The sequence below is a fragment of the Pseudomonas lurida genome (assembly GCF_013522705.1).
GTDB classification, from domain to species: domain Bacteria; phylum Pseudomonadota; class Gammaproteobacteria; order Pseudomonadales; family Pseudomonadaceae; genus Aquipseudomonas; species Aquipseudomonas quebecensis.
The window spans coordinates 111,893-167,929 of sequence record NZ_JAAMRE010000007.1; the positions used below are offsets into that span (position 1 = coordinate 111,893).

54 protein-coding genes and 1 pseudogene (1 of these 55 running past the window's edge) are annotated in these 56,037 nt (G+C 59.2%); 36 read left to right on the forward strand and 19 right to left on the reverse strand.

All coding sequences use genetic code 11. The features are described from left to right. The 12 genes from G7025_RS08610 to G7025_RS08665 form a co-directional block, all read left to right on the forward strand. On the forward strand, nt 1–906 hold the 3' portion of the coding sequence (locus tag G7025_RS08610; RefSeq protein ID WP_181078145.1) for a phage tail protein. Its footprint begins 984 nt before the window's first position; only the last 906 of its 1,890 coding nucleotides appear in the window; the start codon falls outside the window, past its left edge; its stop codon occupies nt 904–906. A gap of 8 nt (nt 907–914) precedes the next feature. After that, nucleotides 915–1,292, forward strand: a complete 378-nt coding sequence (locus G7025_RS08615) for a phage tail assembly chaperone (protein WP_181078146.1) — start codon at nt 915–917, stop codon at nt 1,290–1,292. Between the two features lie 102 nt (nt 1,293–1,394). Further along, nucleotides 1,395–2,561, forward strand: a complete 1,167-nt coding sequence (locus tag G7025_RS08620; protein WP_181078148.1) for a phage tail sheath subtilisin-like domain-containing protein — start codon at nt 1,395–1,397, stop codon at nt 2,559–2,561. Between the two features lie 12 nt (nt 2,562–2,573). Further along, entirely contained in the window at nt 2,574–3,077 is a 504-nt protein-coding gene (locus G7025_RS08625; RefSeq protein ID WP_181078149.1) for a phage major tail tube protein, read from the forward strand. A gap of 14 nt (nt 3,078–3,091) precedes the next feature. Then, entirely contained in the window at nt 3,092–3,691 is a 600-nt protein-coding gene (locus G7025_RS27000; protein ID WP_181078151.1) for a phage tail assembly protein, read from the forward strand. A 150-nt stretch (nt 3,692–3,841) separates the two neighbouring features. After that, a complete protein-coding gene (locus tag G7025_RS08635; RefSeq protein WP_181078152.1) occupies nt 3,842–6,829 on the forward strand; it encodes a phage tail tape measure protein in 2,988 nt (995 codons plus the stop codon). Nucleotides 6,830–6,838: 9 nt separating this feature from the next. Beyond that, entirely contained in the window at nt 6,839–7,684 is an 846-nt protein-coding gene (locus G7025_RS08640) for a phage tail protein (RefSeq protein ID WP_181078154.1), read from the forward strand. Continuing rightward, nucleotides 7,659–7,865, forward strand: a complete 207-nt coding sequence (locus tag G7025_RS08645) for a tail protein X (protein ID WP_181078155.1) — start codon at nt 7,659–7,661, stop codon at nt 7,863–7,865. Before G7025_RS08640 ends, G7025_RS08645 begins: the two co-directional genes overlap by 26 nt. Before the next feature lie 81 nt (nt 7,866–7,946). Further along, complete coding sequence (locus G7025_RS08650) at nt 7,947–8,993, forward strand: phage late control D family protein (protein WP_181078157.1); 1,047 nt, start codon at nt 7,947–7,949, stop codon at nt 8,991–8,993. 48 nt (nt 8,994–9,041) lie between these two features. Further along, nucleotides 9,042–9,605, forward strand: a complete 564-nt coding sequence (locus G7025_RS08655) for a glycoside hydrolase family 19 protein (protein ID WP_181078159.1) — start codon at nt 9,042–9,044, stop codon at nt 9,603–9,605. After that, nucleotides 9,587–10,129: a lysis system i-spanin subunit Rz gene (locus G7025_RS08660; RefSeq protein WP_181078160.1), complete on the forward strand. Its 543-nt coding sequence runs from the start codon at nt 9,587–9,589 to the stop codon at nt 10,127–10,129. Before G7025_RS08655 ends, G7025_RS08660 begins: the two co-directional genes overlap by 19 nt. 148 nt (nt 10,130–10,277) lie before the next feature. Then, complete coding sequence (locus tag G7025_RS08665; protein WP_181078162.1) at nt 10,278–11,072, forward strand: DNA adenine methylase; 795 nt, start codon at nt 10,278–10,280, stop codon at nt 11,070–11,072. Nucleotides 11,073–11,077: 5 nt separating this feature from the next. Here G7025_RS08665 and G7025_RS08670 read toward each other — a convergent pair whose 3' ends face one another. Further along, entirely contained in the window at nt 11,078–11,779 is a 702-nt protein-coding gene (locus G7025_RS08670) for an SOS response-associated peptidase family protein (protein WP_181078164.1), read from the reverse strand. A gap of 100 nt (nt 11,780–11,879) precedes the next feature. Between G7025_RS08670 and G7025_RS08675 the strand changes: the two genes are divergently transcribed. Beyond that, entirely contained in the window at nt 11,880–12,305 is a 426-nt protein-coding gene (locus G7025_RS08675) for a LexA family protein (protein WP_181078165.1), read from the forward strand. Continuing rightward, the gene (gene umuC, locus G7025_RS08680) at nt 12,298–13,575 is read left to right on the forward strand and encodes a translesion error-prone DNA polymerase V subunit UmuC (protein WP_181078167.1); all 1,278 of its coding nucleotides are present in this window, start codon (nt 12,298–12,300) and stop codon (nt 13,573–13,575) included. Before G7025_RS08675 ends, umuC begins: the two co-directional genes overlap by 8 nt. Nucleotides 13,576–13,675: 100 nt before the next feature. On the opposite strand, the gene G7025_RS08685 is transcribed toward umuC, so the two are convergent. The 3 genes from G7025_RS08685 to G7025_RS26750 form a co-directional block, all read right to left on the reverse strand. Then, nucleotides 13,676–14,599, reverse strand: a complete 924-nt coding sequence (locus tag G7025_RS08685) for a hypothetical protein (RefSeq protein ID WP_181078169.1) — start codon at nt 14,597–14,599, stop codon at nt 13,676–13,678. 415 nt (nt 14,600–15,014) lie between these two features. Beyond that, nucleotides 15,015–15,227, reverse strand: a complete 213-nt coding sequence (locus G7025_RS08690; protein ID WP_181078171.1) for a hypothetical protein — start codon at nt 15,225–15,227, stop codon at nt 15,015–15,017. 231 nt (nt 15,228–15,458) lie between these two features. Continuing rightward, the gene (locus G7025_RS26750) at nt 15,459–15,662 is read right to left on the reverse strand and encodes a type II toxin-antitoxin system RelE/ParE family toxin (RefSeq protein WP_308811964.1); all 204 of its coding nucleotides are present in this window, start codon (nt 15,660–15,662) and stop codon (nt 15,459–15,461) included. A 472-nt stretch (nt 15,663–16,134) separates the two neighbouring features. On the opposite strand from G7025_RS26750, the gene G7025_RS08700 reads away from it, so the two are divergent. The 4 genes from G7025_RS08700 (at nt 16,135) to G7025_RS26755 (ending at nt 19,733) form a co-directional block, all read left to right on the forward strand. After that, a complete protein-coding gene (locus G7025_RS08700) occupies nt 16,135–17,943 on the forward strand; it encodes an S-type pyocin domain-containing protein (RefSeq protein ID WP_375139326.1) in 1,809 nt (602 codons plus the stop codon). Nucleotide 17,944: 1 nt separating this feature from the next. Further along, nucleotides 17,945–18,220 carry a hypothetical protein gene (locus tag G7025_RS08705; RefSeq protein WP_181078173.1) on the forward strand — a complete coding sequence of 92 codons (276 nt, stop codon included), beginning with the start codon at nt 17,945–17,947 and terminating at the stop codon, nt 18,218–18,220. A gap of 786 nt (nt 18,221–19,006) precedes the next feature. Beyond that, the gene (locus tag G7025_RS08710) at nt 19,007–19,372 is read left to right on the forward strand and encodes a DUF6124 family protein (RefSeq protein WP_181078175.1); all 366 of its coding nucleotides are present in this window, start codon (nt 19,007–19,009) and stop codon (nt 19,370–19,372) included. A 142-nt stretch (nt 19,373–19,514) separates the two neighbouring features. Then, complete coding sequence (locus tag G7025_RS26755; protein ID WP_253511354.1) at nt 19,515–19,733, forward strand: hypothetical protein; 219 nt, start codon at nt 19,515–19,517, stop codon at nt 19,731–19,733. Nucleotides 19,734–19,828: 95 nt separating this feature from the next. On the opposite strand, the gene G7025_RS08715 is transcribed toward G7025_RS26755, so the two are convergent. Continuing rightward, a complete protein-coding gene (locus G7025_RS08715; RefSeq protein WP_181078176.1) occupies nt 19,829–21,016 on the reverse strand; it encodes an MFS transporter in 1,188 nt (395 codons plus the stop codon). Between the two features lie 501 nt (nt 21,017–21,517). On the opposite strand from G7025_RS08715, the gene mqo reads away from it, so the two are divergent. Continuing rightward, nucleotides 21,518–23,164, forward strand: a complete 1,647-nt coding sequence (mqo, locus tag G7025_RS08720; RefSeq protein WP_181078178.1) for a malate dehydrogenase (quinone) — start codon at nt 21,518–21,520, stop codon at nt 23,162–23,164. A gap of 65 nt (nt 23,165–23,229) precedes the next feature. On the opposite strand, the gene G7025_RS08725 is transcribed toward mqo, so the two are convergent. Next, on the reverse strand, nt 23,230–24,078 hold the full coding sequence (locus G7025_RS08725) for a LysR family transcriptional regulator (protein WP_181078180.1): 849 nt from the start codon (nt 24,076–24,078) through the stop codon (nt 23,230–23,232). A gap of 153 nt (nt 24,079–24,231) precedes the next feature. On the opposite strand from G7025_RS08725, the gene G7025_RS08730 reads away from it, so the two are divergent. From G7025_RS08730 to G7025_RS08745, 4 genes are all read left to right on the forward strand, one after another. Further along, nucleotides 24,232–25,194: a hypothetical protein gene (locus G7025_RS08730; RefSeq protein WP_181078182.1), complete on the forward strand. Its 963-nt coding sequence runs from the start codon at nt 24,232–24,234 to the stop codon at nt 25,192–25,194. A 227-nt stretch (nt 25,195–25,421) separates the two neighbouring features. After that, complete coding sequence (locus G7025_RS08735) at nt 25,422–26,186, forward strand: 2OG-Fe(II) oxygenase family protein (RefSeq protein WP_258197653.1); 765 nt, start codon at nt 25,422–25,424, stop codon at nt 26,184–26,186. Nucleotides 26,187–26,197: 11 nt separating this feature from the next. Continuing rightward, nucleotides 26,198–27,091, forward strand: coding sequence for a DMT family transporter (locus tag G7025_RS08740; RefSeq protein ID WP_181078294.1), 894 nt, complete (start codon nt 26,198–26,200; stop codon nt 27,089–27,091). A 132-nt stretch (nt 27,092–27,223) separates the two neighbouring features. Further along, nucleotides 27,224–27,553: a YXWGXW repeat-containing protein gene (locus G7025_RS08745; RefSeq protein WP_034096507.1), complete on the forward strand. Its 330-nt coding sequence runs from the start codon at nt 27,224–27,226 to the stop codon at nt 27,551–27,553. A 7-nt stretch (nt 27,554–27,560) separates the two neighbouring features. Here the strand turns inward: G7025_RS08745 and G7025_RS08750 are convergent, their stop codons facing one another. From G7025_RS08750 to G7025_RS08765, 4 genes are all read right to left on the reverse strand, one after another. Then, on the reverse strand, nt 27,561–27,956 hold the full coding sequence (locus G7025_RS08750) for a PIN domain-containing protein (protein WP_181078185.1): 396 nt from the start codon (nt 27,954–27,956) through the stop codon (nt 27,561–27,563). Continuing rightward, on the reverse strand, nt 27,953–28,210 hold the full coding sequence (locus tag G7025_RS08755) for an AbrB/MazE/SpoVT family DNA-binding domain-containing protein (RefSeq protein WP_181078187.1): 258 nt from the start codon (nt 28,208–28,210) through the stop codon (nt 27,953–27,955). The genes G7025_RS08750 and G7025_RS08755 overlap by 4 nt, the downstream gene beginning before the upstream one ends. A 171-nt stretch (nt 28,211–28,381) precedes the next feature. Then, on the reverse strand, nt 28,382–29,755 hold the full coding sequence (gene ppnN / locus G7025_RS08760) for a nucleotide 5'-monophosphate nucleosidase PpnN (protein WP_181078189.1): 1,374 nt from the start codon (nt 29,753–29,755) through the stop codon (nt 28,382–28,384). A 148-nt stretch (nt 29,756–29,903) separates the two neighbouring features. Next, nucleotides 29,904–30,728, reverse strand: a complete 825-nt coding sequence (locus G7025_RS08765; RefSeq protein WP_181078191.1) for an aspartyl/asparaginyl beta-hydroxylase domain-containing protein — start codon at nt 30,726–30,728, stop codon at nt 29,904–29,906. Nucleotides 30,729–31,036: 308 nt separating this feature from the next. On the opposite strand from G7025_RS08765, the gene fabV reads away from it, so the two are divergent. Further along, on the forward strand, nt 31,037–32,233 hold the full coding sequence (gene fabV / locus G7025_RS08770; protein WP_181078192.1) for an enoyl-ACP reductase FabV: 1,197 nt from the start codon (nt 31,037–31,039) through the stop codon (nt 32,231–32,233). Between the two features lie 207 nt (nt 32,234–32,440). Next, a pseudogene (locus tag G7025_RS08775) lies at nt 32,441–32,787 on the forward strand (hypothetical protein). On the opposite strand, the gene G7025_RS08780 reads toward G7025_RS08775, so the two are convergent. After that, nucleotides 32,784–33,689 (reverse strand): LysR family transcriptional regulator, encoded by a 906-nt coding sequence (locus tag G7025_RS08780; protein ID WP_181078194.1) that lies wholly within the window; start codon nt 33,687–33,689, stop codon nt 32,784–32,786. The pseudogene G7025_RS08775 and the gene G7025_RS08780 sit on opposite strands and share 4 nt — an antisense overlap. Nucleotides 33,690–33,791: 102 nt before the next feature. Here G7025_RS08780 and G7025_RS08785 point away from each other — a divergent pair, with 102 nt between their 5' ends. Further along, entirely contained in the window at nt 33,792–34,970 is a 1,179-nt protein-coding gene (locus G7025_RS08785; protein ID WP_181078196.1) for an aspartate aminotransferase family protein, read from the forward strand. Here G7025_RS08785 and punR read toward each other — a convergent pair. Beyond that, complete coding sequence (punR, locus tag G7025_RS08790; protein WP_181078198.1) at nt 34,942–35,865, reverse strand: DNA-binding transcriptional activator PunR; 924 nt, start codon at nt 35,863–35,865, stop codon at nt 34,942–34,944. The two genes, G7025_RS08785 and punR, sit on opposite strands and share 29 nt — an antisense overlap. A gap of 122 nt (nt 35,866–35,987) precedes the next feature. Here punR and punC point away from each other — a divergent pair, with 122 nt between their 5' ends. Next, a complete protein-coding gene (gene punC, locus G7025_RS08795) occupies nt 35,988–37,172 on the forward strand; it encodes a purine nucleoside transporter PunC (RefSeq protein WP_181078200.1) in 1,185 nt (394 codons plus the stop codon). Between the two features lie 227 nt (nt 37,173–37,399). Here punC and G7025_RS08800 read toward each other — a convergent pair whose 3' ends face one another. Beyond that, on the reverse strand, nt 37,400–38,233 hold the full coding sequence (locus G7025_RS08800; RefSeq protein ID WP_181078202.1) for a nucleoside-binding protein: 834 nt from the start codon (nt 38,231–38,233) through the stop codon (nt 37,400–37,402). Nucleotides 38,234–38,391: 158 nt separating this feature from the next. Between G7025_RS08800 and G7025_RS08805 the strand changes: the two genes are divergently transcribed. Continuing rightward, entirely contained in the window at nt 38,392–39,894 is a 1,503-nt protein-coding gene (locus G7025_RS08805; RefSeq protein WP_181078203.1) for a nucleobase:cation symporter-2 family protein, read from the forward strand. A gap of 37 nt (nt 39,895–39,931) precedes the next feature. Here the strand turns inward: G7025_RS08805 and G7025_RS08810 are convergent, their stop codons facing one another. Together G7025_RS08810 and G7025_RS08815 are read right to left on the reverse strand one after the other, a co-directional pair. Continuing rightward, nucleotides 39,932–40,864: a proline iminopeptidase-family hydrolase gene (locus G7025_RS08810; RefSeq protein WP_181078205.1), complete on the reverse strand. Its 933-nt coding sequence runs from the start codon at nt 40,862–40,864 to the stop codon at nt 39,932–39,934. Between the two features lie 93 nt (nt 40,865–40,957). Continuing rightward, nucleotides 40,958–41,722 carry a LuxR family transcriptional regulator gene (locus G7025_RS08815; RefSeq protein WP_181078207.1) on the reverse strand — a complete coding sequence of 255 codons (765 nt, stop codon included), beginning with the start codon at nt 41,720–41,722 and terminating at the stop codon, nt 40,958–40,960. Between the two features lie 183 nt (nt 41,723–41,905). Between G7025_RS08815 and G7025_RS08820 the strand changes: the two genes are divergently transcribed. Genes G7025_RS08820 through G7025_RS08845 form a run of 6 tightly spaced genes read left to right on the forward strand, consistent with a single transcriptional unit; the run spans nt 41,906 to nt 48,066 of the window. Beyond that, complete coding sequence (locus G7025_RS08820; protein ID WP_181078209.1) at nt 41,906–42,793, forward strand: proline iminopeptidase-family hydrolase; 888 nt, start codon at nt 41,906–41,908, stop codon at nt 42,791–42,793. 3 nt (nt 42,794–42,796) lie between these two features. Further along, nucleotides 42,797–43,744, forward strand: coding sequence for an ABC transporter permease (locus tag G7025_RS08825; RefSeq protein ID WP_181078211.1), 948 nt, complete (start codon nt 42,797–42,799; stop codon nt 43,742–43,744). After that, a complete protein-coding gene (locus G7025_RS08830; RefSeq protein ID WP_181078213.1) occupies nt 43,741–44,598 on the forward strand; it encodes an ABC transporter permease in 858 nt (285 codons plus the stop codon). The genes G7025_RS08825 and G7025_RS08830 overlap by 4 nt, the downstream gene beginning before the upstream one ends. Then, nucleotides 44,595–45,551, forward strand: a complete 957-nt coding sequence (locus tag G7025_RS08835; RefSeq protein WP_181078215.1) for an ABC transporter ATP-binding protein — start codon at nt 44,595–44,597, stop codon at nt 45,549–45,551. The genes G7025_RS08830 and G7025_RS08835 overlap by 4 nt, the downstream gene beginning before the upstream one ends. Continuing rightward, nucleotides 45,548–46,519, forward strand: a complete 972-nt coding sequence (locus G7025_RS08840; protein ID WP_181078217.1) for an ABC transporter ATP-binding protein — start codon at nt 45,548–45,550, stop codon at nt 46,517–46,519. Before G7025_RS08835 ends, G7025_RS08840 begins: the two co-directional genes overlap by 4 nt. Nucleotides 46,520–46,551: 32 nt before the next feature. Next, nucleotides 46,552–48,066, forward strand: a complete 1,515-nt coding sequence (locus tag G7025_RS08845; protein ID WP_181078219.1) for an ABC transporter substrate-binding protein — start codon at nt 46,552–46,554, stop codon at nt 48,064–48,066. A 75-nt stretch (nt 48,067–48,141) separates the two neighbouring features. Here G7025_RS08845 and G7025_RS08850 read toward each other — a convergent pair whose 3' ends face one another. The 4 genes from G7025_RS08850 to G7025_RS08865 all read right to left on the reverse strand — a co-directional run bounded on the left by G7025_RS08850 (nt 48,142) and on the right by G7025_RS08865 (nt 51,757). Beyond that, entirely contained in the window at nt 48,142–48,882 is a 741-nt protein-coding gene (locus tag G7025_RS08850) for a YciK family oxidoreductase (RefSeq protein ID WP_181078221.1), read from the reverse strand. Nucleotides 48,883–48,986: 104 nt separating this feature from the next. Further along, entirely contained in the window at nt 48,987–49,658 is a 672-nt protein-coding gene (gene mupP / locus G7025_RS08855) for an N-acetylmuramic acid 6-phosphate phosphatase MupP (RefSeq protein WP_181078223.1), read from the reverse strand. 4 nt (nt 49,659–49,662) lie between these two features. Then, nucleotides 49,663–50,361 (reverse strand): bifunctional 2-polyprenyl-6-hydroxyphenol methylase/3-demethylubiquinol 3-O-methyltransferase UbiG, encoded by a 699-nt coding sequence (ubiG, locus tag G7025_RS08860; RefSeq protein ID WP_181078225.1) that lies wholly within the window; start codon nt 50,359–50,361, stop codon nt 49,663–49,665. Between the two features lie 64 nt (nt 50,362–50,425). After that, on the reverse strand, nt 50,426–51,757 hold the full coding sequence (locus G7025_RS08865; protein WP_181078227.1) for a TRZ/ATZ family hydrolase: 1,332 nt from the start codon (nt 51,755–51,757) through the stop codon (nt 50,426–50,428). A 109-nt stretch (nt 51,758–51,866) separates the two neighbouring features. Here G7025_RS08865 and mtnA point away from each other — a divergent pair, with 109 nt between their 5' ends. Then, nucleotides 51,867–52,937: an S-methyl-5-thioribose-1-phosphate isomerase gene (mtnA, locus tag G7025_RS08870; protein WP_181078229.1), complete on the forward strand. Its 1,071-nt coding sequence runs from the start codon at nt 51,867–51,869 to the stop codon at nt 52,935–52,937. 423 nt (nt 52,938–53,360) lie between these two features. Then, nucleotides 53,361–56,015: a DNA gyrase subunit A gene (gene gyrA, locus G7025_RS08875; RefSeq protein WP_181078231.1), complete on the forward strand. Its 2,655-nt coding sequence runs from the start codon at nt 53,361–53,363 to the stop codon at nt 56,013–56,015. Nucleotides 56,016–56,037: the final 22 nt, after the last annotated feature.

Sequence of the window (56,037 nt, forward strand, 5' to 3'; positions counted from 1 at the left end):
GGTCAAGTTGGTAACCTGGCAGGCCCCCCTCAGGCGTTTTATGGACCGGATCGATGGATTGTCTACTTACCCGCAAACTCAACCGCAACATGGAGCCGAATTGCTTTTGAACCAGGCGCCGGATTCAACGAAGGGACGTATGCGTTAAGAGTTGCCCGTTCAGGCGCCAACGATGGCGTGAATATCAGCCAACGCATTGAGGGTGTGGAGGTGTTAGCGGGCAAGAGTGCAACGATTTCTTTTTATATGCGCTCATCCATCAGCCATAAGTGCGGGGTAATTTTACGCCAGTCATTTGGCCCAGGAGGTTCTGACGCAGGCGCGGGAGTTGGCGCGGAAATTACGGTAACCACCGAATTCAAAAGGTACGTCGTTACGCTGGATGTGCCGTCGATTAAGGGCAAAAATCGCGCTGTAACCGGCGACTATCTCGAACTGGTATTCGGCAGTCTGGGTAAAGGAAATTACACTCTGGACCTGGCCTCGGTGCAGATCGAGGGTGGAACGATCGCAACTGAAATGGAACTTCGTACCTTTGCGCAGGAGCTGGCGTTATGCCAACGCTATTACGAGAAAACCTTCTCTCACGAGGTCGCACCTTCGGATTCATCCGGCGGTAGCGGAGCCCTGATGAGCGTGGTGTACATGAACCAAACCGGTGCTGCCAGCCAGCCCGTGGTCATGTGGAGCTACAAGGTTGAAAAGCGAATGATACCCAGCGTACGTCTTTACAGCCCTAACGCATCAGGAAGACCTGGCCAGTTCCGATCCGGGAGCGATGACTTTTCGACCAGCAATGCGCGCTCGTCCATCGTCGGTACCCGTGGCGTCGCCATTGATAACGGCGACGTAGGTGTGCCTGCCCAGTCCTATTACATCCATGCAACAGCTGACGCCGAACTGTAGGAGCGAACATGAACTATCAACTCACCACAGACCCCGACACGGTTATTCAGCTCTCAGACGGCGCAACAGTTCCTCGAGGCCATCGCTTCTGGGATGACTATGAACAATGGTTGAAAGACGGCGGTAAGCCGAAACCCGCCTTCACGCTCGATCTGGCTGTATCGGAACGGGCCTGGCGCGACGCCGAAATTGAAAGCGTTAAATGGCTCAGGGAGCGACACCGTGACGAGGTTGATTCAGACCGAACTACCACCCTGACCGTGCAGCAATCTGGTGAGCTGCTTGATTACGTCCAGGCCCTGCGCGACTGGCCCCAATCAACCAAGTTTCCAGTTCAAAAATACCGACCCAAAAAACCTGGCTGGATCGCCGAACACACCCAATAACGCCCCGCACTGTCGGGGCGTTTTGTATTCCGTTGTACGCAACACATAAACCCTCCCGGCCTCGCTTTTGCGGGGCTTTTTCGTTTCTGGAGCATTTGCTTTATGAGTTTCTTCCACGGCGTTACTACGACTGACATCAAGACGGGCGCGCGCACCATATCCTTGCCGTCGTCTTCCATTATCGGACTTTGCGACACCTTCACCCCTGGCGCCCTTGGCGGTGGCACTGCCAAGGCCGGCGAGCTCAAATTGATCACCTCCGAGCGCGAGGCTATTGCTGCCTTCGGCGCTGACTCAGCGATCACCAAGGCCTGCAAGGCGATTTATACCAAGGCCAAGGCGGTGATTGTCGCCATTGGCGTACCGAAGCTGGAAGACGGGGCACTGCAGACCTCGGCGATCATTGGTGGCGTGCTCGCCTCTGGTCAGCGTACCGGCTTACAAGCCTTGCTCGATGGGAAAAGCTTGTACAACGCGCAGCCCCGTCTGTTGATTGCACCCGGCCACACCGCCACTCAGGCAGTCGCCACCGCGCTCGACAGCCTGGCGCAAAAACTGCGGGCAATCGGCATTCTCGATGGCCCTGGGACCACGGATGAGGCGGCGATGCTCTATGCCGACAACTTCGGAAGTCGCAACCTGTTCATGGTGGATCCGGGTGTTCAGTACTGGGACACCGAGCTCAGCAAGACGGTCGATGCGCCGGGCTCCGCCTGGGCAGCGGGCTTGTTCGCCTGGACCGATGCCGAATATGGCTTCTGGGCATCGCCGTCTAACAAGGAATTCACCGGTATCACTGGCACGACCAGGGCTGTCGAGTATCTGGACGGTGACGAGACGTGTCGGGCCAACCTGCTGAACAACGCCAATATCGCAACGATCATCCGCGACGACGGCTATCGCCTGTGGGGTAACCGCACACTGTCGAGCGACCCGAAATGGGCATTCGTCACGCGTGTTCGCACGCTGTTCATCCTCATGGATGCGGTGCAGGCCGGCCACAAGTGGGCCGTGGACCGCTCGATCACCAAGACCTACGTCAAGGACGTGACGGATGGACTGGACGCGTTCATGCGTGACCTGAAAGCCCAGGGCGCGATTATCAATTTTGAGGTGTACCCGGACACCGAGCTGAACACGGCCAGCCAGATCTCCCAGGGCAAAGTTTACTGGCGCATTCGCTTCACCGATGTGCCACCGGCAGAAAACCCGAATTTCCTTTTCGAAGTCACCGATCAGTGGATGACCGAAGTTCTTGAAGCAGCCTAAGGGGCCCAGTCAATGATTCCTCAAACCTTGTTTAACACGAACCTGTTTGTCGACGGTGTGAACTTCGCCGGCGACGTGCCGAGTCTGACCTTGCCCAAGTTGACGGTAAAGACCGACGAGTACCGCGCTGGCGGGATGGCCGGTGCCATCGAGATGGCCCAGGGCTTGGAAAAAATGGAAGCCTCCTTTGTCACTAAGGGTGTGCGTCGAGAGTCGTTGAAGTACTTCGGCCTGGCAGATGGCACGGCCTTCAACGCGACGTTCCGAGGGGCTTTCAGGGGGCAAAAAGGGGCAGTGACGGCTGTGGTCGCCACTCTGCGTGGGTTGCTTAAAGAGGTCGACCTCGGGGACTGGAAAGCTGGTGACCCGGCGGAGATCAAACATGCCGTGGCGCCTTCCTACTACAAGCTCGAAATTGACGGCCGGGTCATCTACGAGATCGACATGGTCGCCGGTGTTCAGGTAATCGACGGTAAAGATCAACTCGCTGATGTTCGCGCGGCACTCGGCCTCTAAGGGAGTAGATCCAAATGAATAAAGCAACTTTTAAAGAAGTGCCGGCCTGGCTGTCGCTGACTGCGCTCGCTGCCGTCGTGACGCTCACGCGGCCGAGCAGTGCCAACGGCGTACAGGTCGAGACCTTGACCTTGCGTGCCCCGATGGTTCGTGAAGTGCGAGCTGCCGACCGCGCTTCTAATGGCGACGATGAACAGCGCGAGTTGGTGTTGTTCGCGGGATTGGCAGAGGTAGGCGTTAAGGATCTTGAAGGCCTCAAGCTGGCGGACTATCGCCGTGTTCAAGCCGCTTACTCGCACCTGGTCCCCGAAACCGACTATTCGGATTCGATGCCGCCGTGGCTGTCGGTTAACACAGATCGGGCCTTGGTCACCCTTTCCTGTCCGAGCGTCATCAACGGGGTGTCGGTTGATACGTTGTCTCTGCGCTCCCCGACTGTTGGCGATGTGCGCACGGCTAATCGTGACGCGGGCGGAAATGACGAACAGCGAGAGCTGATTTTGTTTGCCGCGCTTGCCGGGGCGCCTGTTGCTGATCTGGAGGGCCTGATGTTGGTGGATTTTAACCGCCTGCAGGCCGGCTATTTTCGAATGGACCAAGACGACGGGGTTTAACCCTCACGTCATAAAAATGGCCGCGAAACGTCTTGCGGCGGAAACGGGATTTTCCGCTGCTGAGATTCTGTCGATGCCGTTTGCGGAAATGGTTTGGTGGCTCACGGATTGAGCCGCCTTCGATAAGGCTATGCAAAAGAGGGCCGTGACATGGCGAACAAGATCGCCCTCGGGCTGGTGATCGGCGGCGCCGTCAGTTCGACTGTCGGTGCTGCGTTTAAAGATGTAACGGGGCGCATCAAGCGTCTTGAGGCGGAAGGCAATAAAGCGCGTGTTCTGCAGCGCACTATCGGCGACACCATTCGATTGCGTGATGAATGGAAGAAAGCCCATGACAGTGGCTCCGAGGGAGCATCCAAGCTGCTGGGGCGATTGAACTCCAATCTCGACAGTTTGAAAAAGCAGGGCATCGAGGTCGGCCGGCTGGAAAAGGCCTATCGTTCGATGGGACAGACCGCCAACAAAGCTGAGCTTAAGGCCCGCGGACATCAGCAACTGGATGCTGGTAAGAACGGCATGAAAAGCACTGTCGGCGCCGCTGTCGTCGGTGTTGGCATGCTAGCTGTTCCGACCAAGGTCAGCGCGGATTTTGGGGCCATTGTTCGTGACATCGCGATCAAGGCCGGTATTGCCAACAAACCGCAAGAACAGGAGATGTCGCGCAAGATCATCGATACCTCGCGCGACACCGGCATGGCGCGCAACGACGTGGCCGACGTGGTCAACCAGTTGGTCGGCGCGGGTATGGATTTGAGCAAGGCCCTGGAGTACGCGCCGGTCGCGGCCAAGTTTGTCGTAGGTCAAGGCTCGAACGGTGTCGATACCGCGAAGATGATCAACGCCCTGGGGCAGAACGCCAAGATTACCGATCCAAAGCAGATGCAGCAGGCTCTGGAAGCTATTGCCTTCCAAGGGCAGGCGGGGAGCTTTGAAGCGGCAGACATGGCCAAATGGTTCCCCGAACTGTTGGCGAATATGGGCAGCCTCGGCATCACCGGCATGGATGCGGTGACGCAGCTGGGGGCCATGCTGCAAGTGCAGATGAAGTCTGCAGGCGGCGCCGATGAGGCGGCGAACAACCTCAAGAACTGGATGAGCAAAATCGGTTCCGGCGACACCGTCAAGGCGTATGCAAAGGCCGGTATCGACTACAAGGGGTCAATGCAGACCGGTTTGCAAAACGGGATGTCCACGCTTGAGACCAGCATGTCGTTGGCACAGAAGTACATCCAGGCCACTGATCCGAAGCGCGCGGCGGCAATGGCCGAGGCGACGGCGAAGATCAGCAAGGAATCGGACCCGGAGAAAGCCAAGGCCATGATGGCCTCGCTTGAAGAGTCACTGCGCACCGGTGACCTGTTCGCTGATATGCAGGTAAAGGCTGCACTTGCTGCCTATATGCAGAACAAGGCGCTGTACAGCCAGCTCAAAAACGATTCGCGTGAAGCAACGGGCATCCTCGACAAAAACCTCAGCGAGCGACGGGAGGCGTCGTCGCAGAAGTGGGCCGAAATGGCTCAGTCGATGGATGACGCAATGCGCAGCGTTGGTGACGCCCTGCGTCCGGTTACGGACACCGTGGCTGAAGCGCTGAGCAAAGTTACGAAGGGTATCACCTCGTTGTCTGACAGCGCGCCCGGCGTTGTCACTGGCATCACGGCGGTCGGTGGCGGGCTTATCGCGCTCAAGGGCCTGCTCAGCTCGTTCAAAATCGCTAAAGGTCTACTCAACGTCGCGCGTGGCTCGTTGGGTGGTAAGTCCGGCGAAGTGCAAAAAGTCTTTGTGACCAACTCCAAGGATGGCGCTGGCGGCGTTGGAAAGGGCGGCGATCCCAAAGGCAAGGCCGGCAAAGCCCTGTCGTTAGTTGAGACTGGTCTCAAGGCTGTAGCTGCACTCAAGGGTGAGTCAGCTGATGGTGATGGAAAGGAAGAGAAGAAGTCCGGCAAGTTAGACATTGTCTCGACTGGCCTTAAAGTGGTTTCGCTCGCAAAAGAAGCTGTATCTAGCGATGACGGCGCGACGGATGACAATACGGCGGCGAGTGGCGACGGCGTTCAAAAGGTTTTTGTCGTTAATTTGGGTGCAATGGGAGGGCCCGCTGGAACGAGAGGCGAAACCCGCCGGCGTGGTCGGGGTTCAAGACGTGGTTCTTCGCGTCGTCGGCCGGTGCCGCTTCGGGCGGGTAGCTCGCTACGTGCCCGTGTGCCGGTCCCGCGTCCGCCAGTTCCACGGCCTGCAGTCCCGGTCCCGCGTCCGGCTGTGCCACGGCCTGAAATACCGGCCCCGCGTTCGCCAATGCCACGGCCTGCACTGCCGGTCCCGAGTCCGTCGTTGCCAAGGCTGCCGGTGCCGGTCCCAAGCCCGCCTATTCCACCAGTTCCGGTTCCCAGCGGAGCGATGGCGAAACTGGGCGGGGTTGTGCAAGCGGTCGGTAAGATCGGTAAAGCCGCCAAGGCAATACCTGGCGGCTCGCTCATCGAGGCCGGCGCCATGGCCTTTGACACCTATGAGAATGCTAAGACCAAGGACGAAAAGGCCCAGGGTTATGGCGCTGCCGCCGGCAATCTCGCTGGCACCATGGCCGGTGCTGCTGCAGGGGCAGCTATTGGCTCGGTGGTGCCTATCATCGGCACCGCTATCGGTGGGCTGGTAGGCGCTTACTTAGGCAGCATGGGTGGTTCGGCGCTGGGCGGTGCTGCAGGTAAGTCGTGGTTCGGAGGGGAGGACGAAAAGCCTGCGCCGCCGGTTACGCCTTTGTTGATGGCGCCTCGACCGGGCCCAGCCATTCCAAGCTTGGCCGCCATGGGCAAGTCATTCAACCGGGCGGACGGTTCGGGTGCATTGCTGATGGCACCTGCACCGCAAGCGCCGGTTCTGGGTGATGTAGCGCGCTCTCTAGCCGTGTCAGCGCCGACCAAGCCAGCGGCTGTAGCGATCCAGCCCAAAGAGCCGGAAAAGCCTGTCCCGGCCAAAGTGGATCAGCAGTTTCAGTATTCACTGAATATGCCGGTTACGGTGCAAGGGGATGTGAAAGACCCGCAACGCTTGGCGCAAGACCTCATGCCGCACATGCGGTTAATGATGGCTGATGCGGCGAAGCAAAACGCCGCGAAGCTGTACGACGAACCGCACCTGTAAGGAGGGCTTATGGCTTATATGGAACAGATGCAGTCGGGCTTCAAGTACCTGGTTGAAGCCGGGGAGGCTGGTAGACGTAGTGCTGAGGGCATGCTTGGGCCCGTCAACGGTGCAATAAGGGAGATAACGGGTGCAGCGGCCGAGCTGGAAAATATCCCGTTCGTGGGGCCTGCTGTCGGTGCCAAGCTCCAGCGGGTGATGCGCGGCGTGGATGCGGCACAGGCCAAGGCCGGCCAGGTGCTCGCTGTGTACAGTCGTGCGACACGGGGCGCCGCCGAAGTGCAGGAGCGAATGGGGGCGCTGAAGGAGCAGGCGGGAAAAGCTGCGACGGCGATCAACAAGGTCGCCGGAAAGGTCAGTCCGTCATTGGCAAACATCGTGCCCACCAGCGCGTTTGCCGTAGATGCCACACCAGCGCCAGAAGCGGTGAAGCCATTCCCGCACTTGCTGATCATCCAGCCCAAGGATCCTAAGATTCAGCCGTACTACTTCAATTTGGATACAGCGGCCTTCGACGAATTGAGTCGTTCGACCGAATTCCGCTGGGCTTCACAGGAGAGACTATCGCGGCGCCCGGCGCAGCAGGCCGTGGGCATGGGCGATGAAAAGCTCACACTCAAAGGTACGATTTACCCAGGCTTCAAGGGGGGACTCAAGCAGCTTGACACATTGCGCACCATCGGCGCCCGGTTGCAGCCGCTGACCCTGACCACGGGCTATGGCGAGGTGATCGGCACCTGGTGCCTGAAGTCCATCAACGAAGAGCAGGGCTCGCTGCTGCACGGCGGTATTCCGCGTAAACAAGTATTCACTCTGGAGTTCACGCGCTATGGCGACGATATGCAGAACGTCTGACGGGGACATGCTCGATGTCATTTGCAATAACGTTTATGGGCACTTGAACGGCAGTGTCGAGGCCGTGCTGGATGCCAATCAGGGCCTGGCAGACGAGCCGCAGCCTTTCCGCGCTGGTGTGGTGATCGTGCTACCGGATCTGCCAGTCCCGACTGAGGAAGGGATTAGCTTGTGGGACTGACTCCGTGCGGCCCGTTGCGTTAACCGTAAGAAAACTCTGTATTCAGCCCGCCCTGTGCGGGTTTTTCTTTGGAATAAAACCATGACCCCCACTTTTCGTATCGTTGCCGACGGTGCCGATATTACATCCAAGATCAATGATCGCTTGTTGTTGCTTAGGACTTCTGACAAGCCGGGTATGGAGTCCGACGAGTTTGAATTGCGTATCGATGACCGTGACGGCCAGGTGCAGTTGCCCCGGCGCGGTAGCTCAATCGAGATTCACCTGGGCTATGCCGAAACGTCTTTGATGCGCCTGGGGCTTTACGCGGTCGACACGGTCGAAGTTTCCGGCCCTCCGGACACGATTGTGATCAAGGGTAAAGCCAGCGATATGCGCGGCAGTGGTAAGACTATCCGCAGCGGAAGCTGGGAGGATGCGCCGTTGTCGAAGATCGTGGCCGACATCGCGGCTCGAAACGGCTGGCAGGCCGGCTGTCCGGTGGCGACGAAGGTCGCTCGTGTGGATCAGCTCAACGAGTCCGACTTTAATTTCATCACGCGTCTGGCTAAGCAATACGACTGTACGGCCAAGGTCGCGGACGGCAAGTTGTTGGTGATGCCGCGTCAAGGTGGCCAGACCTCCACGGGTAAGGCGTTCGGCGCGATCACCCTGATGAGGAGCGATCTCAGTCGTTGGCAGTTTAGCCTCGGGGATCGCAACTCGCACAAGGCCGTGGCGACCAAGCATCAGAACAAAAAGGACGGCAAATTGGCGGTGGTCACCATCGACAACGACGACGCCCCTGAAGGCTTGCCGGCCGTTCATACCGACCGACATATCTACCCGAACAAGACTGCCGCAGAGGCGGCCGCCAAGGCCCGTTTGGCCGCGTTCAATCGCTCGACCGCTGACGTGCGTTTCGAGATGCCTGGCCGGACTGACATTTTTGCCGAGCGCCTGATCAACGCCCAGGGCTTCAAGGTCGGGCTGGATGGCGAATACCTGGCGGATTCGGTGGAACAGGTGTTTACCCAATCTGGCTGGTCGACCACGGTCGAGTGCAATGCCGGCAAGCAAGGCAAATCCAAGGGTAAGAAAAAGAAGGAAACGAAGCCGCTCAAAGTCGTGAGCGTCGAGAAGCTGTAATGCAATTCACCGCCGCTTGAGTGCGGTATTTTTTTGCCCGGAGTTTTTATGACCATTACTGAACAACAGCTACAACGCATCATGCCAAACGCCCGCCGCCAAGCGGGCGTTTTTGTATCTGCCCTGAACGCGGCAATGGCGCATCGGCAGATCAATACACCGAAACGCCAGGCTGCTTTCCTGGCGCAGCTTGGTCACGAGTCCGGTCAACTGCAGTACGTCCGCGAACTGGGCGGGGATCAATACCTGAGTAAATACGATACCGGCACTCTGGCTGCCAAGCTTGGTAATACCCCGGCTGCAGATGGTGATGGTCAGCAGTATCGCGGCCGAGGGTTGATCCAGGTCACCGGGCACGATAACTACCTGCGCTGCAGTCTGGCACTGTTCGGCGATGAGCGATTGTTGCGCACCCCCGAGCTGCTCGAGCAGCCGCAATGGGCGGCAGAGTCGGCGGCGTGGTTCTGGTCTGTAAACGGGCTTAATGCGCTCGCGGATCAGGACCAGTTCAACACCATCACTCGCCGGATCAACGGCGGCCTAAATGGCCTGGAGGATCGGCTGCAGTTGTGGGCCAGGGCGAGGGCGGTGTTATGCGTTTCTTCGATCTGATTCCCGCGCAGTTCCGCATCGCCGCTATCAGCTTGCTGTTAGTGGTGGTGGTCGCAGGATCTGCAGCATTGGCCTGGACTGCTCAGGACTGGCGTTATCGCAGCGTGCTGGAGCGGCAAGCCCGCCTGCAGGCGGACACCCTCAACGAAATATCCCAAGCGTCTGCTGCTCTGCAGCGTACCGAGCAGGACAAGCGCCGTGCCCTGGAGCTCCGCCTGCAGAACAAAGACGAAACCCACTACAAGGAATTGACCGATGAGCAAATCAAGCAGGCTCGTCTGCGTGATCGCCTGGCTACTGCTGATCTGCGGCTGTCAGTCGTACTCGCCGCCACCGAAACCACCGGCAGCTGTTCAGTGCCAGCCACCACCGCCACCGGCCGCGTGGTTCATGGCACCACAAGAGCCCAACTTGACCCAGCGCATGCTCAACGAATTATCGGAATCACCGATGCCGGCGACCGAGGATTGATCGCCCTGCGGGCCTGTCAGGCTTACGCAAAAGAAGTTTCTACACAGAAGTAAAAGGAGCGGCTGGGCAGGATGCGTCAACATCCAACCCGGCCACCTTCCCCGCAGATCATCCCTGCAAGTCCAGCCAAGGCTCCTGCTTCGTGCACAAAGCGGAGCGAGCCTAGCACTGTTTATCCATACAGCAAAGGTCTTGCTTTTTATGTCTACACCTATCATCCCTTGGATGGGCGGCAAACGCCGCCTCGCCGACCGCCTTATCCCGCTCTTCCCGCCACACGAATGCTACGTTGAAGTCTTTGCCGGCGGTGCCGCGCTCTACTTCATGAGGCCCCAGGCCGCGCCGGTTGAAGTCCTGAATGACATTAATGGCGACCTGGTGACGCTGTACCGTGTCGTGCAGAACCACCTTGAAGAGTTCGTGCGCCAATTCAAATGGGCGCTCAGTTCCCGCCAGGTGTTCGAGTGGCAGAAGATGACTAGGCCGGAAACGCTGACTGACATCCAGCGTGCCGCCCGGTTCTTTTACCTGCAGCATCATGCCTTTGCCGGCAAAGTGACTGGACAGACGTTTGGCACTGCAACGACCGGCCCGGCCATTAACCTGCTCCGGATCGAGGAAAATCTGTCTGCAGCGTGGCAGCGTTTATCCGGCACTTATGTTGAAAACCTGGGGTGGCTTGAATGTGCCGAGCGCTACGACCGTGCCCATACGTTCCACTACATGGATCCACCTTACTGGCAGACCGCCGGCTATGGTGTGGATTTTCCATTTGAGAATTACGAGCGCATGGCCGACTTTATGCGGCGTTGTAAAGGCAAGGTGATGGTCAGCATCAACGATCATCCTGATATCCGGCGAGTATTTGAGGGGTTTCACTTTGAGATGGTGGACATTCGATACACCACATCCAACCAACGGCAAGGAAACAGTGACGTTAGTGGTGAACTGGTGATCATGAACTGGGAGCCAGCCGCATTGGGAGGACTATTCTGAAAGCATCAAACATCCTTGCATGGCACTGGGAGCAGTAAGTCAGCCCCCTGGTTTTTCACACTCCCCACGGCTTTGCCAACTGCATACCACTCAAAGTCCTCCACAGGCTGGCAACATTCCTTTGCTATTTCCTCGGCGCGGGCTGGAGTAAGGTCGGGGTCGATCCATTCCCTAGCGTGCTCTGGCGTCAGCACCAAAGGCTTGCGGTCGTGTATGTCCACCATGCCCTGATCACTGGCGGCGGTGATGATCACGAATCCATCGCCGTCGTGTGGATCCAGGCCGGGATGAACTTGGGCAAGTGCACCCAAGAACATGGGTTTCTGACTCTTCAGGCGAATGAAGTAGGGCTGCTTTCTCTTCGGATCGTCAGGGTCTTTGACCCACTCATACCACCCTTCACTCGGCACCAGGGCTCGGCCATTCGGCCAAAGTTGCTTGAAGAATTTTCCCGTGGTGACCGTCTCTACGCGTGCGTTAATCGGGTCGGGGCGTTTGCCCTTGGCCCAGAACGGCGCCCATCCCCATTTGACTGCATCGATATGCAGCCCATCCTTTGCGGCGTGCAGCAACTGAACCCGTGTCGAGGGAGCGACGTTGTAGCGATCAATTGGCTGAGCGTCATAACCGCTGAATAGCTCTATTTGGGGGCTTAGTTCTTCAATGAAGATAGCCATCCCATCGTACTGCACAAATCGTCCGCACATACGCCTTCTCCGTCTGTCGAAATCCCCTACAGAAAAACTGTCCGCAAGCGTCCTACAAAGTTAACTGTACATTCGTACAGTATCTGTAAAAGGCCGCATCATGAGCTTCACCATTCTAGGTCCTATCGCTGAGGCAGGCGCGAAGCTGCCTATGTGTTCGTTCCAGGTTCCAGCTGGCTTCCCTTCGCCGGCAGCGGATCACATTGAGCAGCACATCTCATTGGATGAGGTACTGAATATCCGCGCACCGCATGTGTACCTGGTAGCCATCACCGGGGAAAGCATGCAAGGGATTGGTATCTTCGAAGGGGACCTCGCGGTGGTGGATCGTGCCATTGAGCCCGCTCACGGGCATGTCGTAGTGGCGCTGCTGAACAATGAGCCCATCTGCAAACGCCTATGCAAGCGCGGCCGGGAGGTGATCCTTCTATCAGAGAACCCCAAATACCCGGCGCGTTACGTGCTCGAAGGGGATGAGCTGTCAATCTGGGGTGTGATCACCAGCACAGTGCGCAGCCATGTCTAAGCCGCAACCGACCTTTGCGCTGGTCGACTGCAACAGCTTCTATGCCAGTTGCGAGCGGGTATTCCGACCAGACTTGGCGAAAGTGCCCATCGTGGTGCTGAGCAATAACGACGGCTGTGTCATCGCGCGCAGCTACGACGCGAAGCCGTTCATCAAGATGGGCGAGCCGTATTTTCAGATCAAGCACAAGCTCAAGCAACACGGCATTGTCCCGTTCTCCTCTAACTATGCGCTGTATGGCGACATGAGCGAGCGCGTCATGAGTCTGATTGAGGCGATGGTGCCGGCAGTTGAGGTGTATAGCATCGACGAGGCATTCGCCGATCTGACCGGTGTCGGTGATTTGGATGCCATAGGCCGGCAGATCCGCGCCCAGGTACTTCGCTGCACCGGCATACCTGTAGGTGTTGGTATCGCTCATACAAAGACCCTGGCGAAACTGGCAAACCACACCGCGAAGCGCCTACAAGCGCAGACCGGTGGTGTGGTCAATATCACCGATCCGGTTAAGCGGGACTGGGTGCTGCGTAATACGGACGTGGCGGAGGTGTGGGGCGTTGGCCGAAAGATGAAACTTCACCTCGATACGATGGGCATAAAGTCTGCCATGGACTTGGCTAAGGCGGACCCATGGACTCTCCGCGAGAAGTTCAGCGTTGTGATCGAGAAGACGGCCAGGGAGCTGGGCGGCACGTCTTGTCTAGAGTTAGATGAACCCGATCCGCCCAAGCAGGAAATCTGCTGCAGCCGGATGTTTGGCAAGCGCCTGACTGATCTACCACCGATTAAGGAAGCGTTGGCCACCTACATGATGCGTGCCTCAGAAAAACTGCGGGCCCAGGGATCGCTATGCAAGAAGGTGCGTGTATGCATCCGCACGGGCATGTTCAATCCAGAGGAGGCGAAGTATGCCAACGGAGTGGTGGTAGATATGCCATATCCCACCGATGACGTGCGACTGCTAACAAAGGCGGTTGTTGATGCGGTCGATCGCATTTACCAGCCAGGCTTCAAATACAGTAAGGCCGAAGTGATGCTGCTCAACCTGTGTCAGCCCGGCGAGTATACAGATGATCTTTTCGCTACTTCGCAGCCAGCCGAGTCCTCCCGAGTAATGAGCGTATTGGACAAGATCAATGATCGCTGGGGGAGGGGAACGCTGCGGTCAGCCAGTGTGCCCAGTAATCCAGATTGGGCCATGCGGCGTGAGATGATGAGCCCGAGCTATACGACTAAGCTTAAACACCTTTGGGTCGTTGCATGCAGATAGCCAAATACTAGGCCGGAACTACATTTTCGCCTATTATTATATAGGTCTTAATAGACAGTTTTGCGTCCAGTTTTGAATGAATAGTCCGGGCGATGAAGTTTCAGGATTTTTCTCGATGATTTCTAAGGTTGTTCATTATAGTCAAGGTGCTAGTTGATATGGCCTCTACGTCTAAACTTCCCCATGCCTGAACTAACTCGCCGTTAGTAGTGGGGTAGGATGTATAGACTTTTTCATTTGCGATATATACTGAGCAGTTGATATTTCCGAACGGTTTGATGTCTTGAATATATTTTTCTATGGCTTCGATCGCTGTTTTAAAGATGTATTCTCGACCCATGTTTCCAAGAGGCGCTGACGTTTTTCTTTGATTTCCTTGCCTTTCTATAAGTTCAAATGGCTCTAGATTATTAAAGTCTATGGATGTACCGGTATTAGGATTGCTAACCAATTCTTCAAGGGTTTCGATGTCCTTTAGAGCCGCGTCTAGCTTGCGTTGTATATCCACGCGTTCTTTTTCTTTCGTGTGTATTTGGTCCGCAAGTTGTACGTTGTTTGGTTCCAGTTGTGAAATTATAGTTTTTAGTGTTTTTATTTCTTCAAGATGTTTTTGAATTGCGACGTCTGCGGCCGCTTGCTGCCTTATAGCTATTGTCCTGAGCTCTCTACCTTCTTTTTGGGTTAAGGGAGTTTCGTCCTCTATGGCTTGTTTGATTTTTTTCAATTCTTTGTGGTGGGATCGGGAGATTTTATAAATCCATGCTGCAGGGTATGGGTAAATTAAAATCAGAGCAAGAGATGTGGCGAGAGGAAATAAAAAACCCATCGTTAGATAGTCATTTTTGTTCGCGAAAAGATTCATATTTATATATGTTATTTTTTCTGGACCGCTTAGGCTGGAGAAAACAATCAATAATACTTTGTAGTTTATTATGCACCAAGAAATTAGGAATGATCCAAGAAGAGGGCTTGTAGCACGCTCGTACAGTTGGGCTTTAATGGCGGTAGTAAGATCGTCTAACATTTCTGTGATAACTCAGTGTGTTAAAGTATTTTTCGAAATTGCTTTGAAAGTTACAAGGAGATTTCAAATAGTAAAGCATTGATGCAAGAGTGCCAGATGCTACTATTTTTTTAACTCGTCATAGCTGTTATGACTAAAAAATTAAGTTATGGCAAAATGATGTCGCTGTCAACTTGAGTTAACCTGGCTAATGTAATGGCGCAGGACCGCTAAACTACTGAGTCTGATATTGGTTTTGAGTGCACTGCTCAGGTCGCGGTGTGGGGCAGATTTGGGGCAAACCGTACGCCAATCTATGCCATTCAATGCCCATCGAGCATTTATACGACGTGCTGCGGACGTGGTTCAGCACCAGGAAACACGGGCTATCCCACAAAATCTCCCACATACCCCTACACAATCGGGGTGTGCTTTGTCAGAGTCGATTCGTTCGTAGCTTCGCCAGGCCCTGCTTGATGTGCCCAGCGTTTTCGCCGATCACGAATAGAGCACCACGTACGTTGTCACCGACCTCATCCAAGCCTTGCTTTTCGCTTTGAAGAGCCAACTCCATCAGAGCTGCTTCCAACGCGAGCTGATTCTCGTACATTCGTTCAAGCAAATCTGGGAGTGAGTATTCCCCTGCCATGTATGTCACCCCGCTTAAAAGGGCTAAGCATAGCAGTGGTCTAGTAAACTGTGCTTGCTTAGAATTTGCTACGAGAACGGCCGCTCAATGCTTCGAAAGCAGGGATAGTGGCGGTTTTCGGGAGCGCTACGTCCAATCCATCATGGGTGCGACGGAGAAGCGGCGGGAGAGGGGGGCGGCTTGTAGGGGCATTGGGGGTCTGAGTCAACGTGGCGGATGGGGCGCAGTTTATCAGGGATGGATGGTGGGTGTCGGAGAGGGTGTTCCGTGCTGTTCACCACTTATGGGATCAGATAGCCCCATTGGCACTGCCCACTCCCGAGTCCGTTTAACCTGTCCTTTACGGCCCATCGAAGGAAACTGGGCGAGTTTGTCGATGCTTTTGAAAACACAATCGGAGACGTCGCCGGCCGCCGTGGGATTTTCGAGGGCAATATCGCTAGCTTCGTCTTCAAGGTTCTTGAGTGCCTTTCAAGCCATTCAACCTGTGTTGTGGCTCCAACGCCTAGCGCTTTCGGAACTGCGTGATGCAGTACGCAGTCCTCACAACCTTTACGCTCACATTTCACTCACACAGCCTCAGATGCTTACAAGTGGATGACGCCGCAGGATCGGAGCGACAGACATCCACTACAGAATTGGGCCTCAGCGGGGTTAATCGCGGCGGCTCGCATCTGAAATTATGCACAAATGCATTTTTTTTGCCTTTCGACCTGTATGTACATACAGTTTGTGTGCGACATGATGAAGAGTGCACAAGACGGGGATTTTTGTTCTTTGAGTTCTCAAACAGAAAATTTGAGAGCCGAAGCCGTTCGTCAGATCGTAGTAAGGTGATGGGATAACTCGCCGTTCATTTTACTGAGATATGAGACTTTTGAACTGAATAGCGAAAAGGAAATTCACTATGGCTAATGACGATACGATTTATTTACCACCAATTGTAATCAACGATATTAATAAATATGAACCTCAGACATTCGGAGGAGGTGGTGGTGACAGTGATTTCTCACATAGTCACACCGGACAGCTCATTAACGCTGCAACGCGTACTTATGTGCTTAACACATATCCCCCTATGATTTCCAAGAATGTTAATGATCAGGAGGCGAGCTTTGCGACGAATCTACAATCTATGCCAGAAACTATTTCAAAAAGTATTGCTGCAATAGAACAAAATGAAGGTGGCCCGGCGAGCGAAGTCGATAAAATCGAACAGCATATTCGTTCGGTAGATACACTGATCGCTCAAAAAGCACAGGTTTCCGCTGCTCAAAAAGTGATTGCTGATAAGTACTACTACGGAGACTTCTTTCGTTTCCCGACTATGCAATTTATTAAAGATGCAATCAGCGGGAGCAAGACAAATTACCCTCCGGATAAGAACTATAAAGAATGGTACGCCTCACTTGAGGCTGCGTATGCTGCGAAATACAGCAACCGCGAGATCGATTATTTGAATGCCTTGAAGCAGAACCTTCAAGCGCAGGCTAATCAAGCACGCGCAGACGCCGAGGCAAAACGTATTGCCGATGAGGCGGCTGCAGCAGAGGCTGCAAGGGTAGCAGCTGAAGCGGCCGCAGCAGAGGCTGCTAGGGTAGCCGCTGAAGCCGCAGCACTTAAAGCTGCTCACACGTTCAGGCTGCCCGGAGCTGGCGCTACGCAACTGACTGCGGCAGCAGGCTCTATTGCCGTCACGGCAGGTTCAGGCATTACGTTGGAGGCGGCGATTAAAGCGGCTAAGGTAGCGCTGGGTACAGTTGTGAGTGCGGCAACGGCGGTCGGTATTGGAGCTTTGACGTATTCAGAGTCCCTTGGCAACGGGGAGCTGCCCGCGACAATGCTGGACCTGCCCGCTAAGGAACTGGCGCCTAGCCTGCCTGATAATCTTCTCGAGGTAGCGGCGGCTGGTGGGACGGTTGATGTGCCATATCGGCTTTATGGTGATCAATCGAAGTATTCCGTAGTCGCCACACAGGTTACTGGGGGACTAGCCCCCACTATTCCGGTAAGGGCATTGGTGCTTGATCCTGTGGCCAACGCCTATACGTTTACTACAACCGATACACCGCCGATCACTCTGGCATTCCCGATTGCATTACCAGGAAATAGCTCAACGGCAACTCCGGCACAGCCGGTGGAAACTCCGGTATACACCGGCATCACTCTGACTCCAATTGAGGTCAAAGCCGTGCCGTTTCCGATCGCCAGCCAATTGGGCATCCGAGACGCTATTTATGTTTACCCCGCAGATTCGGGGTTGCCGCCGATTTACGCGGTATTTAGTAGTCCGTACGAAGGCGCCACTACTAAAGGTATACACAGCGGGCGGGTGTACAATCCTGATAAAGCCGGAGGTCCAACACAAGATCTTGATTGGGCAACGGCAACGGTGACTCAGGAAGGTATTGATCTGGTTAAACTGCATACGTCACGATTCGTACCTTCTGATGCTAATAAGATCATGATTGATCGGCTAGAAAAGATCCTAAGTGGTCACATATCTATTACGGATGTTGATAAACGATTTTACACCCATGAAATGCGAGAGTTGGAACGTTACAGGGCGATCGGGGTCGCTGATGGAGTAGAAGGAAATGTTTGGAATAATGCCCATACTGCAACCTTGGAAGACTATAAACTGAGAGATGCTGACGATTTGTTCTATACGCCGGAAGCCATCGCTGCAGAAATTAAACAAGTATATGGAGAGTAAAATGAGTAACATTAATGATGTGGTGGTCGCTGAAGAGCCGAGGGATGTAGTTCTTTTTATTGTAAGAAACAAACCAATTTCGTATCCAATGCTAGACCGACTCTACAGCAGGAATGGGTGGGCGAATATTTCAAATAACCTAGAGCTTTTGAAGCTTATTGAAAATATGGAGCTCGAAGGGGTGGTTGAACATGTTGATGGAGGAATAAGGAAAGGTCCAAACTGGAATGCGCCGGCCTTCATGGTTGAAAATAAGTATACGTTGAGTGATATTTAGGTTTGCAAAAAACCCGGCTCAAGCTGGGTTTTTTATACTTGGACTTTAAAAGGTTATCCCTCTCCGTATTCTGGATGCTATTGATGTTTGTGCTGTTTGGTATACCCAAATGGGCCATGGGCATTAGACGTTATTTTCGTATTACAAGGATCTGAATGCCCTTTCGAGATGCGTCACGACGAACGTCTAGAACCTAATGAGACAAAACAGGACTGTCGGAGTGATGCAAACAGCGTGAGCCCGCCTCAATGGAATGCAAGCCAGCTCCATCGAATGCAAGTCTGCTTGCCTTTAATCTGAGCCGGGACATTTGACTGGTGCAGCTAATATGAGCCAGAAATTCTGCTGAACGCTAGCCCGCGTGTTTTCAAACGTGAGCCGCTACATTTAGGTTCACGCGTGCGCACTCTCATCCACATAGCGTCAGATATTGACGTTTGCAGGGGGTGTTGGAATTGGAGCGACATCAAAGAGCGTGTACGGGGACAGGCCTTTTAAGAAATATCCCACGCTTTTCTCGGCTTGCCCCTCAGACGCTCCCTAGCTAACCTCCCCCAGCCGCTGCCAATCCAGCGGTCGGATGTGGAAGTCCGTACCAAGCTAAGACGCAATCGTCACAAACACCTACCGGCGTTTTTTTACGCCTGTATCATGTGTTTCGGCGGCTGTGCGCGGGGCACTTCGGTGCACCGGGTCCTTAGCCCTGGTCTTCCACACCTGCGTACAGCTGCCACCTCTCATGTGGAAGTGAGACTGGTAGTTCCTGAATAGTTAAGGAGCTTCGCCATGTACAAAGTCACACCTAACCCGCCTCATGCATCAAGCGCTTCATCCCAAAACGCCAAGCTTCAAGCAGCGGCCCAGCGGGCCATTCATCACTACCTGCCGCCAGATGAAGACGCCTCGCCCCTCCACCAACCCAACACCAACCTCTTCACCGTTACCCCCAACATCGACACCGAAACCCTCCTGGCCAACGCCGCCGAAAACCTGGCGTCCGCCAGCCAAATGGCCGCAACTCTGGCCTTCGACCTCGAAGAACCCCACCGCGCCATCGTGTTGGGCATCCAGCAACTGATCGAGCTAAGCGCGCTTCTCGTCGACCGCGCTCAGGACCAGGTCGCACCTGCGCTCGGTACGCCAGTCGCCTGATCGACTGTCTGCCGCCTTGCGCCAAGGCGGCAACCTGAACCCATCCTGTCCCCCGTCAAAGTTTCATCATCGCCCGCGGCCGGGAGGTCTACGATCCCTCCAGCGAGGACCGCCGTGCCTCCCGCCCACAGGGAATCGAAAAATGACTTCAAACCTCTTCAAAGTTGCGTTGATCGCGGGTGCGTTGCTGCTAAGCGCGTGTTCATCCTCACCCACCGTCAACAGCGACCCATGCTTTTCAGGCGGATGCCAAGCCTTCGGCGACCACAGCCCGAGCAAAGCCGCCAGGATGAATTTTGGCGGCAGTGGGCTGGGTAGCAGTTATGGGGAGTATGGTTCGGGGTTGTTGCATGATGATTGATGGGGGGGTGGGTCAGTCAGTGGTGTGTTGACTGGCCCATCGCTATCGGGGGCAAGTCCCCTCCCTCAGTTTGATCTCCAGTGGAGCGGGTGGCGTCAGTGGCCGCCTGGCATGCGCCGGGCGATCAGGTAGATGCCCAGGCCGACCAGTGCGGTAGCGGCGCCGATGTAGCCGGTGCTGGTCCAGCCGTACCCGGCGCTAATTGCCATGCCGCCGAACCACGGCCCCAGCGCGTTCGCCAGGTTGAACGCGGCGTGGTTGGATGCCGCCGCCAGGCTTGGGGCTTCGTGGGCGATGTCCATCAGGCGGATCTGCAGCGGCGCGGCCATGGCGATCATGGTGCCGACCAGGCCGATGCCCAGCAGTACGCTCCACAGCGAGCTGGCGGCGAAGGTGAAGAAAATCAGTACGGCCATCGACCACACCATGATCCAGCCCACCGCGCGAAACTGCAGGCGGTCAAACAGCTTGCCGCCGGCAATATTCCCGATGATCCCGCCCACGCCGAATGCGGCCAGGCCGAAGGGGATCCACTGTGGCGACACTTTGGTCACTTCCAGCATGGTCGGCGCCAGGTAGCTGAACACGCAGAACATCCCGGCAAACCCGATCGCGCCGATAGCCAGAGCCATCCAAACCTGGGGTTTAGTGAAGGCGCGCAGTTCCTTGCGCGGGTCGCTGCGTTGTTCGTCGTGGCGGTGGGGTACGAATTGCCAGACCAGGGCAATGGTGCACAGGGCGATGGCGCTGACCAGTACGAACGCCGAGCGCCAGCCCAGGTGTTGGCCGAGGAAGGTGGCGATGGGGTTGCCCAGCAGCATGGCCAGCGTAAGGCCCAGCATCACCCGCGCCACGGCGCCGGCGCGTTTATCGCTTGGCACCATGCTGGAGGCCACCACGGCGGCGATGCCGAAGTAGGCGCCGTGGGGCAGGCCGCTGATAAAGCGAAAGGCCACCAGCGAGCCGAACGTCGGGGTAAAGGCGGTGGCCAGGTTGCCCAGGGCGTACAGTCCCATCAGCAGCAGCAACATGTGTTTGCGCAGCAGCTTGGCGCCAAGGATGGCCAGCAGCGGCGCGCCGACCATCACGCCCAACGCGTAGGCGCTGATGGCGTGGCCGACCTGGGGTTCGCTCAGGCCCAGGTTCTGGGCGATATCAGGCATCAGGCCCATGATGGCGAATTCGCCGGTGCCGATCGCGAAGGCGCCCACGGCCATGGCCGCTTCCATTTTGGCGGCGCTGCGCGCGGGCAGTACGTGCCCGGGTGTTGGGTGGATTGACATGGATCGCTCTTAGTAAAGGGGGTACGTGGAGGCGCCGCCGATGCTACGCAAGCAACGGCGAAGGTGTCTAGAACAGTCGTTTTGGTCAGAGTTCCATCACAGTGGCCAGCCTGTGACCCCACGTCGCGCCCGCCAGGCTTGACACTGAGGCCGATCAGGCGCGTGAAAACCCTCGTTTTGGAGCTGTCAATTGGCCAAACAGCGCATAAAGGCCTTTTGCCGTGATATTCTGCGCGCCGTCCTGGTCTGGCCTGCTCCCCAAACGTACACCTGTATACGTTGCGGTGGGCGGCTGTCGCCAGGCAGCTGAAGCCAATAATGATAAGAAGTCAGCGCAGAAGGGACATAACAGTGAGGTCGATCCATCGGCCTTGTGTGCCCACCCTGCGGCCCTGAAGTGACTGTGCACACCCCGCGGTGCGTTGCCTGGCGCAGCGTGATGGAGGGGTGCCCAGGCTTGGGAGCAGTGGGGCGGATGGCGTTTTATCATAGGTGCTACGGATGTTTAAGAAAGTAAACACTGCCCTGCTGGGGCTGGCGTTGTCGATGGGGATAACGACCGCGCAAGCGCAAGAGGCAAAGAAAGTCGATGTGCTGCTGATCGGCGGCGGCATCATGAGTGCGACCCTCGGCGTATGGCTCAACGAGCTGGAACCGGATTGGTCGATGGAAATGGTCGAGCGTCTCGACGGCGTCGCCGAAGAAAGCTCCAACGGCTGGAACAATGCCGGTACCGGTCACTCGGCCCTGGCTGAGCTGAACTACACCCCGGAAGACAAGAACGGTAACGTTGAAATCCCCAAAGCGGTCGAGATCAACGAAGCGTTCCAGATCTCCCGTCAGTTCTGGTCCTGGCAGGTCCAGCAGGGCGTGCTGAAGAACCCGCGTTCGTTCATCAACTCCACACCGCACATGAGCTTCGTGTGGGGCGATGACAACATCAAGTTCCTGAAAAAGCGCTACGAAGCCCTGCAGGCGAGCCCGCTGTTCGCCGGCATGCAGTACTCCGAAGACCCGGCGCAGATCGCCAAGTGGGTGCCGCTGATGATGGAAGGGCGTGACCCCAACCAGAAAATCGCGGCCACCTGGAGCCCGATCGGCACCGACGTGAACTTCGGCGAGATCACGCGCCAGTTCGTCGCGCACCTGCAAACCACACCGAAGTTCGACCTGAAACTGTCGAGCGAAGTGCAGGACATCACCAAGAACGACGACGGTTCGTGGCGCGTCAGCTACAAAAACCTGAAGGACGGCACCCAGACTGAAACCGACGCCAAGTTCGTGTTCATCGGCGCCGGTGGCGGTGCACTGCACCTGCTGCAAAAGTCGGGCATTCCTGAAGCCAAGGAATACGCAGGCTTCCCGGTGGGCGGCTCGTTCCTGGTGACGGATAACCCGACCATCGCCGAGCAGCACCTGGCCAAGGCCTACGGTAAGGCTTCGGTCGGCGCGCCGCCGATGTCGGTGCCGCACCTGGACACCCGCGTGCTCGATGGCAAGCGCGTGATCCTGTTTGGCCCATTCGCGACCTTCTCCACCAAGTTCCTCAAGGAAGGCTCGTACCTGGACCTGCTGACCAGCACCACCACCCACAACATCTGGCCCATGACCAAAGTCGGTATTCGTGAATACCCGCTGGTCGAGTACCTTGCTGGCCAACTGATGCTGTCGGATGACGACCGTTACAACGCCCTGAAAGAGTATTTCCCGAACGCCAAGAAAGAAGATTGGCGCCTGTGGCAGGCCGGTCAGCGCGTGCAGATCATCAAGCGTGACGAAGAGCAGGGCGGCGTCCTCAAACTCGGCACCGAAGTGGTCAGCTCCGCCGACAACACCATCGCCGGCCTGTTGGGTGCATCGCCGGGCGCGTCCACTGCGGCTCCGATCATGCTGACCGTGCTGCAGAAAGTCTTCAAGGACAAGGTCGCCACCCCGGCCTGGCAGGAAAAACTGCACCAGATCGTGCCGAGCTACGGCACCAAGCTGAATGACAGCCCGGAAGCGGTTGCCAAGGAATGGGCCTACACCGCCGGTATCCTGCAACTGACTCCACCGCCTGCGATTCCGCAACTGGCTGCACCCAAGGCTACCGAGGCTGCCAAGCCCGCGGCTGAGCCGAGCAAGCCGGCGTCTGACCTGGCGCTGTAAAAAGCGTTGCACAGCCAAAGCCCGCTGAATCGGTAACGGTCAGCGGGCTTTTTTGTGGGCATCTGTCAGAGGGTGAAGCCCTGCTTTAACTGCTCATGCAGATCGAGCGCCAAGTAGTTCGCGCTATCGGACAGCAAGTAGAGATGGTGGCGTGGCAGTTCGGGCAGTTGCACCCCTGGAATGTTTTTAGTCAGCCCGGCGGTGATGCGACTTTCTTCGATCATGCCCACGGCCAGGCCACAGCTGATGGCCGCCTCCACTGCCGTGGAGCTCGCGCTTTCCAGTAGCACCCGGTAGTAGGTTCCGTTGTCCTTGAGCACCCGCATGGCGGAGGCGCGGTAGGGGCAACCGTTCAATTGCACGGCGATCGGCAGCGGCGCCTGTTCGGGTGTCTTGAAATTTTCGGACGCTGCCCACACCGGCTGTATCGACCCTAACAATTCCCCTTGTTCCAGCGGCTGGGCGCTGACAATCAACGCCAGATCGATCTGTTCACGGCTGAACATGGTGAACAATTCGCCACTGGAGCGGGCTTCCACTTCCAGTTCGAGCAGCGGGTTATCGGCGATCAGTCGAGGCAGGAAGTCGCGCATAAAGGCGGGCGCGTAAGAGTCCGGCAAACCCAGGCGAATCTTCCCTTGCATGCGCTGCGGAGTCAGCGAGGCCAGCAGTCGGTCATGGCTCTTGAGGAAGTCAGTGGTTTCGCTGAGCAGCTTCTTGCCATACATCGTCAGCTCCACGCCTTGGTTGCTGCGAATGAACAAGCGCTGGCCGATCAACGCTTCGAGCTTCTGGACCTGCGTGGTGACCGTCGAGGCGCTGCGGTGCACATGCTGGGCGGCCTCATTGAAGCGTCGGAAACGCGCCACCGCATGAAAAGTGCGCAGCAGGTCGACATTCAGTTGTTTACTCATGATTCTTCTTTTAAGGATCAGTTGTGCAGATTATTCAAATATACAAAATCATGCTCGCTCCCTAGGCTTTGGGTCAAGCAGGTACGCCGGTCGTGCCTGAGAACAATAAGAAAGGGAGCGCTTATGGATATCAATGAGCTGGTGGTGTCGTCGTTGAAGAACAACCACGGCTTCGAAAGCCCGATATGGACGGTTGAAAATGCCGCTAAATACGCGGCCACAGGCGCTGATTTATCGGAATGGGACCGGTTGGTCAGCGAAGAAATCCTGCACCTGATGACCTCGCTGAATCAGGAGGGCGTCGACCGCGTGGATCTGTGCGCCGCACCCTGTGGCCAGGGCGCATTGGGTCAACTGTTGCGCGCGGTGGCGGATGATCTTGTGGAGCTGGTCGGTCAAGACCGCTTGCACTATGTGGAGTTGGGCCCTGAGCCGATCAAAACCTGCGCGCTGATGCGACACCTGCTGGAGAACGGCGCTGAGCCCTTGCATTACACCGCCGTTGATATCAACCAGGCATCACACGGGGTCATGCGCCGATCGGTCGAGCCATTGCTCGCAGCGCCGCAAGGGTTTCGCTACTTGTCGACGGATTTTCGCTCCCTGTACAGGCGCCACATCGACTGCGGGCAGGATGTGACGCTGATCACCATGCTGGGGTTTCAGGAAGGTAATGAACTGCCCGACACCATCGGACAGATCCTACGGCGTATTGGTGGCGCGCGAACCTACGTGCTTTCGGAGATGCAACTGTCCACTGCCCAGGGGGACGAACACATCCAGCGCTTTTACCGGCACGACTGTATGTATCGATTCTCCGACCTGATCGGCATCAAGCTCGGCTTCCAGAAAACCGGCGAGCACGAAGTGGTTGTTTCAGAAATCGAGCACGGGGTGGATCGCTATCGCGTTGCCGCCACCTTGTTGCCCGTCAGCAAAGGTTCGGCACAGGGCTACCTGTTGACCAATGTCTGTTTGAAGTACACCCGCGAACAATTTACCCGCGTACGCCAAGAATACGGCGGTTGCCGCGTCATCGGCGAGTACTGCAGCGGTGACGGCAGCGTGCTGTTTCAGCTGTCGGAATATTGCGCGGATCACGCGGCCGTCAATTGAGTGAGGCAATCACCATGAAAAGACAAAGTGAGCTACCGGTATTCGCCCAAGGCTTCGCGCGCGTCAGATCAGCCTTGCAGGCGTCATTGGCCCCCACATCCCGTTGTAAACATCCGGGCGCATTGCTTGATACGTTGCAACCTTGGCGCGACAGTTATTTGCGAACGGATGGGCCCAGTCTCATCGGGAGCCGCACCCTTGCGGACTTGGGTTATGTGGACTCGCCCTTGGCGGTTTCCACGCCTCAACAGTTGACGGCCTTGGCCCAGGTATCCGGGCTGTTCAGCGAGCAGGGCATCCTCCAACTGCGACGTGCCTGTTATCAGTTGGAGGCGGGTTCCAGCACCAGTGCCTGGATCATTTCGAACCGCACCCGCGGCGTCACCGAGTCGTCCACACTGATACGCCAGATGATGAACAGTCGGGCCTTTTTGCTGGCGGTATCGCGCATTGCCGGGGTTCCGTTGGTGCCCCATCCCTTTGCGCGGGCGCGTTCCCAGGTCAATTATTTCTATCCGCCTCAGGCACACCACGACAAGGCGCAGATCGGCATGTGGCACACCGACGGCACCAGTTTCGTGCTGAATATTCTGCTGTCTGAGGCCGATGAATATGACGGTGGAGAGTTCGTTTACTTCGACGGTAGCGCTGAGCAGTTTGACGTCGAGGAACTGGATCAGCGGGTGCGCAGTTGCTCGGTCAAATCCAGCGGCGACGCGGTGTATATCTACGGCAGCCGTGTGTTCCATGGGGTGCGTCCGCTTACGCGCGGTCGTCGTATGTCGTTGGTGCTGTCGTTTCATTGCCCTTATAGCCAGGAGGATGTGAACAAGTTCTGGCACCTGGCTTCGGACGACGGGGTCTTGAGGACGATCCGGCCGTGGTTCCGTTTACAACACGACCTGGTGCGGCCGGCCCACGAGCAGTACCAGCGGCTGGGCATCGAGCCGATTACCTTCGCCGATCTCGATCCGTTGAGCGTGGCGCCGTGAGCGCGCCCCGCATGGGTTGTGTGAAGCTGGAACTCCTGCAGGCGGTGTTTGTCCTGTCCTGGAGTTCCGGCTTTATCGGCGCCAAGTTAGGCGCACAGACTGCCGGTGCCTTCAACCTGCTGTTCTGGCGATTTCTGTTGGTCTCGCTGTGCCTGGGCGTGTTTTTGAATGTGCGGTTGCTCAAGGTTTCCTGGGCGCAGATACGCCATCACGCGGTAATCGGGTTTCTCTCGCAATTCCTCTACTTGAGTTGCGTTTACGTGGCGATCCAGAACGGGTTGCCGCCGGGGATCGCGGCCATTATCGCGGCCTTGCAGCCGTTGATGACGGCGGCGCTGTCAACGGGGAACGCTGGGGAGCGCAGTGGTGGATGGCAGTGGCTGGGGTTGCTGATCGGGTTTGTCGGCGTGTCGATCGTCATCTCGGGGCAATACGGCAGCAGCGGGCAAAGTGTCGGCCTGGTCATGTATCTGTTGCCGCTGGTGTCGGCGTTGGGGCTGACCCTGGCAACCCTGTATGAGCGCCGTTCGGCGCAACAACACAGCACGGGCCTGGTCTTGCCGCTGTTTATCCAATCGCTATTGACGCTGATCGGGTTTACCGCTGCGGTGTTGTATACCGACACCCTGAGCATTCCCCATGAGCCTGAGGTACTGATCTCGATTGTCTGGCTGACGGTGTTCTCGACCTTCATTGCCTACTTGAGTCTTTGGATGCTGCTGCGGTTCATGACCGCGACCCATGTGGCAGTGCTGGTTTACCTGGAGCCGCCAGTGACCTTGGTGTGGGCGGCGTTGATGTTTGGCGATGCGATTCTCGCCTCCACCTATGCCGGCATTGCGGTGGTTGTCGCCGGTCTGATTCTGGTTCGACTCAAGCGACCGACCGTCGCCTGCACATCGTGATGCCCTCAGCTTCAGCAAGCTGACAGATACCGCCTGTTACAAATTGTCCATGGCCACGCAGGAGCATGGTTGCGGCAACGGGGGGATTTTTGACAGCGGCAGGTGTTGGGCGCTAACGCCCGAGGGGTTTGTATGTTGCTACGTTATGCGGCATTGGCGGCGGTGGTCGTGGCTGCGTCCGGGTGTGTGCAAGAGCGTGTGGTGCATGAGCGCCGACCTGTGCAACGGGAATATGTCGAGGTGGTGGCGCCGCAGCCGCCGCCGGTGCAAGTGGTCGAAGTCGAACCGCCGGCACGTTATGGCTATATCTGGTCTCGCGGTTATTGGCGTTGGGAGGGCGGTCGCTACGTGGCGGTCCATGGCCACTGGGAGCCAGTGCGCGAAGGCTATCGCTATGTGCATCCGCATTGGGTGCAGCGCAGTGATGGCTTTCACTGGCAGATTGGTGGCTGGGTGCGTTGAGCCCGGCTCAGCCCAGGCGCTTCATGCCGGCTGCCTTGGCGGCATCAGCGTCAAAGGTCGCAGTGTATTCACAGCCGGCTCCATGGGCGCACCGCTCAATCAGGCAGTCGGCGAAATCGGCCTTGCCGGCGCTGAACTTGCGTAGCGCCTGCCAGATGACTTCGGCATGTTCCAGGGTCAACTCGCGGGTGCGCAGCAGGGTTTCCAGCACGCTGACCACGTCACGCTTGGCGCAGGCGTAGCAGCTCTGCAGGACCCACACCAGTTCCACTACCGACACCAGGCTGACAAACCCTGGAGACACCGTAGTGAGGGATTCGATCAATTCGGATGCCTGGGCGGATTGAACCGGGTCGTCCTGGGTGATGTAGCGCACCAGGACGTTGGTATCCAACCCGATCATCGAGCGCTCGCTCCCTGCGCGGCAATGGCCTGGTTCATCTCGTCGAGCGAGACCGCGTTGGCTGGCGTCGGGATCAACCCCTTGAGGTCGCGGACGCTCTTGCTTGACGCAACAATGGAAAACCTGCCGTCTTCCATTTCGACGAATTCCACGCGGTCGCCGGTTTCCAGGCCTAGGGCGGTGCGGACCTGCACGGGGATGGTGATTTGTCCTTTAGAGGTGAGGGTGGCGGTGGCCATAGCAAATATCTCCATCGGGGTGTTCCTTACCCTAAGGTAAGGAACGATGGAGGACAAGGTCCGTTGGTCCATAGGTCGTTCTGCTCATGTAAAAGTGGGTAAGTAAAAAACCTAGCCCGAACTTCTATTTCTCGCACACCTGGCCTGGCGCCAAAGCAATACAAACTATGAACCCATGCCGGCTGCCTACCGCACCACGCGGTAGCACGGCACATACGCCGCGCCGCCCGGCAATTTCATGCGGTGCTGCGCGACGAACGCCTTCAACAGTTCATCCAGCGGTTTCATGATCGCTGGATCGCCATGGATCTCATATGGGCCATTTTCTTCGATCAGGCGGATGCCCTTGTCCTTCACGTTACCCGCCACGATCCCCGAGAACGCCCGGCGCAGGTTGGCCGCCAGTTCGTGGGGCGGCAGGGTGTGGCTCAGTTGCAGGCTGGCCATGTTCTCGTGCGTCGGATCGAACGGGCGCTGGAAGCCTTCGTCGATCTTGAGCAACCAGTTGAAGTGGAAGGCGTCGTTGCGCTCGCGGCGGAACTGCTTCACCGCCTTGAGGCCGGCGGTCATCTGGCGGGCCACTTCGGCCGGGTCGTCGATGATGATCTGATAATGCGCCTGCGCCGCTTCGCCCAAAGTGGCGCCGACAAAGGCGTGCAGTTGCTGCAGGTACGGTGCGGCCTGCTGCGGTCCGGTGAGGATCACCGGGAACGGCACGTCGCGGTTATCCGGGTGCATCAGGATGCCCAGCAGGTACAGGAACTCTTCGGCCGTGCCGGCGCCGCCGGGGAAGATGATGATGCCGTGGCCCACGCGCACAAAGGCTTCCAGGCGTTTTTCGATGTCTGGCAGGATCACCAGCTCGTTGACAATCGGGTTCGGCGCTTCGGCGGCGATGATGCCCGGCTCGGTCAGGCCCAGGTAGCGCCCGCCGGTGATACGTTGCTTGGCGTGGGAAATGGTCGCGCCTTTCATCGGACCTTTCATCACCCCCGGGCCGCAGCCGGTGCATACATCCAGACTGCGCAGGCCCAGTTCATGCCCGACTTTCTTGGTGTATTTGTATTCTTCGGTATTGATCGAGTGTCCGCCCCAGCACACCACGATCTTCGGTTCCACACCAGGGCGCAGCGTGCGCGCGTTGCGCAGCAGGTGGAACACGTAGTCGGTGATGCCCTGGGAGTTGCTCAGGTCGATGCGCTGGCTGTCCAGCTCGTTCTCGGTGTAGACGATGTCGCGCAGGGCGCTGAACAGCATTTCGCGGGTGCTGGCGATCATCTCGCCATCGACGAAGGCGTCGGCCGGCGCGTTGAGCAATTCCAGGCGCACACCGCGGTCCTGTTGGTGGATGCGCACTTCAAAGTCTTTGTAGGCGTCGAGGATGGTCTTGGCGTTGTCGATGTGCGCTCCGGTGTTGAGGATCGCCAGGGCGCATTGGCGGAACAGGGTATAGATGCTGCCGGTGCCGGCTTCGCTCAGTTGCTGCACTTCGCGTTGGGAGAGGGTTTCGAGGCTGCCCTTGGGGCTGACGGAGGCGTTGATGACTTGACGTTGGGGCATTCTGATTCCTTGAAAGCACAGCCACCGCAGCCGCTGAGGCGCGATGGCTTGGGAAAGGTGGGCGCCGATGAGGGGCGCACGAGACGGTTTTTTAACTCAGGCACACGGCCCAGCGCAAACACCGCTCAACACCATCATGCCGCAGAACTCACTCGATCAGCTTCCAGTTTTTGTAGAAAACCCGACGCAGGGTAAAGACCAGCGCGGCAAACCCGGCGATCACGGCATTGAGCACCGATGGCACTGGGGTCGGCCGCACGATATCGATGAACAGGCAGTAGCGCTTGGCATCGTTCTTATTGAAAGACGCGTGCATCAGCGTGTCATCGAAGATAAACAACGGGTCGTCATGCCAGTAGTGTTTGTGCTCGCCCACCTGGATATACACGCCGTCGTGATGGGGCGCCGGCGCCATGTTGTAAAGCACGCGGAACATCATGCGCAGTGGGCCGAAGTGAAAGGACGTGGAGCGGTTTTCGTTGAACACCGACACCCCGATGGTTTTTACGAACGGCAGTTTTTTGCGCAGGGCCGGGATGTCCAGGTGGGTCTCGATCGGCCGCCCGTACCATTGGAAAAACAACATGCCTCGCTTTTTTTCGGCCATGCGTTCGTCGAGGTAACCGATGATTTCGTCCTTGTGGGCCATGGCCTCATCAATGACCCGTTGCAGCTCTTCACGCCAGGCGGGTGGCAGGTCACGCATCGTATAGATGTGGCGATTGCGCGAGCTCAGCAGGTCGAACAGGGTATTGAACGGCGCCAACAGCCAGGTGTTGCGGCCGCTGCCGATAAAGTACTTTTTGATGGTGGACGCATCGTACAGGCCGTTGCGCAAAAAATCGTAAAGGCCGCACAGCAGCACCAGGCACAGAAACACCAGCGTGGTCTCGGGGAATACATCGATAAACAGCAGGCCCGCGAGCACCCAGGCCAGCGAGATGGCTTTTTTACGCACAGCAGGCTTGTTCATGAACTCAGCTCCACAAGGACGCCATTCGACAGGTCCGGACCGGTGGCTGCGAGTGGTGGGTTTGAAACATGTTGAAACAACTACGTCATAATAAGGCGTTTGACCCCGTGTCGGCAGTTTAAATAGTGCGAAAAAGTGTGCAGGCCACTCACAGTTTTTAACGGTTGCCGGGGTGTGTGCACCGAATTTTGTAAACGCGAGATTTACGACTATCGTGACGCTTCGGTTTTTCGGACGTCATAGACCGGTACGATTGAAGCTGAATGGCCACCACTGGCCCTCGGCACCTTGGAAGAGGCAGAAACTTTATGATCATCAAACCGCGGGTTCGTGGCTTTATCTGTGTGACCGCTCACCCTGTTGGCTGTGAAGCGAACGTCAAGGAACAGATCGATTACGTGACCCAGCATGGCGCCATCGAAGGCGGCCCGAAGAAGGTGCTGGTACTCGGCGCTTCCACCGGTTACGGCCTGGCCGCGCGCATCAGCGCTGCGTTTGGCTGCGGCGCCGACACCCTGGGCGTGTTTTTTGAGAAAGAAGGCGAAGAAGGCAAGCTGAGTTCCGCCGGCTGGTACAACAGCGCTGCGTTCGAGAAGTTTGCGGTCGAAAAAGGCTTGTATGCCAAGAGCATCAACGGCGACGCGTTCTCCGACGAGATCAAGCGCCTGACCATCGAAACCATCAAAAAAGACCTGGGCAAGATCGACCTGGTGGTCTACAGCCTGGCCGCGCCACGCCGTACCGACCCCAAGACCGGTGAGGTCTACAACTCCACGCTCAAGCCGATCGGCAAGGCCGTGACCCTGCGCGGTATCAACACCGACAAAGGGGTTGTGGTCGACACCACCTTAGAGCCGGCGACCCAAGAAGAAATCGCCGGCACCGTGAAAGTCATGGGTGGCGAAGACTGGCAACTGTGGATCGACGCGCTGCGTGACGCCGACGTACTGGCCGAAGGCGCCAAGACCACCGCCTTTACCTACCTTGGCGAAAAGCTGACCCAGGACATCTACTGGAACGGCTCGATCGGTGAAGCCAAGAAAGACCTGGACAAGAAAGTCCTGACCCTGCGCGACAACCTCGCCGCACTGAAGGGCGACGCCCGTGTGTCGGTGCTCAAGGCCGTGGTCACCCAGGCCAGCTCGGCGATCCCGATCATGCCGCTGTACCTGTCGCTGCTGTTCAAAGTGATGAAAGAGCAGGGCACTCACGAAGGGTGCATCGAGCAGGTCTACGGTTTGTTCAAGGACAGCCTGTACGGCAAAGAGCCGAAGCTCGACACCGACGGCCGCCTGCGCGCCGACCTGGCCGAGCTGGAGCCGAAGGTTCAGGACGCCGTGGCGGCCCTGTGGAACCAGGTCACCGACGAGAACGTCAACGAGATCAGCGATTTTGCCGGTTACAAAGCGGAATTCCTGCGCTTGTTCGGCTTTGAAGTCGATGGCGTGGATTACGAGGCTGACGTAAATCCGACGGTGAAGATCAACGGTCTGATCCAAGCATAAAGCGCGGTTAAAAATGTAGGAGGGGCTTGCCCCCGATGGCGTCGCGTCAGACCGCTCAGCTGTAGCTGAGCTATCGCCGTCGGGGGCAAGTCCCTCACACTTTGATTTGCGTGCGTTTCAGAGGTTTCTTGCGCTTCAGCGCGCCTTTCCCTCTCTTCAAATCTGCCAGACTCCTCCCGCTATCAAGCCAAGCCAACGGAGGATCTGATGACGATTCGTGCAGTAGTTTTTGATTTCGGCGGTGTTCTCTTCGGTTGGAGCCCGCATCACCTCTACCCCAAACTGATTGCCGACGATCAAGAACGGCAGTGATTCCTGGATAACATCTGCACCCAGGCCTGGAATACCGAACAAGATGCGGGGCGGCCGCTGGCCGAAGCCACGCAAATCCTGATCGATCAACACCCCCACCCTAGAGACTTGATCACGGCCTATTACGAGATGACGTGGCCGACAAAGCCGATGCCGCCAGCGCTCTGGGTTGGCAGGGCATTCATCATGTATCGGCCGAGCAGACATCGGCACGATTGCGTGAATTGGGCGTGAGCTTCTAGCGCGCCCATTTCTCCATCACAAAATCGACAAACGCTCGCAACTTGGGCAGGCGATAACGATCCTGGCCGTACAGCACATGCATGGGTCGGCTGGGCAATTGATAGTCGGTCAGCAACGCCACAAGTTTGCCGCTGTGCAGATCGGGCTGGACCAGCGCATCGGGCAGCATCACGATGCCCATGCCTTGCACCGCCGCTTGGCGCAGGGCTTGTGAGCTATTGATGGTCAACGATCCCGACACCGGGATTTCCACTTCGCCGTCCGCTCCCGTCATACGCCAGAGCTTGTCGGCGTTGCGCCAGTCGTCGGTGGACGGATAAGCGAAGGCCAGGCAGTCGTGTTGTTGCAGGTCTTCGGGCCTGGTCGGCGTGCCGCGTCGCGCCAGGTAGCTCGGCGAAGCGCAGAGGGTGATGGTGTAGTCCTGCATGGGCCGGGCGATCAGGCTCGACGGTTCCAACTCGCCCAAGCGGATCGCCACGTCGAAGCCACTGTCGACCAGGTCCATGCGCTGGTTGCTGAGCACCACATAGAGCTTGATCTGCGGATAACGTTGGGAGAATTCGCTCAACGCCGGCGCCAGGCGCTCGGTGCCGAAGGCGGGTGGGGCGGTGATGCGCAAGGTGCCTCTAGGCACGTCACTGTGGGCTTGTTCGGCCAGTTGTTCGGAGTCCGCCACTAGCCCCAACACCTCCAGACAGCGTTGGTAATACTGGCCGCCGAACTCCGTGAGACTCTGCTTGCGCGTGGTGCGCTTGAGCAGACTGACTCCCAGGCGCTGTTCCAGGGCGCGCAGGTGGTTACCGACCATCGTGGTCGACAGGCCGCAGGCGTGGGCCGCCGCCGTCATGCTGCCGGTCTCCACCACTTTTACGTACACCGACATTGCCTGGAACAGATCCATTATCAAGCCCTGGTTTAAAGTCATTGCAGAAATGTGCAGTTTATCCAGCTCAGGTGGCTAACGATACTGAGACCATCAACCTGATGACTTGGAGCCCGCACCATGACCGCCGCCTGCCTGATGACCACCTACCAACCCTTGGCCCTGAGCTTCGCCCGTGGCCTGGGCACGCGTCTGTGGGACCAGCAGGGTCGCGAGTACCTCGATGCGGTGGCGGGTGTGGCGGTGACCAATGTCGGGCATTCCCACCCGCGCCTGGTGGCGGCCATCAGCGAGCAGGCCGGTCTGTTGCTGCACACCTCCAACCTCTACAGCATTGACTGGCAACAACGTCTGGCCCGGCGCCTGGCGCAGCTGTCCGGCCTGGATTGCGGATTTTTCAACAACTCCGGCGCCGAGGCCAACGAAACCGCCCTCAAGCTGGCGCGCTTGCATGGCTGGAAAAAGGGCATCGAAGAACCGTTGATTGTGGTGATGGAGAACGCCTTTCACGGGCGCACCCTGGGCACCATGGCGGCCAGCGACGGACCGTCGGTGCGCCTCGGATTTCAGCGCTTACCGGGGAATTTTCTCAAGGTCCGGTTCGGTGACCTGGCCGCCATCGAAGCGATCACCCGCACCCATGGCGCGCAGATTGCGGCCGTGTTGCTGGAGCCGATCCAGGGTGAAAGTGGCGTATTGCCGGCGCCGCCCGGCTATCTGCGTGGCTTGCGCGATCACTGCACAGCCCACGGCTGGCTGATGATGCTCGATGAAATCCAGACCGGCATCGGTCGCACCGGTGCGTGGTTCGCGTTCCAGCATGAAGGCATCGTGCCGGACGTCATGACCCTGGCCAAAGGCCTCGGCAACGGCGTGCCGATCGGCGCCTGTCTGGCACGGGCCGGTGTGGCGCGCCTGTTCACGCCGGGCAGTCATGGCAGCACGTTTGGTGGCAACCCGCTGGCTTGCCGGGTTGGCTGCACGGTGCTGGACATCATCGAAGAGCAGGGCTTGCTGCACAACGCCGCGCAACAGGGCGAACGCTTGCTGGCGCGGCTGCGCGTGGAACTGGCGGAACACCCCCAGGTGCTGGCGATTCGCGGGCAGGGCTTGATGATCGGCATCGAACTGGTCAGCCCGTATCGCGACCTGGCCCAGCGCGCCGCCCAGGAGCATGCGCTGCTGATCAATGTGACGCGCGGCAAAATCATCCGCCTGCTGCCGCCGCTGACCCTGGACGGCAAGGAAGTCGAGATGATCGTGCGGGCCATCAGCCGCTTATTGGATCAGGGCCATTGAGCCATTCTTGGTTGAGGGTTTCGGTGTCGCCCAGGTATTCGAGTAACCACGCCATGGCCGGGGACAGCTTGTTCTGCGCCCAGGCCACGCAGGACGGGCTGGCGGGGAAGGGGCGGGTCAGGTGCAGCGCCACCAGCTCGCCGCGTTCGATCCAGGGCGCTACCTTATGTGCCGGCGCCATGCCGACGCACAACCCGTCGCGCAGGCAATCGATGGCTGACGCCCAGTTAGGCACCACCAGGCGCCGTTGGTTGTCCAGGGTCCAGGTGTCGCGCTTAGGCAGGTTACGCGAGGTGTCGGTCATGCACAGCGAGGCGAAGGGGCGCAATTGGTCGTCGCTGAGCAGGCCTTCAACGCTCGCCAGCGGATGCCGCGCGCTGACCACGCACAGCCAGTTCAACAACCCCATATCGCGAAAGGTAAAGTGGCTGGCCACCGGCACCGCGCTGGTGGCGCCGATCACAATGTCGGTGCGCTCGTCGGCCAGGGCATCCCACACACCGTTGTACACCTCGTACTCCAGCAGTAATTCCACCTCGGGGAACCGTCGATAGAAATCCAGCACCAATTGCCGGCAGCGCTGGGGTTTGACGATGGAGTCCACCGCCACCTTCAACTGGCCGCTCCAGCCATTGGCCACTTGCTGGCACAAGCGTCGCGTGCCGAGCATTTTCTTCATCACGCCCCGGGCTTCGTCGATAAACAGGCGGCCGGCGGGGGTCAGTTCCACGTCACGGTGACGCCGCACGAACAGCGGCACCGCCAACCATTCTTCCAGCTGACGCACCGTATAGCTGATGGCCGACGGCACACGGTGCAATTCCTGTGCGGCGGCGCTGAAGCTGCCGTGGCGCGCCACGGCGTCTACCACATCCAGGGAATATTCGGACCACATGATCGGTGCCTTCAAAATTATTGATAGCTCAGGCCAATTATTATCGCTTCACATGAAAACTGTCAGCTTCATAATGGGCGCCAGTCAGCAAATAGTTTGATGGCAAGGTCAAAAAGGCTTCAATGAAAAATTCGTTTGGTTTTACCTGGTATCTGGCGGGCCTGAGCATGCTCGGTTATCTCGCCATGGATATGTACTTGCCGGCGTTCGGCGCCATGGGCGAACACTTGCAGATCAGCGCGGGCGCGGTCGGCGCCAGCTTGAGCGTCTTCCTCGCCGGGTTTGCGCTGGGGCAGTTGGTGTGGGGGCCGTTGTCCGACCGCCTGGGGCGCAAGCCGATTCTGCTAGCGGGCCTGAGCCTGTTTGTGCTGGGCTGCGCCGGCATGTTTTGGGTCGACAGTGCTGCGCAACTGTTGGCGCTGCGCTTTATCCAGGCGATCGGCGTGTGTTCCGCCGCCGTGAGCTGGCAGGCGCTCGTGATTGATCGCTACCCGGCCGACAAGGCCCATCGCGTGTTCGCCAGCATCATGCCGTTGATGTCGCTGTCGCCGGCCCTGGCGCCACTGTTGGGCGCGCTGGTGTTGAATCACGTAGGCTGGCAGGCGATCTTCGGCGTGTTGCTGGCTGTGTCGCTGGCGCTGCTGTTACCCACCTTATTCCTGCGCAGTGCGCCGAAACGACTGACACAGGCACCGGCGCGCCTGGGGTATGGGCAGTTGCTCAAGTCGCGGGTATTCAGCGGCAACGTAATGATTTTTGCCGCGTGCTCGGCCAGTTTTTTTGCCTGGCTTACAGCGTCCCCGTTCATTCTCGGCGGTATGGGTTACAGCCCCAATGATATTGGCTTGAGCTATGTGGTGCCGACCCTGGCATTCCTGATAGGTGGTTACAGTTGCCGCAGCGCCTTGCAGCATCTGCAGGGTAAAACCTTGCTGCCGTGGCTGCTGCTTGCCTACTGCGTGAGCATGGGGGCGCTGTACCTGGTCGCCACGTTGACCGTGCCGACGCTCACTACCCTGTTGATTCCGTTCTGCCTGATGGCGCTGTGCAACGGTGCCAGTTACCCCATCGTGGTGGCGAACGCGCTGATGCCCTTCGCGGAAAATTCCGGCAAGGCTGCGGCGCTGCAAAACACCCTGCAGTTGGGGTTGTGTTTTGTGAGCAGCCTGCTGGTGTCATCGATGCTCGAACATCCGCTAATGATCACCGTGATCGTGATGCTGGCAACCGCGCCGCTGGCAGTGTTGGGATATTGGCTGGCCCGGCCGAAGACCAATCGTGCCGAGCTGATGACAGAGCTGAACTGAAAGAACACCTGCGTAGCGGCTGCCCCAAAGTCTGCAAACTGTTTAAGCCTGGCACACCGCAGTGTCTGGAGACAGGGCCGCTTCGCGCCCCAGCGCGGGGCAAGCCCGCTCACCACAACTGCGGGGGTGCTGCTTCCCTGTGGTAAGCAGGCTTGTCCTGCGCTGGGCTGCGCAGCGGCCCTAATGGCTGCGAATGCGGTGTGTCCGACTCACAGCAGCACCCGTGATTAAAAGGTGATTTCCATATTCACGGTCGGCGTGGAGGTGCGGCTGCCGCGGCCGCCGTCGACGCCGAATTTGTTATGCCAGTACTCGTAACCCACGCCCAGGTACAGGTTCGGTTTGACGCTCTTGCCCGGTCGCACGGCCACCATCAACGCGGTGCGCATCAGCGCTTCGGCAGCGGTGTCGCGGCCGTGGTAGTCCTCGCCTTTAGCCCCGACGTAATTGATGAACCCTTGGAATTTCGCCCCGTGGTTGGCGATCTCGAACGGGCGCATCCACGTCAGGTTAAGCATGTAGGTGTCGTCGAAGGTGTGGTCGGATTCCTGGGCGCCGGGAATGCCAGTGTGGTTGCGCTCCTTGTAATACAGCAGGCTCAGGTCCAACACGCCGACAGTATTGAGTTTCACGGTCGGGCCGAGCACCAGCGCGCGTTTCTTCGCGGAGGCGAAGTTGTTATTTCGGTTGGCGTCGAAGCCCAGGGTCAAGGCGTAATCCTTGACCGCACCCGTCCCCGGCGGCCTGTCGAATACCCGCGAGGCATACAGCTGGTGCCGGTACACCGCGTACACCTCGCTGCCCCCGTGATCAGTGCCCTTGCGCGGGTCGCGGCTGTCGGACAGGAACACATCCAGGTTGAGAAAATTGCTGCCGTATCGGTAGCCACTGGCGTGGGTGAAGCTGTAGATGCGCTTGCTGAATTCATCGGGGTTGTTCGGGTTGGTGAACTGCTGGCCGTAGCGAAACCCTACGCTGTTGTTCATCCATTCCACCGCGACAGCCTCCCCGCCGCCCAGCAGAGTGAGTGCGACGGTAGCGCCCTGTAGTGCCTTTTTCATTGTTTTAGTGTCCTTGGCGTTGCGGCTCATCACGGCCGAATGGTTTTTGTAACGCCGGCGGAGGGTATCTTGTCTGGTTGATTGTATACAACTCTATGGACATCCAGTCCAAATATTGCATACAGTGGCCGCACAACAAAAACAGAGAACCCCTCACCATGACTACCCCGAAGGCGTCACCGCAACGGCCGGAAGATGAGAATCTTGGCGTCGCGGCCAACATGGCTTACGGCCTGCAGCATGTGCTCACCATGTACGGCGGCATCGTTGCCGTACCGTTGATCGTCGGCCAGGCGGCCGGGTTATCGCCGGCGGATATCGGCCTGTTGATCGCCGCGTCGCTGTTTGCGGGCGGCCTGGCGACCTTGTTGCAAACCCTCGGCCTGCCGTTTTTCGGCTGCCAGCTGCCGTTGGTGCAGGGCGTGTCGTTTGCCGGTGTGGCCACCATGGTGGCGATTGTCGGCAGCGACGGTGCCGGTGGTTTACCGGCGATTCTCGGAGCGGTAATGGCCGCGTCATTGATCGGCCTGTTGATCACCCCGGTGTTTTCGCGGATCACCAAGTTCTTCCCGCCGCTGGTCACCGGTATCGTCATCACCACTATCGGCCTGACCCTGATGCCCGTCGCGGCGCGCTGGGCCATGGGCGGCAACAGCCGCGCTGCGGATTTCGGCAGCATGCCCAATATCGGGTTGGCGGCGTTGACGCTGGTGCTGGTGCTGCTGCTGAGCAAAATCGGCAGCGCGACCATTTCGCGCCTATCGATCCTGCTGGCGATGGTGATCGGCACGCTGATCGCGGTGCTGCTGGGCATGGCCGACTTCTCCAGCGTGACCCAAGGGCCAATGTTCGGCTTCCCCACGCCGTTTCATTTCGGCATGCCAACCTTTCACATCGCTGCGATTATTTCGATGTGTATCGTAGTGATGGTGACCTTGGTGGAAACCTCGGCGGATATCCTCGCCGTGGGTGAAATCATCGACACCAAGGTGGACTCCAAGCGCCTGGGCAACGGCCTGCGCGCCGATATGCTGTCGAGCATGTTCGCGCCGATCTTTGGTTCGTTCACCCAGAGTGCCTTCGCCCAGAACGTCGGCCTGGTGGCGGTCACCGGGGTGAAAAGCCGCTTTGTGGTGGCCACCGGCGGGCTGTTCCTGGTCATTCTCGGCTTGCTGCCGTTCATGGGCCGGGTGATTGCCGCAGTGCCCACGTCGGTGCTGGGCGGCGCCGGGATCGTACTGTTCGGCACGGTGGCGGCCAGTGGAATTCGCACCTTGTCCAAGGTGGATTACCGCAACAATATGAACCTGATCATCGTCGCCACCTCCATCGGTTTCGGCATGATCCCCATCGCCGCGCCAAGCTTCTATGACCACTTCCCCAGCTGGTTCGCGACCATTTTCCATTCGGGGATCAGTTCGTCGGCGATCATGGCGATTCTGCTGAACCTGGCGTTCAACCATTTCACCGCGGGCAACTCGGACCAGCAGTCGGTGTTCGTCGCGGGGACCGAACGCAGCCTGTGCTTCCAAGATGTGGCGGCGCTGCGTGATGGGGATTACTTCAGGGGCGGCAAGTTGTTCGATGCCGAGGGCAAAGAGATCCCGGTGACGGCCGAGCCGGCACGGCAGGCATCAAAGCCTGAGACCTCCGAGGTCTGAAGGAGTGGGAGGGCGCGTGCTTCCTCCCACACTGAACTCAACCGGCCTTGAGTGCCGCGCGCGGCACCGCGCACGCCTCATCCAAAAACTTCACCACGGTCCCCATGCACGCCTGGCGTTCTTCCACATGGGGCATGTGGCTGGAGTCCTCAAACAGCGCCCAGCGCACATCGGCGATCTCATCCAGGAACGGCTTGACCACCAGCGGCGTGGCCTCGTCGTGGCGGCCGGAGATCACCAGGGTCGGCACGTTGATCTTCGACAGACGGCCAATCGATTTCCAATCCTTCAGGCTGCCGATCACGTGGAACTCGGTAGGCCCGCTCATGGCGTGATACACCGTCGGGTCTGAATCGACCTGAGCAAAGGTGCGCGCGACCTCTTCCGGCCACGGGTTGACCCGGCACACGTGGTGGTCATAGAAAATCCGCGAAGTGGCGAGGTATTCCGGGTCCTGGTAGGTACCGGCGGCTTCGTGCTTGAGCAGGGTTTCATGCACGCCTTCGGGCAACAGCTTGCGCAAGCGATTGGCTTCGCTGACCCAGGTGCGCATGCAGGTCGGCGAGTTGGCCGGGATAAACGCCCGCAGGCCCTTGGGCTGGCGGATCGCGTGTTCGCTGCCGAGCATGCCACCCCAGGATTGGCCGAGGATCGCGTAGTTATCGCTGATCTGCAGGTGGTCCAGCAGGTTGTCCAGCTCGGCGAGGAACAGTTCGACGGTCCAGAAGGACGGGTCTTTGTCGGGCAAGTGGGTGGAACGGCCGTTGCCCAATTGATCGTAATGGATTACGGCATGGCCGCTGGCCGCGACGTCCTTGAAGGCGTCGACATAATCATGGGTGCAGCCGGGGCCACCGTGGATAATCACCAGCGGGGTGCGGCCGCTGTTCAGGTCGCCGGTGACGCGGTACCAGGTCTGATAGGCGCCGAACGCCGCATACCCTTCGCGGATTTTTTCGATGAATTCCATTTCGTACCCTGCTCTTGAAAAAAGGATCAGGGTCACGATAAGCCGCCGGGAAAATTTAGGTAACTAGCAAAACAGCTAGGTTTTACTGGTGGATCAGTCTTCCAGCAGGCGGTAATGGGTAGCGCGCACCACCGCCTGCACGCGGTTTTTGGCCCCCAGTTTGTGCATCGCCGAGGCCAGGTGCAGGGTCACCACAGCCAGTGAACGGCTCAACTGGGTGGCGATTTCAGCCGCAGTCAGCCCTTCGGCGGCCCATTTGAGGCACTCGCGTTCGCGTTTGGTCAGGCGGATATGCGGGTAGCTGCGCAGCTCTTTGCCGAACAACGGATAGGCCGCTTCCTGCAACGCGTGGGTGATCAGGCTGAAATCCGCCAGCGCGTGGTGTGCGTCCCGCAGCACGCTGCGGCTCTTGCCGGTGCGCAGGCCGGTCAACGAGGCGAAGCCGCCCCGTGGCAGGTGGATCGGCACGCTGACGCCGCAGGTGAGCTGCTGGTCGTGAAGGTAGGAGGAGACCGGTGCGTGGCACGGATCGATGACTTTTTTCAGCGGGGTATCGACCTTGACGTCGTAGGACCATACGAACGGTGACACCGTGGCCAGCGCAAGATGCTGCACCGGGTCGATCTGGTAGAACCCTTCGCTGCACCATAAGGCGTGCCAGTCCGATGGGGTGTTGCGCAGTTCGAGCACCGACGGGGTGATCAGGGCGCCATTGGGGTCCATCGGCACCGGGGTGTAGTCGTACACCAGCGCGTCGAAGCCCAATTGCCGGGCGAGGACGAAAGTGTTGTCCATCTGTTCTTCCAGGCTCCTGCCCGGCATCAGACGGTCGTTGAAGGCAGTAAGCTTGGCCAGCATCCGTTCTGCTCCCGATTTCATTTGAATCTCGACTTGCGGCAAGTAGAATGCCACGCCCCGGCGAAGGACTGCCAGGCCAAACCTATAAGAAATACTAGGTTATGGACGCGCGGCATCCTCGGTAGTGTTGGCCTGATAAACGGCCGCTGCCCGCCAGGCCGATACAACACAAGGAATGTATGCATGTGGCGTGAAATTGCCCCCGACCAGCGGTACAACGTGCAAGTCGACGGCCACACACTCGTGGTCTACAGCTTTGGCCAAGGCGATGATGTGCTTCTATGCCTCAACGGTGGCCCTGGCCTGCCGTGTGACTATTTGCGCGACGCCCATGGCTGGCTCAAGGAGCATAACCTGCGAGTGGTCGCATTCGACCAGCTCGGCACGGGGGCATCAGCCAGACCGACCGATGTTTCCCTGTGGGAAATCGGCCGTTATGTCGAAGAAGTCGAAACCGTGCGCCAAGCCCTGGGCCTGGGCCGTGTGCACCTGCTAGGGCATTCCTGGGGCGGGTGGCTGGGCATCGAGTACGCCATTCATTATCCCGACGCGCTCAAAAGCCTGATCCTGGCAAACACCGTCGGCGATATTCCGCACCTTTCCCAGGAACTGGAGCGCCTGCGTGGCGCGCTGGGCAGCGAAACCGTGGCCATGATGCAACGCCACGAAGCCATGGGCACCCTCGACCACCCGCAGTACCAGGCCGCGATCACCTTGCTCAATTATCGCCACGTGTGCCGCCTGGACGAATGGCCCGAGCCGGTCAAGCGTTCCCTTGGCGACTGGAACATGGGCCCTTACGAAACCATGCAGGGTCCCAATGAGTTTCTCTACGTCGGCAACCTCAAGGATTGGAACCGTATCGCCGAGATGGCCGACTTCAAGATGCCGATGCTGATTACCACCGGCCAGCACGATGAACTGACGCCGGCGTGCGCCATGCGCATGAAAATGGCTGCCCGGCACGCCGAATTGCATGTGTTTCCCAACAGCAGCCATATGCCGTTCTATGAAGAACCCCTGGCGTATTTTCCGGTGCTGCTGGACTTTCTCGCTCGCCACCGAGGCTGACGCATGAACCTGGCGCGTTACCGTTTCGTCCTGTTCCGACCGTTGCAACTGCTGCCGGTACTGTTCGGCATCAGTGTGATTACGTTCGTGCTGGTGCGATCGATCCCCGGCGACCCGGCGCGGGCGCTGCTGGGATCGCGCAGTACGCCCGATGCATTGTTGAAAATCCGCGCCCAATACGGTCTCGACCAGCCGCTGTGGCTGCAGTACTTCTACTTCCTGAAAAACCTGCTCAAGGGCGACCTGGGTCAATCGCTGTTGTACAAGGTCGATGCACTGAAGCTGATCGTCACCCGTATCGAGCCGACCCTGATGTTGGTGCTCGGCAGCGTGTTGCTGGCGCTGCTGATCGCGCTGCCCCTGGCCACACTGGCCGCGCGCCACAAAGGCGGCTGGGCGGATAACCTGGTCCGCGTCTTCACCACCGTCGGCCTGGGCATGCCGGCGTTCTGGCTGGGTTTGATGCTGATCCTGCTGCTCAGTGTGCAATGGGGCCTGTTCCCGGTGTCCGGGTATGGCCGCACCTGGCTGGACAAGGCGCACCACATGGTGCTGCCGTGCCTGACCATCGCCCTGGCGCTGTCGGCGGTACTGGTACGTAACCTGCGCGCGAGCATGCTGATGGAACTGCAGGCCGATCACGTCACCGCCGCCCGTGCGCGCGGGCTGTCGGAAGCCGAGGTGTTTCGCCGGCACGTATTGCCCAACTCCCTGGTCCCGGCGGTCAACCTGCTGGCGGTGAATATCGGCTGGTTGATCAGCGGCACGGTGGTCATCGAAAGCCTGTTTGCTATCCCCGGCATTGGTCAGTTGCTGGTGCGCGGCATCTTTACCCGCGACTACATGGTGGTGCAGGGCGTGGCGATGGTGTTGGCGTGCGCCACGGTGCTGGTCAACTTCATCGCCGATGTGGTGACGGTGGCGCTCGACCCGCGGGTGAAGATGCAATGAGTACTCGACCCTTGGTTGCGCCCTGGCGCCTGCGCCTGCGACTCGGTTTACGCAACGGCCGGGTCACGGCGGCGTGGGGGCTGCTGATCCTGCTGGCGTGGCTCGGCCTGGCCTTGTTCGCGCCGTGGATCGCGCCGTATGACCCGATTGCGCAGAACACCGACCTGAGCCTGCTGGCCCCCAGCCTTGCCCATCCATTCGGCACGGATAACTACGGCCGAGACATCCTTTCGAGGGTGATCTGGGGGGCGCGCATCGACCTGCAACTGGCGGTGGTCGGGGTAATCTTTCCGTTTATCATCGGCACGTTTATCGGCGCGGTCTCAGGCTATATCGGCGGGCGTTTCGACAGCGTGTGCATGCGCGTGATCGACGTAATCCTGGCGTTCCCGTTTCTGGTGCTGATGCTGGCGATCATGGCCATCCTCGGCCCAGGCTTGAAGAGTTTCTATATCGCCATGGCGCTGGTGGGCTGGGTGTCGTATGCGCGGCTGATCCGCTCGCAGATCCTGGTGCTCAAGGAAAGCGACTTCGCCCTGGCTGCCAAGAGCCTGGGCTTCGGCCACGGGCGCATCCTGTTTCGACACCTGCTGCCCAATGCAATGTTCGGCTCGATTGTGTTTTCCATGTCCGATGCGGTGTTGGTGCTGCTCAATGGCGCGGCCGTGAGCTACCTGGGCCTGGGCGTGCAACCGCCGACTGCCGAGTGGGGCACCATGGTCGCCGAGGGCCAGGCGTTTATCACCACGGCCTGGTGGATCTGCACCTTTCCCGGCCTGGCCATCGTCACGCTGGCTATGGGCTTCAGCCTGCTGGCCGATGGCGTGGCGCAAGTACTGGGAGACCGCACATGAGCCTGTTGCAAGTGCGCGACCTGAGCGTGATCGCCCACAATGCCGGGCGTGACGTGACCCTGGTGGACCGTGTGTCGTTCGACCTGGCCGAAGGCGAGATCCTCGGCCTGGTGGGCGAAAGCGGCTCGGGCAAGACCATGGCCTGCCGTGGCCTGATTCGCCTGCTGCCATCGCCCAACCTGCGTGTGCAGGGTGGCGCGGTGCGCCTGGCCGGCCAGGACCTGCTCAGCCTCGACGCCGCCGGCATGCGTGCGGTGCGTGGCGGGCAACTGGGGATGATTTTCCAGAACCCCAGCAGCCATCTGGACCCCTTGATGCGCATCGGCGAGCAGATCGCCGAGGGCATTCGCCTGCATCAAGGCGTATCGAAAAAGGATGCGCGTCTGCAGGCCGTCGAGGTGCTGCGCCAGGTCGGCATTCCCGACCCTCAAGCGCGCGCCGACAACTATCCCCACGAGTTTTCCGGCGGCATGCGCCAGCGCGCGATGATCGCCGTGGCGCTGGGCTGCAACCCCAAGGTACTGATCGCCGACGAGCCGACCACCGCCCTGGACGTGACCGTGCAGGCACAAATCCTGCGCCTGCTGCTTGACCTGCGCGACCAGCGCGGCCTGTCGATCATCATGATCACTCACGACCTTGGCGTGGTGGCGCAGACCTGCGATTCCATCGCGGTGATGTATGCCGGGCGTCTGTGCGAGCATGCGAGCAAGCACGAGGTGCTGGCGCATCCGCAGCATCCGTACACCGCCGGCCTGATCGACTGCCAGCCGGCCCACAGCAGCGGCCACGCCTTGCTGCGCACCATCCCCGGCCAGCCGCCATTGCTTGATGCATTACCCGCCGGCTGCCGCTTCAACCCGCGTTGCCCGCAGGTTGGCGCGTTGTGCACCGAGCGCCTGCCTGAAGGCGCGCGGGTGGCTTGTCACTATCCGTTGGGAGTGCGCCCATGAGCCTGTTGCAGATCAAGGACCTGGAGGTACGTTTTGCCGCGTCCGGCAGTGGCTTGTTCGGCCTGAACAAACAGTGGGTGAGGGCGGTGAACGGTGTATCGCTGAACCTCGCAGCAGGCCAAACCCTTGGGTTGGTGGGCGAGTCCGGCAGCGGCAAAAGCACCCTCGGGCGGGCGATTCTGCATCTGAACCCGATCAGTGCCGGGCAGGTGCTGTTCGATGGCGTCGACATGGCCCAAGGCAGCGCCATCGACATCGCGCGCCTGCGCCATGAAACGGCAATGATTTTTCAGGACCCGTACGCCGCGTTGAATCCGCGCCATACCATCGGCGAAACCATCGCCGAAGTCTTGCGCGTGCAGCGCAAAGTCGGCTCGGACCACATTCCCGCCCGGGTCAACGAACTGCTCGATCTGGTGGGCCTGCGCCCTGAGCTGGCCACGCGCAAACCCAGTGCCCTCAGTGGTGGCCAGTGCCAGCGCGTTGGCATTGCCCGGGCCCTGGCGGTAGAGCCGCGCCTGATCGTCGCCGATGAATGCGTGGCGGCGCTGGATGTATCAATTCAGGGCCAGATCATCAATCTGCTGCTGGAACTGCAACAGCGTATGAACCTGGCGATCCTGTTTATCGCCCATGACCTGGCCATCGTGCGGCGCCTGTGCGACCGCGTGGCGGTGATGTACCTGGGCAAGATCGTCGAGGAAGGCCCGGTGGAAGCGGTGTTCACGTCGCCGCGCCATCCGTACACGGCAGCCTTGATCGAGGCGATCCCGCAGATCGACCCGCAGCGGCCATTGCCGGCCGAACCCCTGCCGGGCGAGCCGCCAAGCCCGCTGAATTTACCGACCGGCTGTGCCTTCCACCCGCGTTGCCGGCATGCGCGGGCAATGTGTTCCGTAGCGTTGCCGCCTACCCACCACCTGCACGAGCACCGGTACAGTTGCGTGCTTGAAACGCCTTTGCTTTAACCCTCTGCCATTCATGAACAAGGAGTTATGACATGCAATCCCGCCACTTGAAGTTACTCGCCGCCGCCACGCTGACCGCCTGGTCGCTGACCGCCGGTTTCGCCCAGGCCGCCGGTGTACTCACCATCGGTTGCCGTGAAGACAGCACCACGTTCGACCCGATCAAAAGCGCGCAGAACCGCGATACCTGGGTGTTTGCCAACGTCTACGACACCCTGGTGCGCGTAGACAACCTGGGCACCAAGATGGAACCGGGCCTGGCTGAAAGCTGGGAGATATCCAAGGACGGCCTGACCTATACCTTCAAGCTGCGTGACGCGAAATTCTCCGATGGCTCGCCGATCACCGCCGCCGACGCCGCTTTCAGCCTGTTGCGCATCCGCGACAACAAGGCTTCGCTGTGGGCTGACCCGTTCAGCCTGATCAACACGGCCACGGCCGCCGACCCGAAAACCCTGGTGGTCACGCTCAAGACCCCGGCGGTGGCCTTCCTCTCCCAACTTGCTTCGCCGACGGTGTCGATCCTGTCCGAAAAAGCCATGACCTCCATGGGCGAAGACGCCTACTCGGAAAACCCGGTGACGTCCGGTGCGTTTACGGTAGAAGAGTGGCGCAAGGGCGATCGGGTGATCCTCAAGAAGAACCCGAACTTCTGGCAGGCTCAAAAGGTAAGCCTGGACGGTGTGGAGTGGGTCTCGGTGACCGATGACAACACCCGTATGCGCATGGTGCAGAACGACGAACTCGATACCGCGATCTTCGTGCCGTTTTCTCGAGTTGAAGAGTTGAAGAAAGACAAAAACGTGGTGGTCCACGCCGACCCGTCCACCCGTGAAGATCACTTGTTGATCAACCATGCCCACGGCCTGTTGGCCAAACCCGAAGTGCGCCAGGCGCTGGACATGGCCATCGATAAGCAATCGCTGGTCAAAACCGTCACGTACGGCCAGGGCACCGTGGCTTATTCCTACATCCCGAAAGGCTCGCTGTACCACTACCCCAATAACCTGCAGCGCCCCTATGACCCCACCGCCGCCAAGAAGCTGCTGGAACAGGCCAGCGCCAAGGACTTGAAACTCAACTATGTGGTCAATGCCGGCAACGAAGCCGATGAGCAGATCGCGGTGATTATCAAGGACCAGTTGGCCAAGGTCGGCGTGACCGCCAACCTGCAGAAGGTCGACCCGACCCAGAGCTGGCAGATGCTGGTGGACGGTGAGTACGACATTTCGGTGATGTACTGGACCAACGACATCCTCGACCCGGACCAGAAGACCACCTTCGTGCTGGGCCACGACACCAACCAGAACTATATGACCCGCTACAAGAACGACAAGGTCAAGGACCTGGTCGCCGCAGCCCGCATCGAAGCCGACCCGGCCAAGCGCGAGCAGATGTATGTGGAACTGCAGAAACTGGCCAAGCAGGATGTGAACTGGATCGACCTGTACTACAGCCCTTACATCAATATCTCACGCAAGAATGTGAGCAACTTCCTGCAAAACCCGCTGGGCCGTTTCACCCTGGAAGAAGTCGTGAAAAACTAAGCATTCGGCAACCGCGCAATACAAGTGTGGGAGGGGGCTTGCCCCTCCCACATTTTGTTCCAGTTGTGTCAGTTGTTACTGGGCATCGAATGCCTGCCCATTCACGCCGGCACTGTCCGGCCCCATCAAGTACAGGTACACCGGCATGATCTCTTCCGGTGCCGGCCTTTCCATCGGGTTTTCCCCTGGATAGGCCTGGGCACGCATGCTGGTGCGGGTGCCGCCTGGGTTGACGCTGTTGGCGCGTACCGCCGCCACATCCTCCAGTTCGTCGGCCAGGGTCTGCATCAGGCCTTCAGTGGCAAACTTGGACACGCCATACGCGCCCCAGTACGCGCGGCCTTTGCGCCCGACGCTGCTGGAGGTGAACACCACTGACGCATCCTGGGACAGTTTGAGCAATGGCAGCAAGGTGCTGGTCAGCATAAACATCGCATTGACGTTCACATGCATCACACGCATGAAGTTCTCGCCGGACAACTGCTCGATCGGCGTGCGGGGGCCGATGATCGAGGCGTTGTGCAGCAGGCCGTCGAGGTGGCCGAACTCTTTCTCGATCATCGCCGCCAACTCATCGTATTGATGGGGCAGGGCGGTTTCCAGGTTGAACGGGATCACCACCGGTTGCGGGTGGCCGGCGGCTTCGATTTCGTCATACACCTGGGCCAGGTTGGCTTCGGTCTTGCCCAGCAACAGTACGGTGGCGCCGTGGGCGGCATAGGTTTTCGCCGCTGCCGCGCCAATCCCGCGACCGGCGCCGGTCACCAGGATGACCCGGCCTTTGAGCAGTTCTGGACGTGCGGAGTAATCAAACATAAATAGCCTCGACAGAATTCAACATGTTTCAGCACAAAACTTGAGACCGGTGGAGATACCCTGTGGGAGGGGGAGCTTCATAGGTCAGCTGGATCGATGAGCCATCAGCAACTGCATAGCGCGTTATCCAGCACCTTGCGCAGTTCCAGCGGGTGATCCACCACCACATCCGCACCCCAATGATGTGGGTTGTCGTCCGGGTGGATATAGCCATAGGTGACCGCCGCCGTGCGCGTGCCGGCGTCGCGGCCGGATTCGATATCGCGCAGGTCGTCGCCCACGAACAGCACGCTGGCAGGGTCGAGGTCGAGCATCTTGCACGCCAGGATCAGCGGCTCCGGGTCCGGTTTGCTGTTCTTTACATGGTCCGGGCAGATCAGCAGCGCAGAACGCTCGGCCAGGCCCAGTTGCTGCATGATCGGCTCGGCAAAGCGCACCGGCTTGTTGGTGACCACGCCCCAGATCAGGTTGGCCTTCTCGATGTCCGCCAGCAGCTCGCTCATACCGTCGAACAGCTTGCTATGGACCGCGCAGCCCTTGAGGTAGCGCTCAAGGAATTCCTGGCGCAGCTCCTCGAAACCCGGCGACTCCGGGTCCATCGAGAACGTCACCGCGACCATCGCCCGCGCACCGCCGGAGATTTCGTCGCGAATGTGCTGGTCGTTGATCGGCGCCAGGCCCCGATCGGCGCGCATGGCCTGGCAGATGGCGATAAAGTCCGGCGCCGTGTCCAGCAGGGTGCCGTCCATATCGAAGAGAACCGCTCGCAGCTTCACAGGCTTACTCCTCGCGCAGGGTCTGGATCATGTAATTGACGTCGACGTCGTTGGCCAGCTTGTAGTGCTTGGTCAGCGGGTTGTAGGTCAGGCCGATGATGTCCTTGACGGTCAGCCCGGCCTGGCGGCTCCAGGCCCCCAGCTCGGAAGGGCGGATGAATTTCTTGAAGTCGTGGGTGCCGCGCGGCAACAGCTTCATGATGTACTCGGCGCCGATGATCGCGAACAGGTACGCCTTGGGGTTGCGGTTGATGGTGGAGAAAAACACTTGGCCGCCCGGCTTGACCATACGGAAGCACGCGCGGATCACCGAGGACGGGTCCGGCACGTGTTCGAGCATTTCCAGGCACGTGACCACGTCGAATTGCCCGGGCATTTCCTCGGCCAGGGCTTCGGCGGTGATCTGGCGGTATTCAACGCTCACGCCGGACTCCAACTGGTGCAGCTGGGCCACGGCCAGTGGCGCTTCGCCCATGTCGATTCCCATCACCGTGGCGCCGCGCTGGGCCATGGCTTCGCTGAGGATGCCGCCGCCGCAGCCGACGTCCAGCACCTTCTTGCCGGCCAGATTGACGCGTTCGTCAATCCAGTTGACTCGCAGCGGGTTGATGTCGTGCAGCGGTTTGAACTCGCTTTCGCGGTCCCACCAGCGGTGAGCCAGGGCTTCGAATTTGGCGATTTCGGCGTGATCGACGTTGCTCATGGTGCATCCTCTGAATCTGATAAATCGGTTGGCCGGTGCTGAACGCGCGGGTTCAACACCGTCGTTATTCGTGCTGCCCGCTGATGCGCCGGCCCCAGGCGATGGCCGTGGCGGTCAACTGTTGCTCATCCATGCGGGTCAATTGCCGGTCGTCGAGCAACTGCTTGCCGGCGACCCAAAGGTGTTTCACGCTGTCACGTCCGGTGGCATATATAAGCTGTGAGACCGGATCGTAGATCGGTTGTTGCGCCAGCCCCGACAGATCGAAGGCGACGATGTCCGCCGCCTTGCCCACTTCCAGCGAGCCGATCTCATTTTCCAGGCCCATGGCGCGCGCACCATTGAGCGTAGCCATGCGCAGCGCGCGATGCGCATCCAGAGCGGTGGCCGAACCGGCGACGGCCTTGGCCAGCATCGCAGCGGTGCGGGTTTCGCCGAGCAAGTCCAAGTCGTTGTTGCTGGCGGCGCCGTCGGTGCCCAGGGCCACATTAACGCCAGCCTGCCACAGACGTTCCACCGGGCAGAAGCCACTGGCCAGTTTCAGGTTCGACTCGGGGCAATGAATCACGCTGGTATTGCTTTCTACCAGCAAAACCAGGTCGTCCTCGCTGATTTGGGTCATGTGAACGGCCTGGAAGCGCGGCCCCAGCAGCCCCAGGCGACCCAGGCGCGCCAACGGTCGCTCGCCGGTCTTTTCGACGGCTTGCTGCACCTCGAAGGCGGTTTCGTGGACATGCATATGGATGGCGGCGTCGAGTTCTTCGGCGATGACCCGGATTTTCTCCAGGTTGGCGTCGCAGACGGTGTAGGGCGCATGGGGGCCGAAGGTGATCTTGATGCGCGGGTGGTGCTTGAGGTCGCCGAACAGCTCGATGCCCTGGCGGATCGCTTCATCGGCGCTGCCGGCGCCGGGGATCGGAAAGTCGAGGATCGGAATCGCGATCTGTGCGCGCATGCCGCTGTTGTGCACGCAGTCGCTGGCGACCTTGGGGTAGAAGTACATGTCGGAGAAACAGCTGATGCCGCCTTTGAGCTGTTCGGCGATCGCCAGGTCGGTGCCGTCGCGTACGAAGGCCTCGTCGACCCACTTGGCCTCGGCGGGCCAGATGTGTTTTTCCAGCCAGGTCATCAGCGGCAGGTCGTCGGCCAGGCCGCGAAACAGGCTCATCGCCGCGTGCCCGTGGGCATTGATCAAGCCGGGGCTGAGCAGCATGCCCGGCAGCTCGCGCACCTCGGTGGCCTGCAGCTTCAGTGCCGCCGCCCGCGGGCCGATAAAGGCAATGCGCCCGTCGCGAATCCCCAGGCCATGTTCCTTGAGTACCACGCCGGCCGGCTCCACAGGCACCAGCCAGGTCGGCAGCAGCAAGATGTCGAGCGGGGCGGCAGTGGCGGTCATCGCGGGCTTCTTCCTGGACAGCTATAAAAGAAGCGCGAAGTATACCCGAGCGTCCTGGCTGGCGGATCGCTATAATCGGCGGCTTTTGTTCATGAGTGCGGAGTAAGGGATGCGCGATCGACTGTTGGCAGCGGAGAAAGTGAAGGCCATCGATTGGCGCGACGGCACGCTGCACCTGCTCGACCAACGTGCCTTGCCGTCCCGGGAGAGTTGGATAGCCTGCGCCACGGTGGATGAAGTGGCGCAGGCCATTCGCGCGATGGTCGTGCGTGGCGCGGCAGCCATCGGTATCAGCGCCGCCTATGGCCTGGTGCTCGCCGCTCGGGCACGCATCGCCGAGGGCGGTGACTGGCAGGCCGGTTGGGAAGAAGACTACGCACTGCTCGCCGATACCCGTCCAACCGCGTCGAACCTGTTCTGGGCCCTCAAGTGCATGCGCGAGCGCCTCGACCGTCTCAAGCCGCACGCCGATCCGCTGGTTGCGCTGGAAGCCGAGGCCGTCGCGATTCACGAGAGTGACCGCGAGGCCAACCTCACCATGGCGCAATTGGGCGTCGAACTGATCCGCAGGCACCAGGGCAATGCCCAGGCCATTCTGACCCACGGCAACGCGGGCGCGCTGGCTACCGGCGGGGTCGGCACGGCGTTGGGAGTGATCCGCGGTGCCTTCCTGGAAGGCATGGTCGAGCAGGTTTATGTCAATGAAACGCGCCCGTGGCTGCAAGGCTCGCGCCTGAGCGCCTGGGAGTTGGCCGGCGAAGGCATCCCGGTACTGGTGAATGCCGACTCGGCCGGCGCGCATATCCTCAAGACCAAAGGGGTGACCTGGGTGATCGTGGGTGCCGACTGCATCGCCGCCAACGGTGATGTGATCGGCAAGATCGGCACCTATCAACTGGCGGTCTGCGCCATGCACCACGGCGTGCGTTTTATGGTGGTGGCGCCGAGTTCAACCCTGGACCTGATGATGGCTACCGGCGATGACGTTGCGCTGGAACAGCGCGATGCTGGCGAGTTGCTGGAGGTGGTGGGGCAGCGCCTGGACGTAGGGGCCTACAACCCGGTGTTCGACGTGACCCCTGCCGACCTGATCGATGTGATCGTGACCGAAAAAGGCATCGTCGAGCGGCCGGACACCGCGAAATTGGCCAAGTTGATGTGCCGTAAGCGGCTGCACTGAAGTTTGTGTGGGGGCTGAAATGGTCATCGGGGGCAAGCCCCCTCTCACACTTGAAGTGTGAACACCGTCAAATGTGGGAGGGGGCTTGCCCCCGATTGGCCCTGAAAGTCAATAAAACCCTCGGATCCGCCCTCGAAAAACACCACCACCCCACCTCTGAGCCCCTCTCGTCGCCCTCAAGCCTGTCATCCGTCAACTTACTATGCTCCATGCCCATCAAGGGGATAGGTGCGTGGCGGCGATTGTGATAACATCCGGCGGTTTCCAAGGCCACCCCGAGGGGTGTCCTATAACGTGCAGATCCGTGTCATAACTCGTTGATTTGTCGTAAGTCGTTGCCAGGCACTCTGCCGGCAGCGGCGAGCTTCGTTCGTCCCGAATGGATGTGACGAAGTTTCACCCGAAAAAGGAATCAGGCTTCTCATGGGCGAACTGGCCAAAGAAATCCTCCCGGTCAATATCGAAGACGAGCTGAAACAGTCCTACCTCGACTACGCGATGAGCGTGATTGTCGGTCGAGCACTGCCTGATGCGCGCGATGGCTTGAAGCCCGTGCACCGGCGTGTGCTGTTCGCGATGAGCGAGCTGGGTAACGACTGGAACAAGCCGTACAAGAAATCTGCCCGTGTTGTCGGTGACGTGATCGGTAAGTATCACCCTCACGGCGACACTGCGGTGTACGACACCATCGTACGTATGGCCCAGCCGTTTTCCCTGCGCTACCTGCTGGTAGACGGCCAGGGCAACTTCGGTTCGGTCGACGGCGACAACGCCGCGGCCATGCGATACACCGAAGTGCGCATGACCAAGCTGGCGCACGAGCTGCTGGCCGACCTGCATAAAGAAACCGTGGACTGGGTGCCGAACTACGACGGCACCGAAATGATCCCGGCCGTCATGCCTACCAAGATCCCCAACCTGCTGGTCAACGGTTCCAGCGGTATCGCCGTGGGCATGGCCACCAACATCCCGCCGCACAACCTCGGTGAAGTCATCGACGGTTGCCTGGCCCTCATCGACAACCCTGAGCTGACCGTCGATGAGCTGATGCAATACATCCCCGGCCCGGACTTCCCGACCGCCGCGATCATCAACGGCCGCGCCGGTATCATCGAAGCCTACCGCACCGGTCGCGGGCGCATTTACATGCGCGCCCGCTCGATCATCGAAGACATCGACAAGGTCGGTGGCCGCCAGCAGATCGTCATTACCGAACTCCCATACCAGTTGAACAAGGCGCGCCTGATCGAGAAGATCGCCGAGCTGGTCAAGGAGAAGAAGCTCGAAGGCATCACCGAGCTGCGCGACGAGTCCGACAAGGACGGTATGCGCGTCGTGATCGAGCTGCGTCGCGGCGAAGTGCCGGAGGTGATCCTCAACAACCTCTACGCCCAGACCCAGCTGCAAAGCGTGTTTGGTATCAACGTGGTGGCCCTGATCGACGGTCGCCCGCGCATCCTGAACCTCAAGGATCTGCTGGAAGCCTTCGTGCGTCACCGTCGCGAAGTGGTCACCCGCCGTACCGTGTTCGAACTGCGCAAGGCCCGCGAGCGCGGCCACATCCTGGAAGGCCAGGCGGTTGCGCTGTCGAACATCGACCCGGTGATCGCCCTGATCAAAGCCTCGCCAACCCCGTCGGAAGCCAAGGAAGCGCTGATCAGCACGCCCTGGGAATCCAGCGCGGTTGTCGCGATGGTTGAACGTGCCGGTGCCGATTCCTGCCGTCCTGAGACCCTGGACCCGCAATACGGTCTGCGCGAAGGCAAGTACTTCCTCTCGCCGGAACAGGCCCAGGCGATCCTGGAGCTGCGTCTGCATCGCCTCACCGGTCTGGAGCACGAGAAGCTGCTGGCCGAGTACCAGGAAATCCTCAACCAGATCGGCGAGTTGATCCGCATCCTCAGCAGCGCCGTGCGCCTGATGGAAGTGATCCGCGAAGAACTGGAAGTGATCCGCGCCGAATACGGCGACGTGCGCCGCACCGAGATCCTCGATGCGCGCCTCGACCTGACCCTGGGTGACATGATCCCGGAAGAAGAGCGCGTGGTGACCATCTCCCACGGCGGTTATGCCAAGACCCAACCGTTGGCGGCCTACCAGGCCCAGCGTCGTGGCGGTAAAGGTAAATCGGCTACCGGCGTGAAGGACGAGGACTACATCGCTCACCTGTTGGTCGCCAACAGCCACACCACGCTGCTGCTGTTCTCCAGCAAGGGCAAGGTGTACTGGCTCAAGACCTACGAGATCCCGGAGGCCTCCCGTGCCGCCCGTGGTCGCCCATTGGTCAACCTGCTGCCGCTGGACAGTGATGAGTACATCACCACCATGCTGCCGGTCGAGGAATACACCGAAGGTCACTTCATCTTCATGGCCACCGCCAAGGGCACTGTGAAGAAGACCCCGCTGGAATCCTTCAGCCGTCAGCGCAGCGTGGGCCTGATCGCCCTGGAGCTGGACGAAGGCGACGTGCTGATCTCGGCCGCCATCACCGATGGCGAACGTGAAGTCATGCTGTTCTCCGACGGCGGCAAGGTCACTCGCTTCAAGGAATCCGACGTTCGCGCCATGGGCCGTACCGCTCGCGGTGTGCGCGGCATGCGTCTGCCGGAAGGGCAGAAGCTGATTTCGATGCTGATCCCGGAAGAAGGCAGCCAGATCCTCACCGCTTCCGAGCGTGGTTATGGCAAGCGCACCGCCATCAGCGAGTTCCCGGAGTACAAGCGTGGCGGCCAGGGCGTGATCGCCATGGTCAGCAACGATCGCAACGGCCGTCTGGTCGGCGCGGTGCAGGTGCTCGACGGCGAGGAAATCATGCTGATTTCCGACCAGGGCACCCTGGTCCGTACCCGCGTGGCCGAAGTGTCGAGCCTGGGCCGTAATACCCAGGGCGTTACCTTGATCAAGCTGGCCAAGGACGAAAAACTGGTGGGCCTGGAACGCGTCCAGGAACCATCGGAAGTCGAAGGCGAAGAGCTGGAAGGTGAGGAGTTCGAAGGCGAGGTGATCGCAACGGGCGATGACACCGTCGACGAGCCAACCCTCGACGCTGCCGCAGACGAAGAAGAACCGCAGGAATAAGCGGACACACAGGGGGCGGATG

Excerpts from the sequence above, each read along its gene's own strand:
- G7025_RS08615 (WP_181078146.1), top strand. The coding sequence starts at position 915 with ATGAACTATCAACTCACCACAGACCCCGACACGGTTATTCAGCTCTCA.
- G7025_RS08620 (WP_181078148.1), top strand. The coding sequence starts at position 1,395 with ATGAGTTTCTTCCACGGCGTTACTACGACTGACATCAAGACGGGCGCG.
- G7025_RS08625 (WP_181078149.1), top strand. The coding sequence starts at position 2,574 with ATGATTCCTCAAACCTTGTTTAACACGAACCTGTTTGTCGACGGTGTG.
- G7025_RS27000 (WP_181078151.1), top strand. The coding sequence starts at position 3,092 with ATGAATAAAGCAACTTTTAAAGAAGTGCCGGCCTGGCTGTCGCTGACT.
- G7025_RS08635 (WP_181078152.1), top strand. The coding sequence starts at position 3,842 with ATGGCGAACAAGATCGCCCTCGGGCTGGTGATCGGCGGCGCCGTCAGT.
- G7025_RS08640 (WP_181078154.1), top strand. The coding sequence starts at position 6,839 with ATGGCTTATATGGAACAGATGCAGTCGGGCTTCAAGTACCTGGTTGAA.
- G7025_RS08645 (WP_181078155.1), top strand. The coding sequence starts at position 7,659 with ATGGCGACGATATGCAGAACGTCTGACGGGGACATGCTCGATGTCATT.
- G7025_RS08650 (WP_181078157.1), top strand. The coding sequence starts at position 7,947 with ATGACCCCCACTTTTCGTATCGTTGCCGACGGTGCCGATATTACATCC.
- G7025_RS08655 (WP_181078159.1), top strand. The coding sequence starts at position 9,042 with ATGACCATTACTGAACAACAGCTACAACGCATCATGCCAAACGCCCGC.
- G7025_RS08660 (WP_181078160.1), top strand. The coding sequence starts at position 9,587 with ATGCGTTTCTTCGATCTGATTCCCGCGCAGTTCCGCATCGCCGCTATC.
- G7025_RS08665 (WP_181078162.1), top strand. The coding sequence starts at position 10,278 with ATGTCTACACCTATCATCCCTTGGATGGGCGGCAAACGCCGCCTCGCC.
- G7025_RS08670 (WP_181078164.1), bottom strand. The coding sequence starts at position 11,779 with ATGTGCGGACGATTTGTGCAGTACGATGGGATGGCTATCTTCATTGAA.
- G7025_RS08675 (WP_181078165.1), top strand. The coding sequence starts at position 11,880 with ATGAGCTTCACCATTCTAGGTCCTATCGCTGAGGCAGGCGCGAAGCTG.
- umuC (WP_181078167.1), top strand. The coding sequence starts at position 12,298 with ATGTCTAAGCCGCAACCGACCTTTGCGCTGGTCGACTGCAACAGCTTC.
- G7025_RS08685 (WP_181078169.1), bottom strand. The coding sequence starts at position 14,599 with ATGTTAGACGATCTTACTACCGCCATTAAAGCCCAACTGTACGAGCGT.
- G7025_RS08690 (WP_181078171.1), bottom strand. The coding sequence starts at position 15,227 with ATGGCAGGGGAATACTCACTCCCAGATTTGCTTGAACGAATGTACGAG.
- G7025_RS08700 (WP_375139326.1), top strand. The coding sequence starts at position 16,135 with ATGGCTAATGACGATACGATTTATTTACCACCAATTGTAATCAACGAT.
- G7025_RS08705 (WP_181078173.1), top strand. The coding sequence starts at position 17,945 with ATGAGTAACATTAATGATGTGGTGGTCGCTGAAGAGCCGAGGGATGTA.
- G7025_RS08710 (WP_181078175.1), top strand. The coding sequence starts at position 19,007 with ATGTACAAAGTCACACCTAACCCGCCTCATGCATCAAGCGCTTCATCC.
- G7025_RS26755 (WP_253511354.1), top strand. The coding sequence starts at position 19,515 with ATGACTTCAAACCTCTTCAAAGTTGCGTTGATCGCGGGTGCGTTGCTG.
- G7025_RS08715 (WP_181078176.1), bottom strand. The coding sequence starts at position 21,016 with ATGTCAATCCACCCAACACCCGGGCACGTACTGCCCGCGCGCAGCGCC.
- mqo (WP_181078178.1), top strand. The coding sequence starts at position 21,518 with ATGTTTAAGAAAGTAAACACTGCCCTGCTGGGGCTGGCGTTGTCGATG.
- G7025_RS08725 (WP_181078180.1), bottom strand. The coding sequence starts at position 24,078 with ATGAGTAAACAACTGAATGTCGACCTGCTGCGCACTTTTCATGCGGTG.
- G7025_RS08740 (WP_181078294.1), top strand. The coding sequence starts at position 26,198 with ATGGGTTGTGTGAAGCTGGAACTCCTGCAGGCGGTGTTTGTCCTGTCC.
- G7025_RS08745 (WP_034096507.1), top strand. The coding sequence starts at position 27,224 with ATGTTGCTACGTTATGCGGCATTGGCGGCGGTGGTCGTGGCTGCGTCC.
- G7025_RS08750 (WP_181078185.1), bottom strand. The coding sequence starts at position 27,956 with ATGATCGGGTTGGATACCAACGTCCTGGTGCGCTACATCACCCAGGAC.
- G7025_RS08755 (WP_181078187.1), bottom strand. The coding sequence starts at position 28,210 with ATGGAGATATTTGCTATGGCCACCGCCACCCTCACCTCTAAAGGACAA.
- ppnN (WP_181078189.1), bottom strand. The coding sequence starts at position 29,755 with ATGCCCCAACGTCAAGTCATCAACGCCTCCGTCAGCCCCAAGGGCAGC.
- G7025_RS08765 (WP_181078191.1), bottom strand. The coding sequence starts at position 30,728 with ATGAACAAGCCTGCTGTGCGTAAAAAAGCCATCTCGCTGGCCTGGGTG.
- fabV (WP_181078192.1), top strand. The coding sequence starts at position 31,037 with ATGATCATCAAACCGCGGGTTCGTGGCTTTATCTGTGTGACCGCTCAC.
- G7025_RS08780 (WP_181078194.1), bottom strand. The coding sequence starts at position 33,689 with ATGGATCTGTTCCAGGCAATGTCGGTGTACGTAAAAGTGGTGGAGACC.
- G7025_RS08785 (WP_181078196.1), top strand. The coding sequence starts at position 33,792 with ATGACCGCCGCCTGCCTGATGACCACCTACCAACCCTTGGCCCTGAGC.
- punR (WP_181078198.1), bottom strand. The coding sequence starts at position 35,865 with ATGTGGTCCGAATATTCCCTGGATGTGGTAGACGCCGTGGCGCGCCAC.
- punC (WP_181078200.1), top strand. The coding sequence starts at position 35,988 with ATGAAAAATTCGTTTGGTTTTACCTGGTATCTGGCGGGCCTGAGCATG.
- G7025_RS08800 (WP_181078202.1), bottom strand. The coding sequence starts at position 38,233 with ATGAAAAAGGCACTACAGGGCGCTACCGTCGCACTCACTCTGCTGGGC.
- G7025_RS08805 (WP_181078203.1), top strand. The coding sequence starts at position 38,392 with ATGACTACCCCGAAGGCGTCACCGCAACGGCCGGAAGATGAGAATCTT.
- G7025_RS08810 (WP_181078205.1), bottom strand. The coding sequence starts at position 40,864 with ATGGAATTCATCGAAAAAATCCGCGAAGGGTATGCGGCGTTCGGCGCC.
- G7025_RS08815 (WP_181078207.1), bottom strand. The coding sequence starts at position 41,722 with ATGCTGGCCAAGCTTACTGCCTTCAACGACCGTCTGATGCCGGGCAGG.
- G7025_RS08820 (WP_181078209.1), top strand. The coding sequence starts at position 41,906 with ATGTGGCGTGAAATTGCCCCCGACCAGCGGTACAACGTGCAAGTCGAC.
- G7025_RS08825 (WP_181078211.1), top strand. The coding sequence starts at position 42,797 with ATGAACCTGGCGCGTTACCGTTTCGTCCTGTTCCGACCGTTGCAACTG.
- G7025_RS08830 (WP_181078213.1), top strand. The coding sequence starts at position 43,741 with ATGAGTACTCGACCCTTGGTTGCGCCCTGGCGCCTGCGCCTGCGACTC.
- G7025_RS08835 (WP_181078215.1), top strand. The coding sequence starts at position 44,595 with ATGAGCCTGTTGCAAGTGCGCGACCTGAGCGTGATCGCCCACAATGCC.
- G7025_RS08840 (WP_181078217.1), top strand. The coding sequence starts at position 45,548 with ATGAGCCTGTTGCAGATCAAGGACCTGGAGGTACGTTTTGCCGCGTCC.
- G7025_RS08845 (WP_181078219.1), top strand. The coding sequence starts at position 46,552 with ATGCAATCCCGCCACTTGAAGTTACTCGCCGCCGCCACGCTGACCGCC.
- G7025_RS08850 (WP_181078221.1), bottom strand. The coding sequence starts at position 48,882 with ATGTTTGATTACTCCGCACGTCCAGAACTGCTCAAAGGCCGGGTCATC.
- ubiG (WP_181078225.1), bottom strand. The coding sequence starts at position 50,361 with ATGAGCAACGTCGATCACGCCGAAATCGCCAAATTCGAAGCCCTGGCT.
- G7025_RS08865 (WP_181078227.1), bottom strand. The coding sequence starts at position 51,757 with ATGACCGCCACTGCCGCCCCGCTCGACATCTTGCTGCTGCCGACCTGG.
- mtnA (WP_181078229.1), top strand. The coding sequence starts at position 51,867 with ATGCGCGATCGACTGTTGGCAGCGGAGAAAGTGAAGGCCATCGATTGG.
- gyrA (WP_181078231.1), top strand. The coding sequence starts at position 53,361 with ATGGGCGAACTGGCCAAAGAAATCCTCCCGGTCAATATCGAAGACGAG.